Raw genomic sequence first — 56,071 nt, 5'->3', positions numbered from 1 at the left:
CGTTGGGCAGGTCGTCGATGATCGGTTCTTGCAGTGCGCTGAGGCCCTGCTGCAGGCTGGCTTGATAGTTGTGGCTGCCCGTAACGCTGAGGGCGATGCCATCTTCTAGGGAATCGGCCAGTTCGATGACTTGTTGCTGGCCAGCGCGGGCCTCGTCGAGTTCGTTACGAATGACGTAGTCGCGGAATAGCTTGACCGCTACTTCCGCTGGAAAACTGTCGAAGTCGCTGACGATTTTATCCAGGCGGCGGTTTAACTCCGGCACCTGGCCTTGGCTGTAGGTGTACCAAAGCGCGTAGTGCAGCGGATTGGGCGGTATGCCGTGACGCATCATGAGGGGCACGGCCAGTTTCAGCAGGGCGGCGGCCTCGCGGGTGTCTTCCGGGTAGCGCTCAAGGATATTGAGGTTTTTGTCTGGCTTGCTCATGCACGTCACTGTGGCAAGTTGCGGATAGCTAAAGCATAGAGCACGCGCTGATCTTGCGCCTAGACACATTTCGCGCTTGGGCGGTCCAGTCGCAAGCACAGGCAAAGACCTGTGGTCTTTGCCTGCTGGTTATTTTATGCGCTGTGCGGGAGTGGTGCTCGCTGTTCTGTTAGGCGTCGAGCAGGCTGCGCAGCATCCAGGCGGTTTTTTCATGCACTTGCATGCGCTGGGTCAGTACGTCTGCGGTGGGTTCGTCGCTGACTTTGTCGAGCAGCGGGAAGATCCCGCGCGCAGTGCGAATCACGGCTTCCTGACCTTGAACCAGCTGTTTGATCATGTCGGCAGCGTTCGGCACGCCTTCTTCTTCTTTAATGGACGACAGGCGCGCATAGGCTGCGTAGGTGCCAGGTGCCGGGAAGCCCAGGGCGCGAATGCGCTCGGCGATCTGGTCGACGGCCAAGGCTAGTTCGGTGTATTGCCCCTCGAACATCAGGTGCAAGGTGTTGAACATCGGGCCGGTGACGTTCCAGTGAAAATTGTGAGTTTTCAGGTACAGGGTGTAGGTGTCTGCAAGGAGGCGGGATAGCCCTTCAGCGATGGCTGCGCGGTCCTGTTCAGCGATGCCGATATTGATTTCCATAACGTTTCTCCTTTCAAGTGGCTTGGAGTTTGTCAGGCTCCGCAGTTGTTCGAGCCTAACATAGGCTCTGCTGGCTTTATCTTGGCTTATATCAATAAGTGCCATTGTCTGATGCTATGAATGTCGCTCATGCATATCCTCTGGGGCTTCGTGTGCATGGCGCTTGCTCAAGGCATATGTCTGTTAGGGTGGCTGAGCAACGGCGCCTGGGGCGGCGGCTGCAAGTAACGGCTTAACCATATATAATCTTGCGCTTTACTGCTGCGAGCGGGTCTGGGGCTGTTTGGCGCAAGCGCGCCGTTGGTTGCCAGCCCCGTCGAATGTTGCAATTGCAAAAAAAATACCGCGTGAACCTGCCGACAGGTATGGCCCCGGACAAGCGCCGCGCTCCATGCGGCCCAACGAATTCAAGACTCAAGAGAAGCGATTACCACCATGATGCGCAGCCATTATTGCGGCCAACTGAACGAGAGCCTGGACGGCCAGGAAGTCACCCTTTGCGGTTGGGTACATCGCCGTCGTGACCATGGCGGGGTGATTTTCCTCGACATTCGTGACCGCGAAGGTCTGGCCCAGGTGGTATTCGATCCTGATCGTGCCGAGACGTTTGCTGTCGCCGATAAAGTGCGCAGCGAGTATGTGGTGAAAATCACTGGCAAGGTGCGCCTGCGTCCAGCCGGTGCCGGCAACGCCAATATGGCCTCCGGCGCCATTGAAGTGCTCGGCTATGAGCTGGAAGTGCTCAACGAGGCGGAGACCCCGCCGTTCCCGCTCAACGAATACTCCGATGTCGGCGAAGAAACTCGTCTGCGCTATCGCTTTATCGACCTGCGCCGCCCTGAAATGGCAGCCAAGTTGAAGCTGCGTTCGAGCATCACCAGCAGCATCCGCCGCTACCTGGATGACAACGGCTTCCTCGACGTGGAAACGCCGATTCTCACCCGTGCCACTCCGGAAGGCGCGCGTGATTACCTGGTGCCGAGCCGCACCCATGCTGGCAGTTTCTTTGCCCTGCCGCAGTCGCCGCAGCTGTTTAAGCAGTTGCTGATGGTCGCGGGTTTCGACCGCTACTACCAGATCGCCAAATGCTTCCGTGACGAAGACCTGCGTGCCGACCGCCAGCCGGAATTCACCCAGATCGACATCGAGACCAGCTTTCTCGACGAAGCCGACATCATGGGCATCACTGAAAAGATGATCCGTCAGCTGTTCAAGGAAGTTCTGGACGTCGAGTTCGGCGAGTTGCCGCACATGACCCTGGCCGAAGCCATGCGTCGTTTCGGTTCGGACAAGCCGGATTTGCGCAACCCGCTCGAGCTGGTGGATGTCGAGGATCAGCTCAAGGACGTCGACTTCAAGGTGTTCGCCGGCCCTGCCAACGACCCCAAGTGTCGCGTGACCGCGCTGCGTGTACCGGGCGGGGCGAGCATGCCGCGCAAGCAGATCGATGACTACACCAAGTTCGTCGGCATCTACGGCGCCCGTGGCCTGGCCTATATCAAGGTCAACGAGCGCGGCAATGGCGTTGAAGGTTTGCAGTCGCCGATCGTCAAGAACATCCCGCTGGACAACATCAATGTGATCCTCGATCGCGTCGGTGCGGTCGATGGCGACCTCGTGTTCTTCGGCGCCGACAAGGCCAAGATCGTCAGCGAGGCCTTGGGCGCGCTGCGTATCAAACTGGGTCACGACCTTAACCTGCTGACCTGCGAGTGGGCGCCGCTGTGGGTCGTCGACTTCCCGATGTTCGAAGAGAGCGACGACGGCAGCCTGACTGCCATGCACCACCCGTTTACCGCGCCAAGCTGCAGCCCGGCAGAGCTGGAAGCCAATCCGGCGGCCGCGCTGTCGCGGGCCTACGACATGGTGCTGAACGGCACTGAACTGGGTGGCGGTTCGATCCGTATCCATGACAAGTCCATGCAGCAGACCGTGTTCCGTGTGCTTGGCATCAGTGAAGACGAGCAGCAGGAGAAGTTCGGCTTCCTCCTCGACGCCCTGAAGTTCGGCGCGCCACCGCACGGCGGACTGGCCTTCGGTCTCGACCGCCTGGTGATGCTGATGACCGGCGCGCAGTCGATCCGCGAAGTGATCGCCTTCCCGAAAACCCAGAGCGCGGCCTGCGTCATGACTCAGGCGCCGGGTGTGGTGGATGCCAAGTCGTTGCGCGAATTGCACATTCGCCTGCGCGAGCAGCCCAAAGCCGAATAAGCTTTGCCGACGACAAGGAGCCTGGGTTTTCCAGGCTTCTTCGTTATGGGTGCTATGTAATGGGACCTGAATTGAACTGAAGACGGAGTGAGTTATGGCTGGTCATTCCAAATGGGCCAACATCAAACACCGCAAAGGACGTCAAGACGCCAAGCGCGGCAAGATTTTCACCAAGCTCATTCGTGAGCTGACGGTCGCTGCCAAAGGCGGCGGTCTGCCGGCAGACAATCCGCGTCTGCGCCTGGCCGTGGAGAAGGCGCTGACCGCCAACATGACCCGTGACACCATCGACCGGGCGATTGCCCGCGGCGTCGGCTCGGACGACGCCGACAACATGGCCGAGTTGAGTTACGAAGGTTATGCCGTCAGTGGTGTGGCGATTTTCGTCGAAGCGATGACCGACAACCGCAACCGTACCGCAGCCGAAGTGCGTCATGCCTTTACCAAGTGTGGCGGCAACCTGGGCACCGATGGTTCGGTGGCCTATATGTTCGAGCGCAAAGGGCAGATCAGTTACGCCCCAGGCGTCGATGAAGATGCCTTGATGGAAGCGGCACTGGAAGCCGGTGCCGACGATATTGTCAGCGCCGAGGACGGTTCGGTCGAGGTGTATACCGCGTTCGCCGACTTCCATGCGGTCAATGAAGCGCTGGGCAATGCCGGGTTCAAAGGCGATGAGGCCGAAGTGGCGATGATTCCATCGGTCAGTGCGCCGGTCACGGACCTGGAAACCGCACAGAAGGTGATCAAGTTGATCGACATGCTGGAGGACCTCGACGACGTGCAGAATGTTTACCACAACGCCGAGATATCCGACGAGATCATGGAGCAGCTTGGTTGATTGGCTGTTCATCGAAAGGGCCGGAAGTTGCTGGGAGGCTGTTACCCAGGTGCTTCCGGTTTTTTTATGACTGCTATGTGGGTGACGTCAGCGAAGGCCGGCCCTATACTCGCCAACTGGATAGATAAACAGTGTTGTTGCCGGCATTGATCGACAACTTGGGTGGATGGTAGGGCATGACGTTGATTCTCGGTATCGACCCCGGTTCGCGTATCACCGGTTACGGTGTGGTGCGTGATACCGGGCGCAGTTGTGAATATGTCGCTTCGGGCTGCATTCGTACCGGCAGCGGGTCGATGCCGGAGCGCTTGCAAATTGTCTTTCGCGGCGTGCGCGAGGTCATTGAGACCTACGGGCCGGTAACCATGGGTATCGAACAGGTGTTCATGGCACGTAACCCGGACTCGGCACTCAAACTTGGTCAGGCGCGTGGCGTGGCGATTGTGGCGGGCATCGAGGCGGGGCTGGATATCTCCGAGTACACCGCAACCCAGGTCAAGCAGGCGATTGCCGGTACCGGCGGTGCCGATAAAGAGCAGGTGCAGATGATGGTTATGCATTTGCTCAAGCTGATACAGAAACCGCAGATTGATGCGTCGGATGCCTTGGCGATCGCGTTGTGTCATGCCCACCATCGACAAAGCCTGATCCCACATGGCCTGGTCGCTGCCAAGCGGCGCGGTGGTCGTCTTCGTTTATAGGGTTACTCAAGGAAAGCAGCGGTGATTGGACGTTTATGCGGCACCCTGGCGGAGAAGCAACCGCCACATTTGATTCTGGATGTGAATGGTCTGGGCTATGAGCTGGAAGTGCCCATGACAACCTTGTACCGTTTGCCGGCAGTCGGTGAGCCGTTGACCTTGCACACCCATCTGGTGGTGCGTGAGGATGCACACCTGCTGTACGGTTTTTTCGAGAAGCGTGAGCGCCAGCTGTTTCGCGAACTGATCCGGCTCAACGGCGTCGGCCCCAAGCTGGCGCTGGCCTTGATGTCAGGGCTGGAGGTCGATGAGTTGGTGCGCTGCGTTCAAGCGCAGGACACCTCGGTGCTGGTGAAAATCCCTGGGGTCGGCAAGAAGACCGCCGAACGCCTGCTGGTTGAATTGAAAGATCGCTTCAAGGCCTGGGAGGCCGTGCCGGGTATGGCGACCCTGGTGGTTGAACCTCGCGCCGCTGGCGCAGTCCCACATGCGGAGAATGATGCAGTCAGTGCGCTTATTTCCCTCGGTTACAAACCGCAAGAAGCCAGTCGCGCCGTCTCAGCGATCAAAGAAGACGGGTTGAGCAGTGAAGACATGATCCGTCGTGCCCTGAAGGGAATGGTGTAACTCCAGATGTTAGAAGCAGACCGCCTGATTACCGCCACTACGCGCGACCGCGATGAGCAGGTGGACCGCGCCATTCGTCCGTTGAGCCTGGCCGACTACATCGGTCAACCGAGCGTGCGCGAGCAGATGGAGCTGTTTATCCAGGCCGCCAGGGGCCGCAGTGAAGCCCTTGATCACACCCTGATCTTCGGGCCGCCGGGCCTCGGCAAGACCACCCTGGCCAATATCATCGCCCAGGAAATGGGCGTGTCGATCAAGAGCACTTCCGGGCCCGTGCTGGAGCGGCCGGGCGATTTGGCTGCGCTGCTGACCAATCTTGAGCCGGGTGACGTGCTGTTCATCGATGAGATCCATCGCCTGTCTCCGATCGTCGAAGAGGTGCTGTATCCGGCGATGGAAGACTTTCAACTGGATATCATGATCGGTGAAGGCCCTGCCGCGCGCTCGATCAAGCTCGACCTGCCGGCATTTACCCTGGTTGGCGCCACCACCCGTGCTGGCATGCTGACCAATCCGCTGCGTGATCGTTTTGGTATCGTCCAGCGCCTGGAGTTTTACAATACCGAGGACCTGACCACGATTGTTACGCGGTCGGCGGGCATTCTCGGTTTACCGATCGAGGCTCAGGGGGCTTTCGAGATTGCCCGGCGTGCCCGCGGTACGCCGCGGATTGCCAACCGTCTGTTGCGCCGTGTGCGGGATTTTGCCCAAGTGCGCGGGCAGGGTGATATCACCCGGCAAATCGCCGATGCAGCGCTGAATTTGCTGGATGTCGACGAGCGTGGTTTCGATCATCAGGATCGCCGGCTGCTGCTGACCATGATCGAGAAGTTCGATGGTGGCCCCGTGGGGGTCGATAGCCTGGCTGCAGCGATCAGCGAGGAGCGCCACACTATCGAAGACGTACTGGAACCCTATCTGATTCAGCAGGGTTACATTATGCGTACCCCGCGCGGGCGCGTAGTGACTCGGCATGCCTACCTGCATTTTGGTTTGAATATGCCAAAACGTATGGGCGACTTGTCGTCCGTCGATGGCGACTAAGCAAAAAATACTTGCTGCCAGTGATTGGCAAGTTCAGGAGCTAGCACTAAAGTATGCACGCGCAAAACGGAGTTCAGTCTTTCGCCCATCGTTGTCGTGTTTATTACGAAGACACTGATGCAGGCGGCATCGTCTACTACGTCAATTACCTCAAATTCATGGAGCGGGCTCGCACCGAGCGACTGCGCGACTTGGGCTTTGCCCAGTCGACGTTGGCGGGTGAGGGCCTGTTGTTTGTCGTGCATTCCAGTGAGGCGCGCTATCACGCGCCAGCGCGGCTGGATGATGAGCTACTGGTAAGTGCGCAAGTAATGGAATTAAACCGTGCCAGCCTGCGTTTTCGTCAGCAGGTCAGGCGGGCTACGGATGATGCGCTGCTCTGTGAAGGGCAGTTCCTGGTGGCCTGTGTGCGCGCCGATAATTTGAAACCCCGGGCTATTCCCGAAGCTCTGCGTACGGCGTTTGCCGGCCTGAGCTGCACGGGTACATCCAAAGCAGGAGAGTAAGCGTGGAAGCCAACGCCGTTGACCATATGTCGATGTGGAGTTTGATCAGCAATGCCAGCCTGGTAGTACAGTTGGTGATGCTGATACTGGTGGCCGCTTCGGTCACCTCATGGGTCATGATTTTTCAGCGTAGCACGCTGTTGCGCGCAGCCAAGCGCGCCCTGGACAGCTTCGAGGAGCGCTTTTGGTCCGGTATCGACTTGTCCAAATTGTATCGTCAGGCGGGCAGTAACCCTGACCCTGACTCGGGGTTGGAGCAGATCTTTCGTGCCGGTTTCAAGGAGTTCTCTCGTCTGCGTCAGCAGCCGGGCGTCGACCCAGATGCGGTGATGGACGGGGTGGCGCGCGGCATGCGTGTGGCTATTGCGCGCGAAGAAGAGAAGCTCGAACAAAGCCTGCCGTTCCTCGCAACCGTGGGCTCCACCAGCCCGTATATCGGTTTGTTCGGCACCGTGTGGGGGATCATGAACTCCTTCCGCGGCCTGGCCCAGGTGCAGCAAGCGACCCTGGCCACCGTGGCGCCGGGTATTGCCGAAGCACTGATCGCCACCGCCATCGGCCTGTTCGCTGCGATTCCAGCGGTAATTGCTTACAACCGCTTTGCTGCGCGCGGCGAAATGCTGATCGGTCGTTATTACACCTTCGCCGATGAATTCCAGGCGATCTTGCACCGTAAAGTGCATACCTCGGACGACTAACAGGCCGTTGAAAAAACGTAGGCGAGGCAGGCAAGACAAGGCAAAAACAGGCGAGGAAGCGACTGGGGTCGCACTCGACTTTACTGCTGTAAATGAGCACTCCGAGTCTGTTTTTAACGCAGTATTGCCAGCGCAGGTAGTTTTTCAACAGCCTGCTGAGCCTTAGGCTCTTCACAGGATAGGTTTTTCAAGCCATGGCTAGAATTCGCAACAAACGCAAGCCGGTTGCCGAGATGAACGTGGTGCCGTACATCGATGTGATGTTGGTACTGCTGGTGATCTTCATGGTGACCGCGCCAATGCTCAATCAGGGGGTCAAGGTTGATCTGCCGCAAGTCAGCAGTGAGGTCTTACCGCAGGACAATAACGCCCAGGTACTGACAATCTCGATCAAGGCCGACAAGACTTACTTCTGGAACATGGGTACGGAAGTCGATGTCGATACCGTGCAGGATCAAGCCATGACCCTGGAAGAAATGACCAGGGCAGTAACCGCGATCATCAATCAGAGTCGTGCTCAGGGTAAGCAGGTACAGGTGTTCGTGCGCGGCGATAAAACAGTCGATTACGGTACCGTAATGGCTGCTATGGGTGGTTTGCAGCAGGCTGACGTGGGTAACGTCGGACTGATTACCGAGGCCCCCTGATGCAGCAGCAACGCGAGCCTTCACCTTCGGAAAGCCTGTTTTGGCCTGTTGTCTGGGCTGTGACGCTGCATGTCCTGATGTTTGCCATGCTGTTCGTCAGTTTTGCTTTCGCCCCGGACCTGCCGCCGGCCCGGCCAATCGTTCAAGCGACCTTGTATCAATTGAAGTCGCAGAGCCAGGCAACTACCCAAACCAATCAGAAAATTGCCGGTGAGACCAAGAAGACCACCGCGCCAATTTATGAGACCGAGCAACTCGAGCAGAAAAAAGCCGAGCAAGAGAAACAGGCTGTTGCAGCAAAGGCGGTGGAACAAAAGAAGGCCGAAGAGGCTCGAAAAGCCGATGCGGCTAAAAAAGCCGATGCAGCCAAGGCCGATGCGGCCAAGAAAGCCGATGCAGAAAAGAAAACTGCCGAGCAAAAGAAATTAGCCGACATCGCCAAGAAAAAAGCGGCAGATGAGGCAGCGAAGAAGAAAACGGCCGAAGAGGTCAAGAAAAAAGCAGCCGAAGACGCCAAGAAGAAAGCAGCCGAAGAGGCGAAGAAAGCTGACGCCGCGCAAGCTGCAAAGAAGAAAGCCGCTGACGATGCCAAGAAAAAAGCAGCCGAGGCGTCGCAGCGCAAGGCGACAGAGGATAAGAAGGCTGCCGCATTGGCCGAGTTGCTCTCCGAGGATGTCGGTCGCCAGCAAGCGTTGGCCGATGAGGTGGGTGATCAGGTTGCCGGTAGTCTCGATGATTTGATTGTCCGGTTAGTCAGCGAGCAATGGCGCAGGCCGCCATCAGCGCGTAACGGGATGAGTGTAGAAGTGCTAATCGAGATGCTGCCCGATGGCACCATCATCAACGCCAGTGTCACTCGCTCCAGTGGCGATTCGCCATTCGACAGTTCCGCAATACAAGCGGTGCGTAACGTTGGTCGCATCGCTGAGATGCAACAATTGGATCGCGCCACGTTCGATCGACTTTACCGGCAGCGACGTGCCGTGTTCAAACCGGAGGATTTAGGTCTGTGAATACCCTGATGCGTATCGTTCTGCTGGGCCTGGCCATGTTGGTCGGCTCCGTGCAGGCGGCTGACCCCTTGGTGATCAGTAGTGGTACTGACCGCGCGACACCTATCGCGGTTGTGCCATTTGGCTGGCAGGGCGGCACAGTGCTGCCGGAAGACATGGCCAAGATTATTGGCGATGACCTGCGCAACTCTGGCGTGTTCGAGCCGATTCCAGCGCAAAACATGATCAGCTTGCCGAGTCAGGCCAGTGAAATCATTTACCGCGACTGGAAAGCCCTGGGCGCACAATATGTGCTGGTAGGCAATATGGTGCCTAGCGGTGGTCGTTTGCAGGTGCAGTTTGCCCTGTTCAACGTGGCTACCGAGCAGCAGGTGCTGACCGGTAATGTGGGCGGTGGTACCGACCAACTGCGTGACATGGCGCATCATATTGCTGATCTGTCGTTCGAGAAGCTTACCGGGGTCAAAGGTGCATTCTCGACGCGCATGCTGTATGTCACCGCCGAGCGCTTCTCGGTCAACAACACGCGCTACACCTTGCAGCGATCCGATTATGACGGCGCTCGTGCGGTGACGTTGCTGCAATCACGCGAGCCGATTCTGTCGCCATCGTTTGCCCCGGACGGCCGTCGTATCGCCTATGTGTCCTTCGAGCAGAAGCGTCCGCGTATCTTCGTCCAGCATATCGATACTGGTCGACGTGAGCAGGTCACTAATTTTGACGGCCTCAATGGCGCACCCGCCTGGTCGCCGGATGGTAATCGCCTGGCGTTCGTCCTGTCCAAGGACGGCAATCCTGAGATTTATGTGATGGACATGGCCACGCGGCAGCTGCGTCGGGTGACCAATCAGGGTTCGATCGACACCGAGCCGTTCTGGGGCAAGGATGGCAATACCATCTACTTCACCTCGGATCGATCCGGTAAGCCTCAGATTTATAAGACTAATATAAATAGCGGTGCGGCAGAGCGAGTTACTTTTATCGGTAACTACAATGCTAATCCGAAGCTTTCTGCGGATGAAAAGACCCTGGTGATGATCCATCGTCAGGACGGTTACACCGTGTTCAAAGTGGCCGCTCAGGACCTGCAGCGCGGTAGTTTGCGCGTCCTTTCAGATACAAGTTTGGATGAGTCGCCTACTGTTGCGCCTAACGGCACCATGCTAATCTACGCGACCCGCCAGCAAGGTCGGGGAGTCTTGATGTTGGCGTCCATTAATGGGCGCGTGCGGCTCCCTCTTCCTACCGCCCAAGGCGAAGTTCGAGAGCCTTCCTGGTCCCCTTACCTGAACTGATGCGGCGCTACACCGTTTTACTGTTTGGAAACACTGCTTAACACACTGGGGTTCATTAGGAGTTACACGATGGAAATGCTGAAGTTTGGCAAAATTGCTGCACTGGGTCTGGCTCTGGCCGTTGTTGTTGGTTGTTCGTCCAAAGGCGGCGACGCTGCTGGTGAAGGCGCTATCGATCCAAACGCTGGTTACGGTGCTGATACTGGTTCCGTAGATGGCAGCCTGAGCGAAGAAGCTGCTCTGCGCGCTATCACCACTTTCTACTTCGAATACGACAGCTCCGACCTGAAAGCCGAAGCCATGCGCGCACTCGACGTTCATGCGAAAGACCTGAAAGGCAATGGCGCTCGCGTCGTTCTGGAAGGCCACGCTGACGAGCGCGGTACTCGTGAATACAACATGGCTCTGGGCGAGCGTCGCTCGAAAGCCGTTCAACGCTATCTGGTGCTGCAGGGCGTTTCCCCAGCTCAGCTGGAACTGGTTTCCTATGGTGAAGAGCGTGCGATTGCTACTGGCAACGACGAGCAATCCTGGGCTCAGAACCGTCGCGTAGAACTGCGTAAGTAATAGCCATGCATACTTGCCGTCGTGCTTTAACTGTTTTGACCTTCTGCCTGCCGTTCGCGGTCTGGGCGGAGGTTCCTGTGGTGGATAACAATGCTGGCTATGGCAGTTATCCGCCTTCTGGTTATGGCACGTCCGGCGCCTACGTCGGGGGAGGGGCTGAAGCCCCGACCTCGGCGCAAGGCATGGTGTTTACCCAGCTGCAACAGATGCAGCAAGAAATCGCGCAACTGCGCGGTCTGCTCGAAGAACAACAGAATGAAATTCAGCGTTTGAAGCAAGAGGGCCTGGAGCGCTACCAAGATCTTGATCGGCGTCTGAGCAGTGGAGCAGCAGGTGCTGCAACCACCAATAATTCCTCCGCCAGTGGTGCTGCAGGCACCAGTGGCACGCCGTCCAGCGTTGCTGGGCAGGCGCAATCGCCAGCCAGCAGTGCGCCGGCTGACCCCGAGAAGGAAAAGCTGTTTTACGACGCTGCCTTCGATCTGATTAAAGTCAAAGATTTTGACAAGGCCAGTCAGGCGTTTACTGCCTTTGTGCGCAAATACCCGAACAGCCAATATGCCGGTAATGCCCAGTATTGGCTGGGTGAAGTGAATCTTGCCAAAGGCGATCTGCAAGGGGCTGGTCAAGCCTTTGCAAGGGTCAGTCAGACCTACCCGCAGCATTCCAAGGTGCCAGACTCGCTGTTCAAACTCGCTGATGTTGAAATGCGCCTGGGCAATGCAGACAAGGCTAAAGGTATCTTGCAGCAGGTCATCGCAACCTATCCCGGTAGCTCTGCCGCTCAGTTGGCGCAGCGGGATTTGCAGCGGATACCCTAAAATCAGCTAAAAATCTCAAAGTACTGCTTGCTACTTGCAGTGATAAACCCGCGCCTGCCGCGGGTTTTTTATAGGCCAGCCATCCCTGGCGGCCACCCTTTGGGCCGTCGCTGCGCGACGTTAAAAATTTCTCCCGGAAATTTTTTCGTATACAATTCGCGCCCTTTTCCCGCAACGGAGGCGGATGGCCTGTGTAGCCGTCACGCCCGTGGCTGATATGCAAGATACCCTGCGCATTACCGAGATTTTCTACTCGCTGCAGGGCGAAACGCGCACCGCCGGCTTGCCGACTGTGTTCGTTCGCCTGACCGGCTGCCCCCTGCGTTGCCAGTACTGCGACACCGCCTATGCCTTCAGTGGCGGCGAAATCCAGTCACTGGATGCCATTGTCGAACAGGTTGCCGGCTACAAGCCGCGCTATATCTGTGTGACTGGCGGCGAGCCGCTGGCCCAGCCCAATTGCATTCCTCTGCTCAAGCGCCTGTGCGATGCCGGTTACGAGGTGTCCCTTGAGACCAGTGGTGCGCTGGATGTGTCGGCGGTCGATCCGCGGGTCAGCAAGGTGCTAGACCTGAAGACTCCCGGCTCGGCCGAGGTGGCGCGTAACCGCTACGAAAATATCGAGCTGCTGACAGCCAACGATCAGGTCAAGTTCGTGATTTGCTCGCGTGAAGATTACGACTGGGCGGTGACCAAGCTGATCCAGTATCAGCTGGATCAGCGCGCCGGCGAGGTGCTGATGTCGCCCAGTCATCACGAGCTGCAAGCGCGTACGCTGGCCGAGTGGATCATTGCCGACAACCTGCCAGTCCGTCTGCAGATGCAACTGCACAAGATTCTCTGGAATGATGAGCCGGGACACTGATATGAGCACTAAAAAAGCGGTAATCCTGCTGTCTGGAGGTCTGGACTCGGCCACTGTAGTGGCATTGGCCAAGGCCGATGGCTACAGCTGTTACACCATGAGCTTCGATTACGGGCAGCGTCACTGCTCGGAACTGTATGCGGCCGAGCAGGTGGCCCGGCAATTGGGTGTGGTCGAGCATAAGGTGATTGGCCTGAACCTCAATGGCATGGGTGGCTCGGCGTTGACCGACGCCAGCATCGATGTGCCGGAAAGCCCGAGCGAAGGGATTCCGGTTACTTATGTGCCAGCGCGCAATACCGTGTTTCTTTCCCTGGCGCTGGGCTGGGCCGAGGTATTGGGCGCGCGGGATATTTTTATCGGCGTCAATGCAGTGGATTACTCTGGTTATCCAGATTGCCGGCCGGAGTTTATCGAGGCCTTCGAGCGGATGGCTAACCTGGCCACCAAGGCCGGTGTAGAAGGGCAGGGCTTTCGCATTCAGGCGCCGTTACAGAATATGAGCAAAGCTGAAATCGTTCAGGTCGGTATGCGTCTTGGTGTCGATTATGCGCTGACGGTCTCTTGTTACCAGGCCGATGAGCAGGGGCGTGCATGCGGTAAATGCGACAGCTGTCGCCTGCGTGCGGTGGGCTTTTCAGTGGCCGGTGTGGATGATCCCACCCGTTATTTCTAAAAAAGTTCTCGTGAAGTGTTGAATTTCTGAATTAAATCAGTATGATGCGCCTTGCGTCGGGTCGTTAGCTCAGTTGGTAGAGCAGTTGGCTTTTAACCAATTGGTCGTAGGTTCGAATCCCACACGACCCACCATATTTCCTTCTACGGAAGGTCGAGAAAGCCTGAAGGTTCCGATAAAGGAGCCTTCAGGCTTTTTTGTATGTGTAGCTTTTCTCCTCACCACCGTTGCGTGGTTATTGCTCGCCTGCTTTCTCGCCAGACTGGCGGGTATATACTCGAGTTCCGCGCTGATAGACCTCCACAGGGCCTGATGACATGACGCAGATTTCCGAACGCCTGCTGGTGCAGGCCCATCTCGATGCCAAGCAGTCAAAGCCGCTAACGCCTGAGCAAGAGTCGTTCTACCGCGCCGAGATTGCCGCCGAGTTGAAAAAGCAGAATGCCGTGCTGGTGGCGCATTATTACTGCGATCCTGTGCTGCAGGCTCTTGCCGAAGAGACCGGCGGTTGTGTTTCCGACTCGCTGGAGATGGCGCGTTTCGGCAATCAGCACCCAGCGCAAACCGTGCTGGTGGCTGGCGTCAAGTTCATGGGCGAGACGGCGAAGATTCTCAATCCGGAAAAGCGCGTGTTGATGCCGACGCTGGAAGCGACCTGCTCGCTTGATCTGGGTTGCCCGGTGGCGGAGTTCTCGGCGTTCTGTGATGAGCATCCGCAGCGCACCGTGGTGGTGTATGCCAATACTTCGGCGGCGGTGAAGGCGCGGGCCGACTGGGTGGTGACCTCCAGTTGCGCGGTGGAAATCGTCGAGCATCTGATGGACAACGGCGAGAGCATTATCTGGGCGCCGGATCAGCATCTGGGGCGTTACATCCAGAACAAGACCGGTGCCGATATGCTGCTGTGGGACGGCGCTTGCATCGTCCACGAAGAGTTCAAGGCCAAGCAGTTGGAGGACATGAAGGCGCTGTACCCGGATGCAGCCGTCCTGGTACACCCTGAGTCGCCAACGGCAGTGATCGATCTGGCCGATGCGGTGGGCTCTACCAGCCAGCTGATTGCCGCTGCCCAGCGTCTGCCAAACAAGACGTTTATCGTCGCCACCGATCGGGGCATCTTCTACAAGATGCAGCAGTTGTGTCCGGACAAAGAGTTTATCGAGGCCCCTACCGCAGGTAACGGCGCTGCTTGCCGCAGTTGCGCACATTGTCCGTGGATGGCCATGAATACCCTGCAGCGCACGCTGGAGTGCCTGCGTGAGGGCAGTAACGAGATTCTCGTGGATGCAGCGTTGATTCCCAAGGCAATCAAGCCGCTCAAGCGCATGCTCGACTTTACTCAGGCGGCGCGCCTCAAGTTGTCTGGCAACGCGTAGGCGGGCATGCTGTCTGCCTCCGGCGATGATGGGCGTCTACACGGCCTGGCTCAGGCTACTGAGCTAGGCCGGAGATGCGCTCTCTGAAGGCTGCGCCACTCGATTTGGGCAAGCTTATCGCAACATTTGCTCGATGATGCGCTGGTCTTCAAGCAGCTGCCGTTGTCGTGCGTCAATGCGTGAGGCGAGTTGGAAGTTGTTGGTCGAGCGGCGTTTGGCGAAATCGAGCTGCTCGATGGCCTGGGTGTAGTCGCCGACCAGGGCGAAGTACTCCGCGCGCGCCTGGTGCAGGCCGATGGTGTTGCCGCTGAGGCCACGCACTTCGGCGACTTGATACCAGATATCCGGATCGTTGGTTCGTTTCTTCAGCAGTGCATCGAGGGCATTCTCGGCATCCTGGGTGCGGCCCTGTTTCATCAGTAGGTCGATGTGGGCCTGATTCAGCGGGTAGTTGTTCGGGTAGTCACGTAAAAGGCTTGCCATGCGGCTCTGGGCTTCCTTTAGGCGGCTGGACGCCATATCCAGCTCGATCTGGGCCAGGTTGTAAGTCATGTCGTTAGGTGCCGACTGCAGCAGCGGTAGTAGGCTTTCGCGAGCCTTTTGGTGCTGGCCGCTCTTGATTTGCGCCAGGGCCAGGCCATAACGAGCAGCTTCCAGCTCGGGCTTCTCGTCGAGCATGGCGCGAAAACGCTTGGCAGCAAGACCGGGTGTGTCTTCGTAGATCAGTTGCACGCGGGCGCGCATCAGTTGATAGCGCACGCTGTCGATCACTCCGCCAGCCGTTGCTTGTTCGGCGCGGTTACGGGTGTCGGCGATCCGTGACTCGGACACCGGGTGGGTCAGCAGGAACTCCGGCGGCTTGCGGTCGTAGCGATACTGGCGCATCAGACGTTCGAACATGCTCGGCATGGCGCGCGGGTCGTAGCCGGCCTTCTCCAGATTGACCAGGCCGATGCGATCCGCCTCCTGCTCGTTCTGCCGGGAGAAGCGCCGTTGTTCCTGGATGGCTGCCGCCTGGGCCGAGGCAATAGCCGCGATCCCGGCGTCGCCCGCGCCGGCCGCCGCCGCCACGATGCCGGCGAGCATGGCGGCCATCAGCGGCAGTTGCATGCGCTGCTGGGCTTCCAGGCCGCGGGCAAAGTGGCGTTGTGACAAGTGAGCAAGTTCGTGGGCCATTACCGAGGCGTATTCGGCCTCGGTCTGGGCATAGAGAAACAGGCCGCCGTTGACCCCAATGATCCCGCCGGGCGCGGCAAAGGCGTTGATTTGTGGGCTGTCGAGCAGGACGAATTCCAGACGCCGGTCTTGCAGTTCGCTGGTTTCGCCCAGTCGATACACGCTGCTCTCGACGAAATCCTTGAGCTGGGGGTCTGACAGTTGGCGAATCTGGCCGCGCAACAGACTCAGCCAGGCGCGTCCGAGCTGGTGTTCTTGCTGTGGCGAGACAATCGAAGAACTGGAGTCGCCGAGTGACGGTAGGTCGCTGGCCAGGCCGGGCTGGGCGGCCAGGCAGGCGAGCGTCAACAGGATGGGGCGCAGGACATTCATGCACAGAGCTCTTGGCGAACAAAGTCGCTACTGTAGCCGGGCAAGCGTTCACCTGGCCAGGGTTGCACGGTCTTGGGTATCCTTAGCGCTGTTTAGGAGGGTTCGAATGAACGATGTTGAGGAGTGGGATGGTGCCTGCGAGGCCGAGCTGGATGCGTGTGGCTTGAGTTGTCCGCTGCCGTTGCTCAAGGCCAAGCTGGCGTTGAATCGCATGGCAAGCGGTGCGGTGCTCAAAGTCATTGCCACAGATGCCGGCTCGCAACGTGATTTTCGCGCCTTCGCCAGGCTCGCTGGGCATAGTGTGTTGCGTGAAGAGGAAGAGGCGGGTGTCTACCGCTATTGGTTGCGTAAGGCCTGATACGCGTCCTGCGTGGGCTGTTTCGATCTAAGGACTATTGATGATTAAGGTGTTGCGCAACTGGATGCACCGCTACTTTTCCGACGAGCAGGCGGTGGTCTTGGCGGTGCTGTTAGTACTCGGCTTTGCCGCTGTTCTGACCCTGGGAGGCATGTTGGCACCGGTGCTGACCGGGTTGGTGCTGGCGTTCCTCATGCAGGGGCTGGTCAGCGCGCTGGAACGTTTGCGCCTGCCAGCGATAGTCGCGGTGTCGCTGGTGTTCCTGTTGTTCATGAGCGCGTTCGGTTTGTTTTTGCTGGTCTTGATGCCGTTGCTCTGGCGCCAGTTGAGTACTCTGTTCAATGAACTGCCGCGCATGCTTGGTGAGTGGCAGTCGCTGTTTCTATTGCTGCCGGAGCGCTACCCGAAGCTTATCAGTGATGCCCAGGTGTTGCAGCTGACCGAAGCGATCAGTGGCGAGGCTGGCAAGTTCGGCCAGTGGGCGTTGTCTTTCTCACTGTCTAGCCTGCCGCTGCTGGTTAGCATCATGATCTACCTGGTGCTGGTGCCGATCCTGGTGTTTTTCTTCCTCAAGGATCGTGAGGTTATCGGTGAATGGTTTCGCGGCTACCTCCCGCGCGAGCGCACCCTGATTACTCAGGTGGCCCTGGAAATGAACCAGCAGATCGCCAACTATATCCGCGGTAAATTTATCGAGATTCTTATCGTAGGTGTGGTCACCTACATCGCCTTCGCCGTGCTGGGGCTCAATTATGCGGCCTTGCTCGCGCTGCTGGTGGGCTTGTCGGTGGTGGTGCCCTATATCGGCGCGGTGGTGGTGACGGTGCCGGTGGCGCTGATCGGCTTGTTCCAGTGGGGCTACGGTGATCAGTTTCTCTACCTGATGGTGGTTTATGGCGTGATCCAGGCGCTGGACGGCAACGTGCTGGTGCCGCTGCTGTTCTCCGAGGCAGTCAACCTGCATCCTGTGGCGATAATCTGTGCAGTGTTGTTGTTCGGCGGCTTGTGGGGCTTCTGGGGGGTGTTCTTCGCCATTCCCTTGGCAACCCTGTTCAAGGCTGTGCTCAATGCCTGGCCGCGCAAGGAGTTGGCGTTGCCGGGCGAGTGAGGGCAGGCGCCTGATTGATGGCCGCCGCTGGTCGCTAGCTGAGTCAGACTCAAACAAAAAGGCCGCTTGCGGGAATCCCCGGCAAGCGGCCTTTTGTATTGGTACAGCGTCAGGCCTTATTCAGGTCCCGGGCTGCGGCGAGCACTGCATCTACATGGCCCGGCACTTTCACCCCGCGCCACTCCTGGCGCAGCACACCGTGCTTATCGATCAGGAAGGTGCTGCGGTCGACGCCCAGGTATTCCTTGCCGTAGAGCTTCTTCAGCTTGATCACGTCGAACAGCTGGCAGAGTGCCTCATCCTTGTCCGAGATCAGCTCGAAGGGGAACGCCTGCTTGCACTTGAAGTTTTCGTGGGACTTGAGGCTGTCCCGCGATACGCCGAACACCAGGGTGTTGGCGGCCTGAAAAGCCGGGTATTGATCACGGAAGCCCTGGCCTTCGGTGGTGCAGCCAGGCGTGCTGTCTTTCGGGTAGAAATAGATCACTACGTGCTGACCTTGCAGCGCCGACAGCTGAACCTGTTGGCCGCTGGTGCCCGGCGCCTGGAAATCTGCAACCGGGGTGTCGAGTGCTACGGCCATGGGGTAATTCCTTATGGGTTTTGTGGGCGCCAGGGTTCGATCAGGGCGTCTAGATTCAAGGCGTCGGAGAAGTCGAGGAACTGGTCGCGCAGCCAGCTGATCTGGGTGCCTGCCGGCAGCGTCACAGTCAGGGTCGCATTGAGCATGGTGCCGCCAGTCTGCGGGGCCAGGTAGGTATCGCAGGTCAGGCTTTCCAGTTCGACGTTGTGGTCGATGAAGAACTGGCACAGCTCGTTGAGGATGTCCGGCCGGTAGGCCGAGCTGACATAGGCTACATACGGCAGGGCCTGAGGGCGATTTTCCGCCGCGGCACTGCGCGTCACATTGACGGTAAAACTGTGCTTTTTGGCCAGGGCCGGTAGGCTCGACTCAAGGCGCGCCAGAGCGTCCCAGCTACCGGAGATCTGCAGCACCAGAGCGCTGGTCTCACCATGACGGCTCAGGCGGGTACTGATGACTGCGCAGCGATTTTCATTGCTGGTACGGCACAGCACATTGGTCAGCTCCATGGCGTTGGGGCCGAGTGCGCTGATGACGAGGAATTGTTCGCGAACTGGGGGGGTGGACATGCAGCATTCCTAAAGCGATGAACGCTCGGCCCACAATGGGTACCGAGCAAAGTCTGAAGGGTAGCGAAAAGCGCAGCTCAGGGGAATGCTAGTCACTCGATGAGTGCGAGAAATCGCCGTCTCTTGCGACCGCCGTCGGGCGGCTGCAGCTGAGTTGTGCGACGCTGCGGAGTAACAGCTGCAGGCCGAACGAGGCGTGACAAAATTGCGGTTGTTTGGCGGGCTCGCTTGACTCATTCGCCATCGCTTGCACGCCAGGCAGCTTGTTTCGCTCACCTTGCGGTGCTTTCGTGGCAGTCATCGAGCTGTTCCAGCTTCTACTAAAAGGAATGCCGGGTTACCCGCACAGCTGCCGTGCTTGCCGATCGATCTTTTCCTTCGCTTGTGCAAGGTGGGTGGCGCCAGTACCATTGTGGCTCTCTTTTTCCGGCTGGAGTGGTTGCATGATTGCGGGCAGTATGGTGGCACTGGTCACGCCCATGGATGCGCAGGGTGGTCTCGATTGGGACAGCCTGAGCAAACTGGTGGATTTCCACCTGCAAGAGGGCACCAACGCCATCGTCGCGGTCGGTACTACCGGCGAGTCGGCCACGTTGGAAGTGTCTGAACACATCGAAGTAATCCGACGTGTGGTCAAGCAAGTCGCTGGGCGTATCCCGGTGATCGCGGGCACTGGCGGTAATTCCACGCGTGAATCAGTTGAATTGACCCGCGCGGCCAAAGATGTAGGCGCCGATGCCTGTCTGCTGGTCACGCCGTATTACAACAAACCGACTCAGGAAGGTCTTTATCTGCACTTCCGACACATCGCCGAGTCGGTGGCCATTCCGCAGATTCTCTACAACGTACCTGGCCGTACCGTCTGCGACATGCTGCCGGAAACGGTCGAGCGCCTGTCGACGATTGCCAACATCATCGGCATCAAGGAAGCCACCGGCGACCTGCAGCGTGGCCAGGAAGTTCTGGATCGAGTGAGCAAGGATTTTTTGGTGTATTCCGGCGATGACGCCACAGCCGTCGAGTTGATGCTGATTGGCGGCAAGGGCAACATCTCGGTGACGGCCAACGTCGCCCCGCGCGCCATGAGCGAGCTGTGCGCCGCCGCCATGGCGGGTGACGCCGTCACTGCACGTGCCATCAATGATCGTCTGATGCCACTGCACAAGGCGCTGTTTATCGAGTCAAACCCGATCCCGGTCAAGTTTGCCCTGCATGAAATGGGCATGATGCCGGACGGTATCCGTTTGCCGCTGACCTGGCTCAGCCCGCGTTGTCATGAACCGCTGCGTCAGGCCCTGCGCCAGTCCGGCGTATTGGTTTAATTGAGGAAATACTACGCATGAAGCGACTGGGCGGACTCTCCGCACTTGCTCTGATCATCTCCAGCACTAGCGGTTGCGGCTGGATTTATGGCGAAGATGGCTATTTCCGTGATCGCGGCAGTGATTACCTCGCTGCACGGCAAACTACACCCATGCAATTGCCAGCGAACGTCATGGCCAAGCGCCTTGACCCGTTGTTGCCGGTGCCGCAACAGGTCGCCAGCAGCACGGTCGAAGGTGAATACGAAGTCCCGCGTCCGCAAGCGCTGGCCGTGCGTGCCGATGCCAGCGAGTTCAGTCTGCAGAAGAGCGGTGAGTCGCGTTGGTTGGTTGCTCAGCGCGTGCCGGCCGAAGTCTGGCCGATTGCCCGTCAGTTTTTCGAAGACAACGGCTTCCGGATCGCTGCCGAGCGTCCGCAGATTGGCGAGTTCGTCACCAGCTGGCAGCGTTTCGATCAGCTCTCCGCGAGCATGGCGCAACACCTGAGCAGTCGCGTATCGGGCGTCGCTGCTGATGCCGAAACCCGCCTGCGGGTGCGGATCGAGCCAGGCGTGCAGCGCAACACTACGGAGGTCTTCGTACTCAGTGCCGAGCGTCCAGCTGGCAGCAGTGCCGATGTGGCCTTCGCCAGTGGCAGCGGCAATCCCAGCCTGGAAGCCGCTTTGCTCGACGAAATGCTCGTGAGCCTGGCGCGCAGTGTTGAGCAGGGCGGTTCCGTATCGTTGCTGGCTGCCCGCGACTTCGATGCGCCGAGCCGTGTCAGCCTGTCGGAAGACGGTAATGGCAACCCGTTATTGAACCTGGGTGCTGATTTCGATCGTGCCTGGTCTGGTGTTGGCCGTTCCCTGGAGATGGCTGATGTACGCATCGACGACCTCAACCGCAGTATTGGTGTGTATTACATCAACCTTGCCGAGGGTGCGCAGAAGAAGGATGAAAAACCGGGCTTCTTCTCCAGTCTGTTTGGTGGTTCGCCAGACAAGGAAGCAATCGATGCGCGTGCCGAGCGTTACCAGGTGCGCCTGACTGCGGTGGGTGAGAGTGTTCAAGTCACTGTGGAAAAAGACCTGAATACCATTGCCCCGGCCGATGTGGCGCGCCGTATCCTGGGTCTGATCCAGGAAAATCTCGGCTAACCGGCTGTATGCACAGCTGTAATACCAATAGGCGAAACCCGGTGGGTTTCGCCTGTTTTGTTTGCTAAAGGCGGAAACCTCGATATGACCACTCCTGCGACCCTGAGCCTGAAGAAAATCTACTCGGGCAAAGTCCGCGACCTCTACGAAATCGACGACAAGCGCATGCTGATGGTCGCCACCGACCGTCTCTCGGCTTTCGACGTGATCCTCGCTGAACCGATTCCGGACAAGGGTAAGATTCTCACCGCGATTTCCAACTTCTGGTTCGACAAGCTGGCCGGCCTGGTGCCCAACCACTTTACCGGCGACAAGGTTGAAGACGTTGTACCCGCTGCCGAACTGCCGCTGGTCGAAGGCCGTGCAGTGGTCGCCAAGCGCCTCAAGCCGGTTGCCGTGGAAGCCATTGTGCGCGGTTACATCGCTGGCTCCGGCTGGAAGGAATACCAGCGCAGCGGAACTGTCTGCGGTATCCAGCTGCCAGCCGGCTTGCAGGAAGCCTCCAAGCTGCCACAACCGATCTTCACCCCCTCGACCAAGGCCGCCGTCGGCGACCACGACGAGAACATCTCCTTCGAGCAGTGCGCTGCCATCATCGGCACCGAACTGGCCGCTCAAGTTCGTGACACCTCGATTGCCCTGTACAGCGCCGCCGTCGAGTACGCCGCCACCCGCGGCATCATCATTGCCGACACCAAGTTCGAGTTCGGTCTGGACGAAAACGGCACCCTGACCCTGATGGACGAAGTGCTGACCCCCGACTCCAGCCGCTTCTGGCCCGCCGACAGCTACGTCGAAGGCAAGAACCCGCCGAGCTTTGACAAGCAGTTTGTGCGCGATTGGCTGGAGTCCACTGGCTGGAACAAGGAGCCACCGGCCCCGGCCGTGCCGGCCGAAGTCGCGCAGAAGACCGCCGACAAATACCGCGAGGCGCTGATCAAGCTGACTGCTTGATCAACGACTGTACGGCACAGAAGAGGCGCTTAGGCGCCTCTTCTGGTTAGTGGGTGCTGCGCCATGGTGAGCTAGGGTCGGCAACGCGGCTGTGGCTGCATGGCCGTCGGGGATTACCTCATCCGTGCAGGCCGTTTCAGAGCAGCCTGCCAGGCCACGGCAGCACGCACCGACACGGCCCACCAACGCAAGCATCTGAAAGCACGCGAAAAATTCTACAAATTAGGCTTCGCCAAACGTACTTGTACTGCTATGATGCGCGCCGCCACGGGAAGATGCCGGAGTGGCCGAACGGGACGGATTCGAAATCCGTTGTGTTAGCGATAGCACCTAGGGTTCAAATCCCTATCTTCCCGCCATATCGAAACCCTTGAAGTGCAAGCTTCAGGGGTTTTTTGCTTTTCAGGGTTTACTCCCGGCTGAGTCGCCGCTGCAGTCGGTTGGCCGGCGCGGCCTGGTTCCTGCTCTAAGCGCGCCGCTCCTTGGCGGCGTCCATAGCTATTGCAGGCCGGTGTGCGGAGCCCGGAAGCAGGAAAACCGGCCAATGCCGGTTTTCCTGGTGCTGCGGGTGCTGTAATTGATTCAATCGAATCTCAGCAGTTACCCTTTTTCGCTTGGCCCGGCGGGCAATGAGGTGGGCCGCCACTGCCACCGTTGCCGCCAATATCGACGCCGATGCCGGGTAAGCGCAGGCTACAGCCTGAAATCAGCAGACCTGCAAGAACAACAGCCATGATGCGTACTAACATTTAGTAATTCCCTTTCATACGATGCCCGGAGCGGGCAGAGGTGGCCGCCATGACAGCCGCCGCCAGGATTTTCAGCAGTATCATGCCTGCATTTGTCATCCGCAGCTGAACGCCTCGCGCTAAAGCGAGCCTAATCAAGGCTGAATTTCTGATGAGGGATACACCGCAAACCACCAGGGGCATTCGGGTGCAAGGGCGCTGGCGGAATGATTCAGGCGTAATAGGCAATTTCAGACAACGCGCATGACAATTCATTCAGTCGCGTGTGGCCAAGCGCGGTGCTCAGTATCCTGATAGGGGGGGAGGCGGGGCAAGTCGCATCATCGAGTCGTTTGGTGCGTTGGCGTGGAGACTGCCATGACGTTGCACGATTAGCTGCTTATGTAAGCCGCTTCCAGATATCGGCATTGGCCAGGTCCTGCGTAGTGGCATGCTTCGACTGGCCGTAGATGGGATCGAGTGCCTGGCCGGAGCCCGTCTCATGGTCGGCCACGAAGCGCCCGTCGCCGGGCTTGATGCCATGCGCCGCTGACGACGGTAGCGTAGATCCCGCCAGAATTAAAAACCCCTGAAGCGCGGGCTTCAGGGGTTTTTTTCTTGTTGCGCCCATGGATGGCTGGTCGGCTTATTTGCGCCGCCACTGCCCTTGCAATTGGATGTACTGGCCGGGCGGGGTCTTGTCGATGGCTTTCTTGCCGGCGATGGCTTCGACGTCACTGACCTGGATGCCGTTCTGGGTCGCCAGCTTCTGGTATTCGGCGCGGCGAGCCTGGTTGATCAGGCGGGCGATTTCGTCGACCTCAGGGCCGGGTTTGACCGCGCCGAGGTAGCCGTTGGGCATTTCGCCGAGCTGGCCGCTGGCCTTGGCGTCGCCGAGTGCGGACATGGCTTCGTTGAGGTTCAGGGCCAGCACCGGCAGGCTCAGGCTGAGCAGCAGGAGCAGGCTAGCGATTCGTTTTGACACTGTCATGGTGTGGCTCCTTAGAACAGTCCGCTGGACTCGCTGAACATGCTGTCCAGCGCCTTATCTACCTTGATGTAGATTTCGTGCTCGATCTTCACGTTGAGGTTGATATTGATCGGCTCGTTTGGCATCGCCAGCTGTACCGTTGGGGTACAGGCCGCGCTCAGCAGGCCGATCAGCAGTGCGGCGAAACAACTACGCAAGCGCATGGCGCTTCTCCTTGATTAAGGCTCCTTCGGGGGGGCCGCATTGCGCTCCAGCATACGCTGCTGCACCCGTTGTTTGATGATCTCGTTTACCTTATCGGTCAATTGCAAGCTGGCCAATAGGGTTGGGATATCTTCCTCCAGGTTGATATTGAAATGGATTGGGCGGCCTTGTTCGATGGCCGGGTTGCGGCCTTCCAGGCGCATGGCCAAGAGCAACTTGCCTTGCCGATCATAATTGACCTGGCTGCTCAGTGCCGTGAACCGAAAGTCTTCTAACGATTGCGCCACCAGTTGCATGGCCGGGTTGCTGCGGCCCAGTGCCCTGATGCGCTCGGAATGAAATACCAGGCGCCCGCCGGGTGCGCGTGCCAGCAGTTGACCCTGTTCTATCTCAATGCCGGCGGCGCTGAGATTCAGGGGCAGTTGGCCGTCGATGAGGCCACTGCCTGCCAGGCCCTCTGCCGGGTAGAGGGTAAAAAACTGATTGAGGTCGAGGCCTTGCAGTTGCAGGGGGAACACCAGGTTGCTCTGTTCCAGATCCCATTGCCCCGGGTCGAGCCAGAGGGTTCCACCCATTAGCGAGGCCTGGGCCTGTTGCAAGTCGAGCAGGCCCGCTGTTGGCCGGCTGCGGGGCGCCTTGTAGGTACCGCGCAGCAGTACCGGGCCAATTGGCATGCCGGGGTTGGCCTGTTGCAGGCGCAGTTCGTGCAGGTCTAGCTGGAGTTGGCGCTGATTGAGGTGCAAGTGCAGGTGCGCATCCAGGCCGCTGAGTTCGCTGCGGTCGTAGATGCCGGCCAGGTCTTTGCCGTTTAGCTCGAGCCGTATGTCGGGCGAGTCACGGCTCGGGGCGAGGCTGAGGCTGACGTTGCCACTCAGCCGGCCGTTACTGAGATTGAGCAGTGCTGGCCAGTCAGCCAGGGTAGTACTCAGGGCGTTGCCGCCACGCAAAAATACGTCGGCCAATTGCGCCTTGAGTTGCAGGCCCAGGCGGCTGTCATGTTGCAGTTGCATGGCCAGTTGTAGGTCGGCATCTGCCGTCATCTGGCCGTTGAGGGTTAGTTGCTGCTCGGTGGCCGCTAGCGTGCCTTGCCAGCGCCAGCCCTGGGGTTTGAGGGTGGGGTGTACGAGGCGCTGGGTGCTCAGCGTGACGGGGCCTTGCAGGCGCCATGTTTGCAGGGTGCCTGCCTGGTGCTGTGCATGCAGTTGCGTGTCCTGGCTCGTGGCACTGACCTGCAGCATGCGCAGATCTGCACCGCTCAACTCGCCCAGTTCGAGTTGCGAGCCTTTGCTCAGGTTGAGGCTCAATTGCTCGCTGTCCAGGTAGCTATTGAAGTGCAGCGTTGCTTTCAGGTCGCGCAGTTTCCAGTCGCCGACCGCTAAGCCCGGGCTGCTGGCGCGCAGTTGTGCGTTGCTCAGTTGTGCGGCCCAGGGCGCGGCGTTGGCCAAGGTCAGGTCGGCTTGCAGATCGAGTTGGCTGGCGCCGCTAGTGGTCAGGCTGATCGTCAGCGGCAGTGAGCGCTCGGCCAGGTTGTCGGGTAGCGCTGCGAGTGGGGCTGCCGGTTGAATGCGCAGGTGCAGTGAGTCGGGGTGCAAGGCTGCGGGCAGTGTGCTCAGCCACTCTGCAGGCAGGCGGTTCAGCTGCATGTCAGCTTCCAGCTGTTCAGCGAACCATTGGCCCTCGACCCCGCGGGCGACGGCGCTGAAGGTGCCTTGCACTCGGCCCACGCCAGGGATGGCCCAGGGCGCAGGAAGGCTGGCGTTGACGTCGAGGTGGCCACTGGCGTTGCGCAGTTGTTCCAGGTTCAGGGCGCCGGCGGCTAACTGCAGTTGCCAATTCGCCGCGAGTTGCACAGCGCTGGGGGCGCTTGGCAATCGTTCATCCGGTGCGAGCGTCCACTGGCTGAGCCAGTCTTGCAGGGCTGCCGCCTGGCTGAGGTCGGGCGCCCTCAGGTTGCCGCTCCATAACAGCCCGGCAGGGCTATCGCGCAGGCTGCTGTCCAGGCTCAGTTGGCTTTGTCCGTCGACTGCCAAGGTCAGGTGTAGATCCGCCGCCATGGCATCGCCCTGCAGTTGGGCGCGCCATGCGAGTGGTTGTTCGCGGTGTTGCAGGTTGAGCAGCAGTTCCCGCGCGGGAGTGGCATCTTGCGTCTGGCTCAGTTGCAGGTCGCCGTGCAGCGTGCAGCGCCCGCTGGCACAGGGCAGCTCGGCAGTGAGCTGCTCGATGCGCAGGCTGAGCGGCAGCCAGGCTAGCGCGGCGCCAAGCTGCTTTAGGTCGGGTGCGGTGGCGGGCTGCTGCTCACGGTCCTGTGCGGCGGGCAGCCAGGCTATGGCGAGGCGTTCGAGGCGAATATGCTGCCAGAAAGGTGGCGTCAGGCTGAATTGCTCCCAGCCCAGCTGCAGTTGCTCCGCACGCACGCGAGCGATGCCGGCACTGCCGTGCTGCTCCAGCGCTATATGTGCCAGGCCGATGCCCGACAGTGACAGGCTAGCTCCCTGCCAGTCGAGTTGGCGGATCGCGTGACGCTCGAGCACATGCAGCCAACTGTAGTAGCTATAACCGCCGAGCAGTATCAGCAGCATGAGCACGCTGGTAATTCGCAGCCCGGAACGCCGGCTGATCATGAGTAGATTCCCATTATGATTAGTGCGGAGAGCCTGTGAGACAACGTTCACCTGCGGATTGCGCCGCCCACTGCGAGCAGCTGCGCTGCTCGATTTTTCACCCGCTCAGAGTGCCGTCAGGACGTTAACCGATCAATCCGGGACTGCCAATCAACGACTGCGTGTAGCGAAAATCTGCTGCGTCGGTCATTGGGCGTCCAGCGAGCCACTGCGGTAGCAGTTGCCGGCGGTCTGCGACCATCGGCCGCAGTTCGCTGGCTGTGGGAGCGTTGCCGGGCCAGAAGAGGGTGGGTAAACAGTCCTGTATGGCTTGACCGTGTTGTCGGTATTAGCAGTTTTTTAGCTGCGTTATGTCTGAAAATCCTTGGAAAGTTACCGCCCAGGGTGACTCAAGAGGCCATGTGGGAGGGCATGTTTGTTCGCTCAATCGACGCTGTGTGGTTGGCGCTCCTGAATCGGGCGTTACTTATACGGCAAGACCGCCTAGTACGCCTGCCTTGGCTGGTAAATGCCCCGAAACCGGGCGTCTCAAGCGCTGGGTGAAAAAACTTGTGCACAATTGCGATGCGCCTTGTCAAGGCTGATTTTGTGATTGGTGTAAATCCTTGATTCTTTATGAGTATTTTTTAAGTCAATGAAAAATATGAATTTTTTGCACTGGTGAAAAAACCATCAGTTTGACCTCAGGCCCCATGCCATAGGCGATCAGGCGCCTTGCTCCCATGTTATCCACTGAGTTATCCACAGCTTCTGTGGATTGTCCTGGGCGCTCGCTTCAGTATGCGGTCGAGTGAGTTTTTTGGGCTTTACCTCGGCGATAAAAGGAGTAGAGTGCGCGCCTTTCCCGCTACAGCTGCCACTCATGTCCCGCGTATTGCCCCGCTTATCCGCTTCAACATCTCCTGTTAGCTCTCGCTTGCCGATGCGTGTTGCGTTGTGGCTGCTGGACAGCCCGCGTTTCGGTCATGCGCCCAGCGTCAAACGCTTCGCGGGTCAGTTGCTCAAGCAGCCTGCACGCCAGGGTGTGGTATTGGCTCAGAGCCGGCTGGGGCAATTGCTTTGCCGCGACTGCGGCAATAGCCGTGACCGGCGCATTGGCCTCGAATTGCTGCGCCAAGCTGCCCGATCCGGCGATCGCCATGCCCAGTTGGAGCTTGGGCGGTTGTATGTGCGGCCGCGCAGCAATGAACCTCTTCAGGCGCGGCACTGGTTGGAACTGGCAGCCGCACAGGGTTCGGCAGAGGCCAAGCAGTTGTTGATCGGCCTCTGACTCCGCGCTAGGCGTTTTGCGTGGGGCGGGCTGGGTATACTGCTTGGCAATCTTGCGCGGAGCTGCTTATGCCATTCGATTTACCCTCTCAGCTACCGGCACTACTCCTCGGCCTTGCCGCCGCTGGTTTGCCATTGCTGGCGTTGGCCTGGTCGCTGCAGCGGCGTGCGGCGAGTGCGCAACTCGAAGCAAGCCTGTTGCAGGAGCGCCTGGCCGGTACCCAGATGGCCCAAGCCGGCTTGAGTGCGCAGCTTGATGAGTGCCGCCAGGAAATTGCCGAAATCAGCGAGATCAAGGCCGACCAGCAAGCCGAGTTGGCAGCCAAGCGGCGTGAGACCGAACTGCTCCAGCACGAGCGGCAGATCGCCCGCGAGGCTGCTATTGCCTGGCAGCAGCAGCGCGAGCAGCAGGAAGCCGAGTTGCGTCGTCTGGGCGCCGAGTGTGCGGCCCTGAGTGCCGAGCTGCGGCAGCAGCAGGGCAGCCACCAGCAACGCCTGGACGACTTGCAAGGTTCGCGCGATGAGTTGCGGGCGCAGTTCGCCGAGTTGGCCGGGAAGATCTTCGACGAGCGCGAACAGCGTTTTGCCGAAACCAGCCAGGAGCGTCTTGGTCAGTTGCTCGACCCGCTCAAGGAACGCATCCAGTCTTTCGAAAAGCGCGTCGAGGAGAGCTATCAGCAGGAAGCCCGCGAGCGGTTTTCCCTGGGCAAGGAATTGGAGCGCTTGCAGCAGCTTAATCAGCGCTTGGGCGATGAGGCGACCAACCTGACCCGCGCCCTGCAAGGCCAGAAGATCCAGGGCAACTGGGGCGAACTGGTGCTGGAGCGGGTGCTGGAACATGCCGGGCTGGAGAAGGGGCGTGAATATCAGACCCAGGTCAGCCTGAAGAGCGCCGACGGTCAGCGCTTCCAGCCCGATGTATTGATCCAGCTGCCCGGCGACAGGCAGGTGGTGGTCGATGCCAAAGTCAGCCTGACGGCCTACCAGCAATATATAGCCGGTGCAGACGAACCCGCCCGCCAGCAGGCGCTAAAGCAGCACGTGCTGTCACTGCGTGGTCATTTGAAGGGGCTGTCGCTGAAGGATTACCAGCGCCTGGAAGGGCTGCACAGTCTGGACTTCGTGCTCTTGTTCGTGCCGATCGAGGCAGCCTTCGCCGCTGCACTGCAGGCTGATGCCGGCCTGTTTCAGGAGGCTTTCGAGCAGAACATCGTAATCGTCAGCCCGACTACGCTGTTGGCCACGCTGCGGGTGATCGATAGCCTCTGGCGCCAGGAGCGCCAGGGCCAGAACGCCCGTGAAATTGCCGAGCGTGCCGGGGCGTTGTACGACAAGTTTGTGGCGTTCATCCAGGACCTGGACGAAGTCGGCGCACGCCTGCAGCAGCTGGACAAGGCCTACGCTGCGGCGCGCAACAAGCTGTGCGATGGGCGCGGCAATATCATCAGCCGGGTGGAAAACCTCAAGCTGCTCGGTGCCCGTGCGAGTAAGAGCCTGCCAGCCGAGTTGCTCGAACAGGCGGCTGGAGTGGCGGTGCTGGATGAGGAAGCGCAGTAGGGTACAGCGCCGCCATGCAGGGGTGTCGCAAGGCGCGCGCCCCGTTCGCTGTCAAACCAGCAGCAATACTGCCGCACCTGCCAACAGGCCAGCGGCCATAATCGGCAAGGTGCGCAGGGCTAACTGACGGCCGGCGATCAGGGCGATCAGCAAACCCTTGACCAGGCTGTTGCTCAGAGCCGCAAGAAAAATACCCTGTACCGCCACATGGGCATCCAGGCCGGTCAGGGCATTGCGCGCCAGGGACAGGGTGATGGCATCCACATCGGCCAGTCCGGAAAATAGCGCTACCAGGTACACGCCCGTATCGCCTAGCCAGCGGCGTGATGCTTCCACGAGAAACAGGATCAGTACCAGCAGTGCAGCGAAACGCAAGGCAGGGCCCAGTTCAAAGGGGTTTTTTAGCGGTGGCTCAGTGTCCTCGTCGACCTGTTTGCTGGCGATACGAAAGTAACCCAGTGCGCCTGCCGCATAGACCAGCGTGGTCACCCCCAGTGGCCAGAGCAGTTGGGGCAGCAGGCTGGGGTTGACCACGGCGACCTCCAGCAGTACGCGTGGAAACATCAGCGCCGAGGTGGCCAGCAGCCCGCAGGCCAGCAGCGCTTGCAGGTTGCGGCCCTGGTGCAGGCGGGCGAGGGTGATGGTCATGGCTGTGGAGGAGACAATGCTGCCCAGCAGCGCAGTGAGCAAAATTCCATGGCGGGTGCCGACCAGGCGAATCGCCATATAGGCGGCGAAGCCGATGGCGGCGATCAGCACCACCATCCACCAGGTCACGTAAGGGTTGAATGCCTGCCAGGGGCCGTAGCCTTGGTTGGGCAGCGCGGGTAGCAGCACCAGTGAGATAAACAGCAGCTTCAATGCCCCTGACAGCTCGGCTTCGCTGAGGCGCTGGAGGATCGTGTGCAGGGTGCGTTTGAGGCTAAGCAGCAGTGCTACCGCCACGGCACCCGCCGCGGCTAGTGGCGAGTGGCCGGCGACGGCCAGGCTGCCGAGGATGAAGGTGATCAGCATCGCCACTTCGCTGGTCAGGCCGCGGTCGCCCAATTGCAGTAGATCGCCGAAGTAGGAGGCGAGTACCAGTGCGGCGAAACCGACAAAGATGACTGCCCAGGCGACCACGCCGAAGTGTTCGCCGAGAAACATGGCGAAACCGCCGAGTAAACCGCTCAAGCCAAACGTGCGGATACCCGCAGCCAGGCGCCCGTCCTCGGTGTTGCGTTCTTGCCAGCCACGCTCGGCACCGATAAGCAGGCCAACCGCCAGTGCGCTGGCGAAATTCAATAGGGTGTCGAGAGCCTCGGGCATGCGGCGTCCTGGTGCGGGGCGTGATGTTGGCAGTCTAGCCAGTCGCCGGGGCGATGTATTGCGGCAGGTCAGTGGGTGAGTGTTACGGCAGCCGGCAATCGCGGCTGAAGCGGAGTGCCACCCAGCCGCTCCCACGTGGCAAGCGCATTGCTGCTTATGGCAGCGGCTTGAGCCGCGAGCGATTCCTGCGGCCAGCTTAGCGCAGCGTCAGGTGGCGGCTGAGCAGGGCACGCAGGGCGGCCGGTTTGACTGGCTTGGCCAGGTAGTCGAGACCTGCGGCGTGGACTTCGGCGATCAGCTCGGGGCGGCCGTCGGCACTGATCACCACGCCAGGCACCGGTTCACCCAGGCGGGTGCGTAGCCAGGCCATTAGCTCGGTGCCGGTTTCGCCTTCGTCCAAGTGGTAGTCGACTAGGGCCAGGTGCGGGCGGACGTCCTCGCTGAGCAGGCGTTCGCATTCCTGGCGGTTACGCGCGGTCCACACCTGGCAGCCCCAGCGTGACAGCAGGCTGTGCATGCCGGTGAGGATGCTGTCTTCGTTGTCGACGCACAGTACCCGGCTGCCCGTTAGCAACTGGCCATTGACTTCGGTGCCGGCTGGCTTGGGTATGATCACTGGGGTGCGGCCCAGCGGCACCGTGACGCTGAACACGCTGCCCTTGCCCGGCCAGGAGCGTACCTCCAGTTTGTGCTCGAGCACCCGGCACAGGCCATCGGCAATCGCCAGGCCAAGGCCAAGGCCTTTTTCGGCGCGAGTCTGGTGGCTGTCCAGACGCTTGAATTCCTCGAAGATAACCTTGCGCTTGTCTTCCGGGATGCCTGGGCCGCGATCCCACACTTCCAGGCGCAGTTGCCCGCCTGAGCGGCGCACGCCAAGCAGTACCCGGCCTTTGGCATAGCGGAAGGCGTTAGTGAGAAAGTTCTGCAGCACGCGGCGCAGTAGTTTGCTGTCGCTGTCCACGCGCAGATGGCTGCCGCGCAGGCGAAAATCGATGCCGCATTCGGCGGCCAGAACCTTGAATTCGGTGCCCAGGGTATCGAACAGGCTGTTGAGGACAAAGGCATTGCGGTCCGGGGTTATGCGGCCATTCTCCAGGCGCGAGATGTCGAGCAGGTCGCTGATCAGGTCTTCCGCCGAACGCAGCGAGCTGTCCAGGTGACGCACCAGCTCCTTGGCCTCGCGCGGCAGCGCGTCCTCTTGGTGGGAGAGTGCTGCGGAGAACAGTCGCGCGGCGTTCAGCGGCTGCATCAGGTCGTGGCTGACGGCGGCGAGGAAACGGGTTTTCGATTGGTTGGCGGCCTCGGCCACGCCCTTGGCTTCGGTCAGCGCCTGATTCAGCTGCGACAGTTCATGGGTTCGCTCGATGACCCGCTGCTCCAGGCCCTCGTTGGCGTCCTTGAGCGCACGCTCGGCCTCGCGAAACTCGGTGATGTCGGTAAAGCTCATGACAAAGCCGCCCCCAGGCATCGGGTTGCCGATCAGTTCGATCACCCGGCCATTGGGGAAGGTGCGCTCGTACGTGTGCGCGGTGCCCTGGCGCATCCAGTGCAGGCGTTTGGCAATATTGTCCTCGACATCGCCTGCGCCGAGCATGCCGCGCTCGGCGTTGAAGCGGATGATCTCGGCAATCGGCCGGCCGACGTAGATCAGGCCGTCCGGGTAGTCGAAGATGTCCATGTAACGATGGTTCCAGGCCACCAGGCGTAGCGATTGATCGACCACGCTGATGCCTTGGGTGATGTTCTCGATCGCCCCTTGCAGCAGGGCGCGGTTGAACTGCAGCACCTCGCTGGCTTCGTCGACGATGCGCACTACATCTTCGACCTGCATCTCTCGGCCTTCGATGGCCGCCTTGACCACCGCGCGGGTCGATGACGCGCCGAGCACGCCAGCGAGCAGGCGTTCGGTATGGGCGATCCACTCGCTGTTGGCTGGCAGATTAGGGTTGAAGCTTTGGCCCTGGCGGTAGGCGCAGCGCATGAAGCTCTGCTGCGCGCGCTCCTCACCGACGAAGCGGCTGGCGAGTATCAGCAAGTCGTTGACCTGGACCGCCAGCAGGCTGCGACTGCTCGGCTTGGCGCCGAAATCGTGGCTGATGAAGCGCCCGGCTTGCCAGTGCTCGGAAACCCGCGTTCGGGAGAACCAGGACACCCAGGCGAACAGCAGGAAGTTGCCGGTCAGCGACAGCACCACACCGCGGGTCAGGGCGTCGACCTGGAAGCCGATAGGGGCATAGAGCAGGCTTTGCAGGCCAGGCAAGCTGTCCAGCGACCAGCCCAGGCTGCGGGCCACCAGCGGCATGATCAGGGTGTAGAACCAGATCAGTGCGCCGAAGATCATCCCGGCGAACACCCCGCGGCGGTTGGCCTGCTTCCATACCAGCGCGCCGAACATGGCCGGGGCCAGTTGGCTGATGGCGGCGAACGAAATCTGGCCAATGGTGGCCAGGCTGGCACCCTCTCCGAGCAGGCGGTAGCACACATAGGCCAGCAACAGGATCAGCACGATGCTCACTCGCCGTGCCGTGAGCATCCAGTGGCGGAAGGCCTCGAAGGGTCGCTCGGCGTTTTGCCGGCGCAGCAGCCAGGGCAGCAGCATGTCGTTGGAGATCATGGTCGACAGTGCCACCGAGGCAACGATGACCATGCCGGTGGCAGCCGAGGCGCCGCCGATAAAGGCCAATACGGCCAAGGCCGGGTGGGCTTCGGCGAGCGGCAGGCTGATCACAAATGAGTCCGGGCTCACTCCGGCCGGCAGCAGCATCTGACCGGCCAGGGCGATGGGCACGACGAACAAGGCGGCGAGTACCAGGTATGCCGGGAACACCCAGCGCGCCAGGAGCAGGTCCCGCGGCTCGATGTTCTCCACCACGGTGACGTGGAACTGCCGTGGCAGGCAGATGATGGCGATCATCGACATGCCTGTCAGCGTCATCATGGCCGGCCAGTTCACTGCTTCGGCCCAGAATTCGTCGAGTGCGGGGGTGTTGCGCGCCTGGTCGAACAGATCGCCGAAACCGTTATAGAGGCCGTAGGTGACGAACGCGCCAACGGCGAGAAAGGCCAGCAGCTTGACCAGCGACTCGAAGGCAATGGCCAGCACCATGCCGCGGTGGTGCTCGGTGACGTCCAGGTTGCGCGTGCCGAACAGGATGGTGAACAGTGCCAGAACCAGCGATACGATCAGCGCGGTGTCCTGGGCACGGGTGCCGGCGGAGTTGGCGCCGGCGCCGACTAGCAGGTTGACCCCGAGCACGATGCCCTTGAGTTGCAGGGCTATGTAGGGCAGCACGCCGACCAGGCAAATTAGCGCCACCACTATCGCCAGCGCCTGGGATTTGCCATAACGTGCGGCGATGAAGTCGGCGATCGAGGTGATGTTCTCTTCTTTGCTGATCATCACCATCTTATGCAGCACCCAGGGGGCGAACAGCATGATGATGATTGGCCCCAGGTAGATCGGCAGGAATGACCAGAGCTGCTCGGCGGCTTGGCCGACTGCGCCGAAGAAGGTCCAGCTGGTGCAGTAGACGGCTAGCGACAGGCTGTAGACCCAGGCGCGTATGCGTGGCGGCAAGGGCGTGCTGCGGCGGTCGCCATAGAAGGCGATGGCGAAGAGGATGGCCATATAGATCAAGGCGACCGCTGCGATCAGCCCACTGGACAACGACATGGAAACTCCGACAGCAAACTATATGGGACTTGCCCGGTCTTAATCAGGTGCTGATTGCAGCTCCCTCAAGGCGAGACAATACTTCAAATGAATGCCCAGCAGTGTCGCAGCAAAGTACCGTGGCGTCAGGCGCGACCAAGGTCGCAAGTCAGTTGGCTGCTACCGCTTGGTAATTGTGGTCGGGCGTGCGCCCTGTTAGCGTGGCGTGCTTGCGCCTAGTCAGAGGAGGGAGCCCATGTTCAAGCCGCAATTGATTACCCTGCAGCGTGGTGCGCTGCGTGTCGAGCCGATGCTCGATGCCGACATTCCGGCGCTGGTCGCTCTGGCCGAAGCCAATCGCCAGGAGCTGATCCATATGAATGGCCCCCAGCGCCTGGACTGGTATCGCCAGGGCCTGCTCGATCAGCGTGAAGGCAAGGCGCTGCCGTTCGTCATCCGTCTCGGCGAACAACTGGTCGGCACCACCCGTTTCGGCGACTTCATGCCGGCGCTGCCCGCCGCTGAGATCGGCTGGACCTGGCTCGATCAAACTCAGCATGGCACCGGCCTCAACGCCATGGTCAAGTACCTGATGCTGCGCCATGCCTTCGAGAGCTGGCGCATGGTGCGTGTGCAACTGAAGACCGCCGCCAGCAACCTGCGCTCGCAGCGTGCCATCGAGAAGCTCGGCGCGCAGCGTGAAGGTGTACTGCGCAATCATCGCCGCCTGGCCGACGGGCGCCTCGACGACAGCGTGCTGTACAGCATCACCGACCAGCAGTGGCCGGCGCTCAAGCAACAGCTGGAGGCGCGTTTCAGCGGTTGATCGATGGCGCAGACTGAGGTTGAACGCACACGCTTCTGGGCCTCGCGCGAGTTGCACGGGGTTGAGCTGCAGCGTCCGCAACACCGCCTGGGTTGCTTCACCGATCGAGTCGTCTGGGTTCGCGGCTAAAGCCCCGCCTACAAAACCTCTCCCGCGCCGGGAGGGGGGTTGCGACATTATCTGGCCTCTGTGCAAGACCGTCCCCAGGGCTGGGGTGTAACCTGCGCAGCCCAAGGAGGACCCATGTCTCGTCAATATGAATTCGCCCAAGGCGCTCGCGATATGCTGCCGATGCTGCTCGGCGCCGTACCCTTCGGCATCATCTTCGGTAGCCTGGCCGGTGCCGCCGGCCTCAGCGCCTGGCAGACCATTGGCATGTCACTGCTGGTGTTCGCCGGTTCGGCGCAGTTTATCGCCATCAGCCTGCTCGGCGCCGGTACCGGCCTGGCTGTGCTGTTGCTCACCACCCTGGTGGTCAACCTGCGTCACGCCCTGTACAGCGCCAGCCTGCAACCCTTCGTCCGTCACCTGCCCACGCGTTGGCGGATGCCGTTGGCGTTCTGGCTGACCGACGAGGCCTATGCGGTGGTGCTCAACCGCTACACCGAGCCGGACAGCTCGCCGCACAAACACTGGTACTTTCTCGGCGCGGCGCTGGCCATGTACCTGAACTGGCAGTTGTGCACCCTGATCGGTGTACTGTTCGGCCAGCGCGTGCCGAACCTTGCTGCCTGGGGCCTGGACTTTGCCATGCTGGCGACCTTTATTGGCATTGTCGTGCCCATGCTGCGCTCGCGGCCGCAAGTTGCGGCAGCGCTGGTGGCCGGCGCAGTGGCGCTGGCCTGTCATGCCTTGCCCTATAAGCTCGGGTTGCTGGCCGCAGCGTTCAGCGGAATAGTCGTCGGTGTGCTGCTGGAGCGGCGTAATGACTCGGTTGTCGAGGAGCTGGCCTGATGGATAACTGGCTATTGATCCTCGGCATGCTGGCGATCACCTTTTCGATTCGCTACAGCCTGTTCGCCTTTCCCGATTTGCGCTTCCCGCCGCTGGTGCGCCAGGGCCTGCATTTCGTGCCGACCGCGGTGCTCACCGCCATCGTAGTGCCGGGCATGTTGCTGCCGGATGGCCAGCACTGGGCGCTGGGCCTGGACAATGCCTACCTGTTGGCAGGACTGGTGACTATCGCCATCGCGGCCGTCACTCGCAACCTGCTGGCGACCATCGGCGGTGGGCTGCTGGTGTTCTTCCTGTTGCGCTGGGCGCTGGGCCAGTTGCCACTCTGAGACCGGCTATTTTGCCGAGGCCGTGGCAAAAATCAGCGTTCCCTGTGGCTTTGCTGGGGCGTGTTGCAGTCCAATGCTGGACCGGCGCCGCGGCGCTCGCGGTTTCCCCGGCCCTGCACGGCCCTAATGCCAGGTACATGGACGATGACCCCACACTCGCAATTCACCCTGCTCGGAACACGGCGCTTCTTGCCGTTCTTCCTCACTCAGCTGCTCGGCGCCTTCAACGACAATATCTTCAAGCAGTCGCTGATCCTCGCCATCCTCTACAAACTCAGCTCCAGTGTGGACAGCAGTCTGCTGGTCAACCTCTGCGCGCTGCTGTTCATCCTGCCGTTCTTCCTGTTTTCCGCCCTCGGCGGCCAGTTCGGCGAAAAGTTCGCCAAGGACAGCCTGATCCGCGCGATCAAGTTCGCCGAGATCCTGATCATGCTTGCCGGCGCTGCCGGGGTGCTGCTGAATAATCTGCCGCTGATGCTCGCCGTGCTGTTCTGCATGGGCACTCAGTCGGCACTGTTCGGCCCGGTCAAGTATTCGATTCTGCCGCAGCATCTGCGCGAAGAGGAATTGGTCGGCGGCAACGCTCTGGTGGAGATGGGCACCTTCCTGGCAATTCTTGCCGGCACCATCGGTGCCGGCATCATGATGGCCAGCAGCGGTTACGCCAGCCTGGTCGCCGGCACTGTGGTGACGGTGGCGCTGCTCGGCTACCTGGCCAGTCGCGCCATTCCTCGTGCCCATGCGGCGCTGCCGGAGCTGGTGCTGGACTGGAACATCTTTCGCCAATCCTGGCGCATCATGCGCCTGGGGCTGGTCGAGCAGCGGCCTGCGGTGTCGCGCTCGCTGGTCGGCAACTCCTGGTTCTGGTTTCTCGGCGCGGTTTATCTGACGCAGATTCCGGCCTATGCCAAGCAGTGGCTGTACGGTGACGAAAGCGTGGTGACCCTGATCCTCGCGGTGTTCTCGGTGGGCATTGCCCTGGGCTCGATGCTCTGCGAGCGGATGAGCGGACACAAGGTGGAGATCGGTCTGGTGCCCTTCGGCTCGATCGGCCTGACTGTGTTCGGCATGCTGCTCTGGTGGCACTCGGGCGGCTTCCCGCAGGGCGCACAGGCCCATGACTGGCTGGCGGTGCTGGGATACGGCCAGGCCTGGTGGATCCTTTCCTCGGTGCTCGGCATCGGTTTGTTCGGCGGTTTCTACATCGTGCCGCTGTACGCCCTGATCCAGTCGCGTACTGCAGAGCATGAGCGGGCGCGGGTGATTGCCGCCAACAACATCCTCAACGCGCTGTTCATGGTGCTTTCGGCGATTGTCTCGATCCTCTTTCTCAGCGTCGCCGAGCTGTCGATTCCGCAATTATTCCTGGCGATATCGCTGATGAATGTCGCGGTCAACAGCTACATCTTCAAGCTGGTCCCCGAGTTCAGCATGCGCTTTCTGATCTGGCTGCTCGGTCACTCGCTGTACCGGGTCGAGCACCGGGGGCTGGACGCCATCCCCGAGGAAGGCCCGGCGGTGCTGGTGTGCAACCATGTGTCTTTCGTCGATGCACTGCTGGTCGGCGGCGCGGTACGCCGCCCGGTGCGTTTCGTCATGTACTACAAGATCTACAATTTGCCCGTTCTCAACTTCATCTTCCGCACCGCCGGTACTGTGCCGATTGCCGGGCGCAACGAGGATCTGCTGATCTACGACGCAGCGTTCAAGAAGATCGCCGAATACCTGCGTAATGGCGAGCTGGTGTGCATTTTTCCCGAAGGCAAGTTGACCGGCGATGGCGCGATCCAGGAGTTCAAAGGCGGGATCGAGCGCATTCTTGAGGAAAATCCGGTGCCGGTGATTCCCTTGGCGCTGCAAGGCCTGTGGGGCAGTTTTTTCAGCCGCGATCCGCGAAAACGTCTGCTCAAGCGTCTGTGGTCACGCATCACGCTGGTGGCCGGGGCGCCACTCAGTGCCGAGCAGGCTGACCGGCAGCTGTTGCAGGCGCGGGTAGCCGCGTTGCGTGGCGAGGTGCGCTGAGCTGCTGTGAAATGCGCTCGCCTCCCGGTGTGCGCTGGAGACTGCGCCTGCAGGCCTGTTAATATCGCCCCCTTGTTTTACGCGTCGATTTTTTGAGAGCCGCCATGACCACCGTCCGTACCCGTATCGCGCCTTCGCCAACTGGCGATCCGCATGTAGGCACCGCCTATATCGCCTTGTTCAACCTGTGCTTCGCTCGCCAGCACGGTGGTGAATTCATTCTGCGTATCGAAGACACCGACCAAGTGCGCTCGACCCGTGAGTCGGAACAGCAGATCTACGATGCGTTGCGCTGGCTCGGTATCGAGTGGAGCGAAGGCCCGGACGTCGGCGGCCCGCATGGCCCGTATCGGCAGAGCGAGCGCGGCCATATCTACCAGAAGTACAGCGCTGAGCTGGTGGAGAAGGGCCATGCCTTCCATTGCTTCTGCAGCCCCGAGCGCCTGGACAAGGTCCGTGCCGAACAGATGGAAGCCAAGCAGACGCCGCGCTACGACGGTCACTGCATGCACCTGGCAGGCGATGAAGTGCAGCAGCGCCTGGCTGCCGGTGAGCCGAATGTCGTGCGCATGAAGGTGCCGACCGAAGGCCTCTGTGTGGTGCCGGACATGCTCCGCGGTGAGGTCGAGATCCCGTGGGACCGCATGGACATGCAGGTGCTGATGAAGACCGATGGCCTGCCGACCTACTTCCTGGCCAACGTGGTCGACGACCATCTGATGGGCATCACCCATGTGCTGCGCGGCGAAGAGTGGTTGCCGTCGGCGCCCAAGCTGATCCTGCTTTATGAATACTTCGGCTGGGAACAGCCGCAGCTGTGCTACATGCCGCTGCTGCGTAACCCGGACAAGAGCAAGCTGTCCAAGCGCAAGAACCCGACCAGCATCACGTTCTACGAGCGCATGGGTTTTCTGCCGCAGGCGATGCTCAACTACCTCGGGCGCATGGGCTGGTCGATGCCTGACGAGCGTGAGAAATTCAGCCTCGACGAGATGATCGAGCATTTCGACATCCAGCGCGTGTCGCTGGGTGGGCCGATCTTCGATCTGGAGAAGCTGTCCTGGCTCAACGGCCAGTGGATGCGTGAGCTGACGGTCGAGGAGTTCGCCGCAGGGGCGCAGAAATGGGCATTCAACTCCGATTACCTGATGCAGATCGCCCCGCATGTGCAGGGCAGGGTCGAAACCTTCAGTCAGATCGCCCCGCTGGCCAGCTTCTTCTTCGCCGGTGGGGTCAGCCCTGACGCCAAGCTGTTCGAGCACAAGAAACTGTCGCCCGATCAGGTGCGTCAGCTCATGCAGTTGATCCTGTGGAAGCTGGAGGCCTTGCGCCAGTGGGAGAAGGACAAGATCACCGGCTGTATCCAGGCCGTGGTTGAACACCTGGAGCTGAAGCTGCGTGACGCCATGCCGCTGATGTTCGCTGCCGTTACCGGCCAGGCCAGCTCGGTATCGGTACTCGATGCCATGCAGATACTCGGTCCGGACCTCACGCGTTTCCGCCTGCGCCAGGCCATCGAGCTGCTCGGTGGCATGTCGAAGAAGGAAAACAAGGAGTGGGAAAAACTGCTGGCATCTATCGCCTGATCACCTGTTCTCCCGCCCAGCCGCCTGCGTGGCTGGTCGGGATAGGTTAAGTGGTTGTTCTGTCAGCATAAAGAAAGCTGCTGTAGGCAAAAATTTTGTTGACAGTAGCCTGGCGCGCTTTTAACATGCGCCCCGTCCTTGAGATGGGGCTATAGCTCAGCTGGGAGAGCGCTTGCATGGCATGCAAGAGGTCAACGGTTCGATCCCGTTTAGCTCCACCATCTTTAAAGCCGTAAGGCTTGCCACAATCAGCTCTTGTAGCTGGTTGGTTGTAGAAGGGTTACGTCCCCTTCGTCTAGTGGCCTAGGACACCGCCCTTTCACGGCGGTAACAGGGGTTCGAGTCCCCTAGGGGACGCCAGTATTAAAAAGCAGTGCCAGTTTGGGCTGTGAGCCGAGAGGCGATAAATCTGGGGGTATAGCTCAGCTGGGAGAGCGCTTGCATGGCATGCAAGAGGTCAACGGTTCGATCCCGTTTATCTCCACCAATTTTGCAGATGTAACAACTGCCACGGGGCCAGCATAAGCTGGCCTTGTTCTTCGAAGGTTTCGTCCCCTTCGTCTAGTGGCCTAGGACACCGCCCTTTCACGGCGGTAACAGGGGTTCGAGTCCCCTAGGGGACGCCATTTTTCCCGCTATGCGGGACTTTTAAAGGGTCATTCTTTGCGGGGTGGCCCTTTTGTTTTTTCTACGTCCCCTTTCCTTTCCGATCTGCTGGCCCGCCCGGCGGTGAGAGGCTTAGCTTGCTTGAATCAATTACGGACATAGTATTTGGTCTGTAATATTCATGAAGCGAGTATGGCCGACAAAAAAGACCAAGCCCGAACGCACATTCTTTGCGCGGCAAGTGCCGTCTTGGTGCGCGCGGACCTGCGGGGGTGAGGCGCTGCCTGCCTGTGTCGCCTTGATTGGCGCGGGCTCGGGCGCTTGGTCCTGGTGAGTTGTCTGTGTGCCGCAGGCAGTGGCCAGCAAGAAGCGTCGTCAAGCGAGCTGGCCGCTCTCCACCCGATTACGCCCTGCCGCCTTGGCACGATAAAGAGCCTGGTCGGCTTGTTGTAGCAGCTGTTCGCTGTCCGCGCTGTCGGGTAGCCCGGCGCACACTCCGATGCTGATGGTCAGGCTAATGGTCTGGCCTTGATAGGTGCAGGGATGAAGGGCCAGGTCATTGCGCAGTTGTGCCGCCAGGTCATAGGCGCCGGCCGGATCGGTATCGCTCAGTACGGCGACGAACTCCTCACCGCCGAAGCGGGCGAGCAGGTCGCTACTGCGCAAACGTTGCTGAAGGCGTTGGGCGGCATGCTGCAGGCAGGCATCGCCAGCCAGATGGCCATAGTGGTCGTTGACCTGTTTGAAGTGATCGAGGTCCATCATCAGAATGGCCATGGGGCGCTGGCTGCGCATAGCCTGAGCCTGGATTCGCTGCAGTTCTTCGGTGAGCGTCTGATGGTTGAACAGGCCGGTAAGACCGTCACGGCGATTAAGCTCGGAGAGTTGCTGGTGGGCGACGGAAAGCTCGCTCAGGGCCTGCTCCAGGGCTGCGGTGCGCTCTGTGACGCGCAGCTCCAGGCCGTCATTGATTTGTTTCTGCAGCTCCGTTCGCCTGGCTTGCTCCACGCGCAACTGGTGTTCTTTAGCGAACAGGCGCGCCTGGGCCAGTTGCTGGGCGCTCTGCGCCTGGCGGATGCGCACGGCCAGGGCGATGGAGAATACTGTCAGTTCGATCAGGCCACCTATTTGTTGCGCATGCAGGGTCAGCAGTGAGTTGGCGATCAGGCCGGTACCGCTGAGAATGCTGAACAGGCTGGCGGCGATCAGTACGAACCAGCCGATGGCGAACAGGCGGGCAGGTTTATAGCCCTCGCGCCAGCGCAGCAGGGTGAACAGGCAGGCGAGTGCCGCGCAGGCGACGACCAGGACAAAGCTGCCGAACAAGGCTGCCTGGTAAGGGCCGAACACGCACAGGCCGATGACCAGCCAGGTGCAGCCCAGCAGTACGTTTACGACCTGGGTGTAACGGGGCGATGCATGCTTGAGGTCGAGCACCCCATAGGTGAACAGGATGCCGAACAGGGTGGTTACTGCCGAGCTGAGCGGAAAGCTCAATTGATGCCAGCCGAGTGAGTTTGGCCAAAGCCATTGCAGGGCGAAGCCGAGCTGGATGAACTGGTAGCAGCCGAAGCTGGCAACGAACAGGCTGTACCAGAAGTAGTTGCGGTCGCGGGTGATGACGAAGATCGACAGGTTGTAGATGAGCATTGCTGCCAGCGCGCCGAAGAACAGTCCCTGCAAGAGCAGCATGCGTTGCTCATGGTGGTTGAAGGTTGCGCTGGTCATCAGGCTGGCGCTGAGGTTGGCCGAGCCTTCGGTCTGCATGCGCAGAATCAGTTTACGGCTTTCCCCGGCAGCCAGGTGTAGCGGTAGCAGCAATTGCCGGTGTTCGATCCAGCGTGCCGCGAATGGGCGCTGATCGCCAGAACGGTAGACGCGCTCGCCATCCAGGCCATAGGCATCCAGGTAGTCCAGCAGTGGGTTGCCGATCAATAGCACCCAGTCCATGCTCTTGGCTTGTGGATTATGCAGTTGCAGGCGCAGCCAATAGGCGCTGCTGGTATAGCCGAAGCTGGCATCGCGGCGGCCAACCGGTTGCCAGGCCGAGTCGGGCAGGCGGCGTACATCGTCTATCGTTGCCTGTTGCTGCGTATCCTCCCAGACCTGCATAAAGGGTCCTGGCAGCATGGTCCGCTCCGTCGCAGGCAGAGATAACAATGCATCTGCCTGGCTCAGGCCAGGCAGCAGCACGCACAGCAGTAACACACGTAAGACGGCAAGCAAGTGCAGGCTCTCGGGCAAGTGGCGAAGATACGTCCGTGCGGATGGCTATTCACACGGCGACAAGACGCTAGCCTAGTGGCTTTGCGCTATTAACCAAAGGGCTTTAAGTCTGCAGCGCAGCTGCGGCTTTTGCTGCATGCCGTGCTGTTGGTCATGGGCAACGTTGCGGCACAGCCTGTGCAGCATGGAGTTGCCGCTCCTTTCGCGCCTAGAATAGTGCGCCGGTGAATGCCGGCAGCACCTCATTTGAAGATTCAGGAGCAAGCCCATGAACTCGACTGTGACGAACAATCAAGCGCCAGCGCCTGCTGTACCTAAGGCTGCGATGAGCCGCAAGCTGGAGACGTTACGATGAGCTGGGATCTGGCTAATCCGTTTGTGGTCGATATCCAGGTGGTGGCCGACGACATCGACGGTCTTGGGCATGCCAATAATGCGGTCTATGTCAGTTGGCTGGAGCGCTGCGCCTGGCGCCACTCGCAATACCTGGGGCTCGACCTGGCCGAATACCGTCGGCTTGATCGTGCGATGGCAGTGCTGCGCCACGAGATCGATTACCTGGCCAGCGCTTATGAAGACCAGGAACTGCAGATGGCCACCTGGATCGTCGAGTCCGATCAACGCCTGAAGATGGATCGGCGCTTTCAGTTGGTCCGTCCCGCAGACGGCCTGACTTTATTGCGGGCCAAGACCACCTTCGTCTGTATCGAGTTGTCCAGCGGCAAGCCCAAGCGCATGCCGGTCGAATTCGTCGAAGGCTACGGCTGCGCTCTGCAGTTGCCCTTTCCTCTGGAGCTTTGACGTGGAGGCTGTGAGAAACCCTCGCCGGCTGCGAACGCCTGGATACGGTCTCGCTACGGCGCTCGATTTTTTCACAACATCTGACGCGTTTATTACAGCTGTGGCGCCAGGAACAAGGCATCGTTGTCGAGCATTACCTGGTAACGGCGGGTTTCCCCGGCGTCGAGCAAAATCGACTGGCTGCTGGCCAAACCGGCCGCATCGCAGTTGTCTGCGCGTGTCAGGCGGGCTCTGAGGTTGAACGTGCCGGCGGGCACCTCCAGGCTTGCCGACTTGCCAACCTGCAGTTGCGCCACCTGTTTCTCTTCTACCAATAACTCGACAGCGCAAGCCTTCGGTACCTTGCGGTCGCGGCTGATAACCAGTTGGGCCATGGCCTCTGGGGCGGACTGCAGCTCGGATTCGCCTGGTTTTTGTTCGTCTGCCTGGCTCAGGCCGAGGGACAAGTAGAGGCTGGCGAGCAGTATGAGCATGCGCATATTGGTTCTCCTTTACGGTGTAGTGTTCCGATGGTGGACTCCGTGCCAGAGGCAGCGTTCCATTTAGTTGGTCTGCTCGTTGGCGGGCATTTCACTGCGGGCAATCGGCCGCGTACACTACGCGGCGCTTTTTCGAGAATGTTGCTATGCAAATCGCCCTTGCACCGATGGAAGGATTGGTCGATGAGATCCTTCGCGATGTGCTGACCCGGGTCGGCGGCATCGACTGGTGCGTGACCGAATTTATCCGGGTCACCGAGCGGGTGCTGCCCGTTTCGACCTATCAGAAGCTGGCCCCGGAACTGTTCAGCGCTGCGCAAACGGCGGCCGGTACGCCATTGCGCGTGCAGTTTCTCGGCTCCGATCCACAGTGTCTGGCGGATAACGCCGCCTTTGCCTGTGGCCTGGGTGCACCGGTGATCGATCTCAACTTCGGCTGCCCGGCGAAAACCGTGAACAAGTCCCGTGGCGGCGCGGTGTTGTTGAAAGAGCCGGAGTTGCTCCATGCCATTGTCCGCGAGGTGCGTCGCACGGTGCCGGCGCAGATTGCGGTAACCGCCAAGATGCGCCTGGGTTTCGATCACAAGGACTATGCCCTGGCGTGCGCCGAGGCGTTGGTCGAAGGTGGAGCGTCGCAGCTAGTGGTCCACGCGCGAACCAAGGTCGAGGGCTACAAGCCGCCAGCCCATTGGGAATGGGTGGCGCGGGTGCAGGAGGCGGTCAAGGTGCCGGTGTTCGCCAATGGCGAGGTGTGGACGCTGGACGACTGGCGGCGTTGCCGCGAAATCAGCGGGGTCGAGGACATCATGCTCGGCCGCGGCCTGGTGGCGCGGCCTGACTTGGCCCGGCAGATTGCCGCGACTCGGGCCGGGCAGGCCGTGGTTGAAATGACCTGGGCCGAGTTGCAACCCTTGCTCGCCAACTTCTGGTTGCAGGCTCGGCGCAAGATGTCCCCGCGCTATGCCCCGGGACGCTTGAAGCAATGGCTGGCGATGCTGACGCGCAGCTATCCCGAGGCGTTCGCGTTGTTCAATGTGCTGCGCCAGGAGAACGATTGCCTGCGTATCGATGCGTTGCTCGGCGTCGATGTGCCGCCTGGCCCGCCCCAGGAGCAGCTGGCCAGCGCTTGAACGTAGGGGTTTTGTGTTTGCAGGATGGGTTAGCCGCTGAGCCGATATTGGCTCAGGGCTGCGGTTTATGCGCGGCGTAACCCATCGTTGCGGTGTGGCATCGGGTGCTGTGTCGGGTTACGCGGCGTTCGAATGACGTGGCGACCGGTAACTCGACCTACGTGCCCGGTTGCGTTTCATGCCCTGCGCGGGCGCTGCGGGGTGTGCATCAACAGGGCGCGAAACTCGCCCAGTGGCAGCGGCTTGCTGAACAGGTAACCCTGGTAGAGGTGGCAGCCTTGTTGTTGCAGAAAATCCAGCTGCTCCTGCTGTTCAACCCCTTCGGCAATGATCTCCAGACCAAGGCTGCGCGCCATGGCGACGATGGCGCGGATGATTTCCGCATCGTTGGCATCACTGGGGGCGTCGCGGACAAACGATTGGTCGATCTTCAGCAGATCCACCGGCAGGCGTTTGAGGTAGGTCAGCGAGGAATAGCCCGTACCGAAATCGTCCATGGCAAAGCTGACACCGAGCTTTTTCAGGCGATTCATCTTGGCAATGGTGTCTTCGATGTTCTGGATCACGATGCCTTCAGTGATTTCCAGCTTGAGCATGGAGGCGGGCAGGGCGCTACTGCACAGACTGCTTTCCACGCGCTCGACAAAGTCGTTGTGGCGGAACTGGCGTGGGCTGATGTTGACGCAAAGACTGAAGTTTTGCGCATCGACGAGGCCTTCTTCGAGCAACTGAGCGCAGGCATGGCAGGATTCGGCTAGCACCCAGCCGCCGACCTCAAGGATCAATCCGCTCTCTTCCAGAACGTTGATAAACACGGCTGGCGACTGTGCGCCCAGGGTTGGATGGAGCCAGCGCAACAGCACTTCGGCACCGATGATCTGGCCGCTACGGGCATCCGCCTGGGCTTGAAAGTACAATTCGAACTCACCGCGTGCCAGGGCCAGACGCAGATCGTTTTCCAGGCGTAAGCGCTCGCTGGCAGCTTCCTGCATGGTCCGGTGGAATAGCTGTACGGTATTGCGCCCGGAATCCTTGGCCCGATACAGGGCGATGTCAGCGCGTTTCAGCAGGTCGGCAGGAGTGGCGCCGTGGTCGGGGATCAGGGCGATGCCGATGCTCGGCGTGACCTGCAGGCGATGACCGTCGATGAGCATGGGTTCGGTCAGCAGCATGCGCAGTTTTTCGGCAACCATGCTGGCTTGGCGAGTCACGGCCGTGCGTGAGCCTTCGAGACCTGAGAGCAGTACGACAAACTCGTCACCGCCAAGACGGGCAACCGTGTCTTCTTCGCGGATGCTGGCTTCCAGGCGAGCAGTGACCAGTTTTAGCACGCTGTCGCCGACTGGATGGCCGAGTGAGTCATTGATGTGTTTGAAGTGGTCGAGGTCGAGGAACAGCAGCGCGCCGCGCAGGTCGTGGCGCTTGAGTAGGGCGATCTGCTGGGTCAGGCGATCCATCAGCAGGGCACGGTTGGGCAGGTTGGTCAGCGAGTCGTGATAGGCCAGATGCTCAATCTGCGCCTGGGCGTCCTTCAGCAGGCTGACGTCGCGGGCGGTCAGCAGCAGGCAGTCGAGGCCGTTGAGGTCGATCGGCTCGACCGAAACTTCCACTGTTCTGATGCTGCCATCGCGGTGCTTGCCGAGCATCTCCTTGTGCGTCACACGGCCGTCGCGCTGGAGAGTTTCGAGCATTTCCTGGCGCTGCCTGAGGTCGGCCCAGACGTTCAATTCCAGGGCGGTGTGGCCAATGACTTCCTCGGCGTGATAGCCGGTGAGGCGGTAGAAGCCTTCATTGACCTCGATGTAGCGGGCCGTATTGCGCTCGGTGATGGTGATGGCGTCGGGGCTGGAGTGAAAGGCCTTGGCGAATTTTTCCTGACTGGCCTGCAGTGCGACCTCGGCTTGCAGGCGCTCGCCGACATCACGCAATGTGGTGAGGATGCACAGCTGACGATCGACCCGGATGAAGCGGCTGGACACCACGCAGGTCAGTTCAGCACCACTCTTGGTGCGGTAACGAGCCTGCTCGTTATCCAGACTCTGTTGCGCGGTAAGCTTGCCGTAGATCCGCTCGCGTTCGTCGTTCTCGACCCAGAAACTGAGCTCCGCGCTGCTGCGGCCGACAATCTCCTGCGGCGTCCAGCCGAAGACCGCGCTGAAGCTGTCGTTGATTTCAACGAATACCCCGTCGCGTATTCGTGAGACGCAAATGGGGTCGGGGCTGGCCTGAAACAGGGTGGCGAACTTCTCCTCCGAGGCGGCCAGGCGCTGTTCGCGCTGCACCCGCTCGCTGATGTCGATGAGGATGCCGGCCATGCGTAAGGGCTTGCCTTGTTCGTCGCGGTAGAGCTTGGCGGTGCTCTCTAGGTAGTGCACTTCGTTGTTGCTGTAGATCGCCCGGTAAGTGACTTGAAAGTCCCGCTCGGCACCTTGCGCCAGACCGTTGTAGGTCCGGCGCATGGCTCGCCGGTCACCCAGCGGCACATGGCTGAAGAACCCGCGGAAATCGCCATGGAAGGGTTCTTGACTCAAGCCATGCAGGGTTGAGGCGCGGGTCGAGGCGAACAGCATGTTGCTCGGGATGTGCCAGTCCCAGGTGCCCAGGTCGGCAGATTCCAAGGCCAGGTTAAGGCGCTCCTGGCTGTTCTTCAGGGCTTGCTCCTGGGCGCGCTGCTGAGTGATTTCGCGCACCGTCAGGACCAGGCAGGTGCGCCCATCCAGCTCGATTTCACCGCCGAACAACAGGTTGTTACTGACGCTGCCATCGCGACTATATAGACGCACCTCCAGCTCGTTCAGGCTGTTTTGCCGCACGGCATCGAGCATCCGCTGACGGTCATTGGGATCAGCCCAAATACCCAGCTCCAGTGAGGTGAGCCCCAGGGTTTCGCTACTTTTCCAGCCGAATTGCCGCTCGAAAGCCGGGTTGACCTCAACAAAGCGCCCGGTTGCTTTGTCGGTGATCACCACGGCGTCCGGGGTATGCAGGAACGCCTGGGCGAATTTCTCCTCGCTGCTGCGCAGTGCGGCTTCGACACACTTGCGTTCGCTGGTGTCGAGGAAAGTGCAGAGTAGAACGGCTTGCCCGTCCAGTTCGATGTGTTGGCTGGATATCACGCCGTCGAGGATGCGGCCGTCGCGGGCACGCATCTGTACTTCCTGGGTGACCGGTTGGCGGCTATTGGGCGCTGTGCGGCGCAGATAGTCGCGCTGCTGGTCATGCACCCAGAGCTTCAGGTCGAGGGTCGAACGGCCGATGACTTCGTCGCTCGACCAGCCGAAGGTGCTGGCGAAGTGTTGGTTGGCCTCAATGATCACGCTGTCGGCTAAACGCACCAGGAGCGTAGCGTCCGGGCTGAGATGGAACAGGCTGGAGAAGCGCTGCTCGGAATTGAGTCGTGCCTGGGCGTTACCTGCCCCGATGATCTGGCCGCGTTCGATGTCCCAATGCCATGCGCCCGGCTGCACATCATTGCGCGCAGCATGCAGGCGCGGGACATCTGTCCGAGTGTTCTCCGCTAGGGCTGGGCTCAGGCCCGGGACGTGCGGCGGCGGCAGGCTATCACTGGAGCTGGCCATGAGCGGCCCTTTCGCTATGCGATGAGATGGTGGGGTCCTCGAAGTGACTACGGTGCGGGGTCATGGCGAGAGCGCTCTCTTATACTTATAAAGCTCACGTTAGCCTTTGCGCAGGCGCCAGCGCAAGGTCGTCGCGCTGCGCATCGAGTAACTGCATGAAGGCCCGTGCGGCATTCGACAGGGTACGCTCGGTGTGCGAGATATAGCCGAGTTGTCGTGATAGCTGGATGCCGGGTAGCGGGAGGCGGGCGACCTGCTCATCGAGCATGGTGCGTGGCAGTACGCTCCAGGCCAGGCCGATCGACACCATCATCTTGATGGTTTCCAGGTAGTTGGTGCTCATGGCGATGTTCGGCGTCAGCCCCTGCGCTTCGAACAGGCGTCGCACGATATGGTGGGTAAAGGTGTTGCCGCCCGGAAACACTGCCGGGTGATGCGCCACATCGGCCAGGCTGATCGCCTTGCTGCGTGCCAGCGGATGCTCGGGCGCGGCGACGAAATCCAGTGGGTCGTCCCACACCGCTACCGCATGCACTGGCTCGCGGGTTTCCGGGGCCAGGGTGATTACCGCCAGCTCGGCGCGGCCATGCAGGACTTCTTCATAGGCCACTTCGGAGTCGAGAAACTGGATGTCCAGCGCCACCTGCGGGTGCGTGCGGGTGAAGGCGCGCAGCAGGGGTGGCAAGCGGTGCAGGCCTATATGATGGCTGGTGGCCAATGTCAGCCGGCCGCTGACCTCGCCGCTGAGGTTGTTCAGGGCGCGGCGGGTGTCGTCCAGTACATTGAGAATCTGGTAGGCGCGCGGCAGCAGGGCGCGGCCGGCCTCGGTCAGGCTCACCTCGCGACCCAGGCGGTCGAACAGGCGCACATTCAGTTGCTGTTCCAGGTTGGCGATACGCTTGCTCACCGCCGGTTGGGTCAGGTGCAGGCGTTCGGCGGCATCAGAGAAGCTGCCCAGTTCGGCGATGGCAATAAAGGCATTGAGCGTGGCGAGATCCATGGCAATAGCTCCCAGCGGTAAGCCATAACGAGAGGCTTGTAGCGTACCGCTATTCCTGAATGGAATCCTTTGGATAAAAAATATGAATTTGAGTAATTCAATCCAAGCTCATAGGATCACCCTATAAATAAAGGGCTATTGGTCCTTGAATAGAAACACGCTGATGAGGAAACCGCTGATGGCCGGCAAAACGCTCTATGACAAGCTCTGGGAAATGCATGAGGTGAAGCGCCGTGACGATGGTTCGTCGCTGATCTACATCGACCGCCATATCCTCCACGAAGTGACCTCGCCGCAGGCCTTCGAAGGGCTACGTCAGGCAGGGCGCAAGCCGTGGCGCATCGATGCCAACATCGCCACCCCGGATCACAATGTGCCGACCACCAAGGCCGAGCGTCAGGGCGGCCTGGAGTCGATCACCGATGAGGTGTCGCGGATTCAGGTGCAGACCCTCGACGAGAACTGCGACGCCTTCGGTATTCTCGAATTCAAGATGAACGATGTGCGCCAGGGCATCGTCCATGTGGTCGGCCCGGAGCAGGGCGCGACCCTGCCGGGCATGACCGTGGTCTGCGGCGACTCGCATACCTCGACCCATGGTGCGTTCGGCGCGTTGGCCCACGGCATCGGCACTTCCGAGGTCGAGCATGTGCTGGCCACCCAGTGCCTGGTGGCCAAGAAGATGAAGAACATGCAGGTTCGCGTGGAGGGCCAGTTGCCCTTCGGCGTGACCGCCAAGGACATCGTCCTCGCAGTGATCGGCAAGATCGGCACCGCTGGCGGCAATGGCCATGCCCTGGAATTCGCCGGCAGCGCGATTCGCGAGCTGTCGCTGGAAGGGCGCATGACTATCTGCAACATGTCGATCGAGGCGGGCGCCCGGGTCGGTCTGGTGGCCGTGGATCAGAAGACCGTCGATTACGTCGAAGGTCGCCCGTTCGCCCCCAAGGGTGCAGATTGGGCCAAGGCGGTCGCTCAGTGGCAAGACCTGGTGTCCGACGCCGACGCGCATTTCGATAAAATCGTCGAGTTGCGTGCCGAAGACATCAAGCCGCAAGTCAGTTGGGGCACGTCGCCGGAGATGGTGCTGGCAGTTGATCAGCGGGTGCCGGACCCAGCGGTCGAGAGCGATCCAGTAAAAAAGGATTCGATCACTCGCGCCCTGAAATACATGGGGCTCAAGGCCAATCAGGCGATCACCGACATTCAGCTCGACCGGGTATTCATCGGCTCCTGCACCAACTCGCGGATCGAAGACCTGCGCGCTGCTGCTGCCGTGGCCAAGGGCCGCAAGGTCGCATCGACCATCAAGCAGGCCATGGTGGTGCCAGGCTCCGGCCTGGTCAAAGCCCAGGCGGAAAAAGAGGGACTGGATCAGATCTTTATTGCCGCTGGCTTTGAATGGCGCGAACCGGGCTGCTCCATGTGCCTGGCGATGAACCCGGACAAGCTCGGCAGTGGCGAGCATTGCGCCTCCACCTCCAACCGCAATTTCGAAGGTCGTCAGGGCGCCGGCGGCCGTACTCACCTGGTCAGCCCGGCCATGGCAGCGGCGGCGGCGGTGACCGGCCACTTTATCGACGTGCGTGAATTGACCCAGGCCTGAGGAGTCCGAATATGCGAGCTTTTACTCAACACACCGGCCTGGTTGCGCCACTTGACCGCGCCAATGTCGACACCGACCAGATCATCCCCAAGCAGTTCTTGAAATCGATCAAACGCAGCGGCTTCGGCCCCAATCTGTTCGATGAGTGGCGTTACCTGGATGTCGGCCAGCCCAATCAGGACAGCTCCAAGCGTCCACTGAACCAGGATTTCGTGCTGAATTTCCCGCGTTACCAGGGTGCCAGCGTGCTGCTGGCGCGGGAGAACTTCGGTTGCGGTTCGAGTCGTGAACATGCGCCTTGGGCGCTGGAGGAATACGGTTTCCGCGCGATCATCGCACCGAGCTTTGCCGATATTTTCTACAACAACAGTTTCAAGAACGGCCTGCTGCCGATCGTTCTCGACGAGCACGATGTCGATGAATTGTTTCAGCAGAGCGAAGCCTGCGAAGGCTATCAGCTGACTGTCGACCTGGGCGCGCAGACGGTGACCCGGCCTGACGGCAAGCAATACGCCTTCGAGGTGGATGCCTTCCGCAAGCATTGCCTGTTCAACGGCCTAGACGACATCGGCCTGACTCTGCAGGATGCCGAGGCGATCAAGGCCTTCGAAGTCGATTACCAGCAGAAGAGCCCCTGGCTGTTCGGCGCAATCAAGTAGGGTGCGCGGGGCCGCCTAGGCTGTGCGCACCATTGAATAAAAGGTCTGGTGCGCACGGCGCACCCTACGGCGTATTGAGGACAATATGAGCAAACAGATTCTGATTCTGCCCGGCGATGGTATCGGCCCGGAAATTATGGCCGAGGCGGTCAAGGTGCTGGAGTTGGCCAACGACAAGTTCGACCTGGGTTTTGAGCTGTCGTTCGACCAGTTGGGCGGCGCCGCCTATGAGCAATATGGCGTACCACTGGCCGACGAGACCCTGGAGCGCGCCCGCGCCGCCGATGCGATTTTGCTCGGTGCGGTGGGTGGCCCCCAGTGGGATGCCATTGATCCGGCCCTGCGCCCGGAACGCGGCCTGTTGAAGATCCGTTCGCAACTGGGTCTGTTCGCCAACCTGCGCCCGGCCATCCTCTATCCGCAGCTGGCTGATGCCTCGTCGCTGAAGCCGGAAGTGGTTGCCGGGCTGAACATCCTGATCGTGCGTGAACTGACCGGCGGTATCTATTTCGGCAGCCCGCGTGAATCGCGTGTGCTGGAGAATGGCGAGCGCATGGCGTTCGACACCCTGCCGTACAGCGAAAGCGAGATCCGTCGCATCGCCCGTGTCGGTTTCGACATGGCCCGCGTACGCGACAAGAAACTCTGCTCGGTAGACAAGGCTAACGTGCTGGCCTCCAGCCAGTTGTGGCGCACCGTGGTCGAGGAAGTGGCCAAGGATTATCCGGACGTTCAGCTCAGCCATATGTATGTCGATAACGCGGCCATGCAACTGGTGCGCGCGCCGAAACAGTTCGACGTGATGGTCACCGACAACATGTTCGGCGATATTCTGTCGGATGAGGCTTCCATGCTCACCGGGTCTATCGGCATGCTGCCGTCCGCTTCGCTGGATGCCAACAACAAGGGTATGTACGAGCCGTGCCACGGTTCGGCGCCGGACATCGCCGGGCAGGGTATCGCCAATCCGCTGGCGACCATTCTCTCGGTCTCGATGATGTTGCGTTACAGCTTCAGCCAGAGCCAGGCTGCCGATGCCATCGAGCAGGCAGTCAGCAAGGTACTCGATCAAGGCCTGCGCACCGGTGACATCTATTGCGCGGGTACGACCAAGGTCGGCACCGCCGCCATGGGCGATGCGGTAGTCGAGGCGTTGCGTAGTCTGTAATCTTCCAGGTTCTCCGGCGAATTCCCGGCGGTCTGTTCATATAGGTGTAGTGGTTATGAAACGTGTAGGTCTGATCGGTTGGCGTGGCATGGTGGGTTCCGTGCTGATGCAGCGCATGCTGGAAGAGCAGGATTTCGATTTGATCGAGCCCGTGTTCTTCACCACCTCCAATGTCGGCGGTCAGGGCCCGGCCATCGGCAAGGACACCGCCCCGCTGAAGGATGCCTACAGCATCGACGAGCTTAAAAGCCTCGACGTGATCCTTACCTGTCAGGGTGGTGATTACACCAGCGAAGTCTTCCCCAAGCTGCGCGAGGCTGGCTGGAAGGGTTACTGGATCGATGCAGCCTCCAGTCTGCGCATGGCCGACGACTCGGTGATTGTGCTGGACCCGGTCAATCGCAAGGTAATCGACCAGCAGCTGGATGCCGGCACCAAGAACTACATCGGCGGCAACTGCACCGTCAGCCTGATGCTGATGGCTCTGGGCGGTCTCTACGAAGCCGGTCTGGTCGAGTGGATGAGCGCTATGACCTATCAGGCCGCGAGCGGTGCCGGCGCGCAGAACATGCGCGAGCTGATCAAGCAGATGGGCGCTATCAACGCCTCGGTTGCCAGTGATCTGGCTGACCCGGCCAGCGCCATCCTGGACATCGACCGCAAGGTAGCGCAAGCCATGCGTGGCGAGTCCTTCCCGGTGGACAACTTCGGTGTGCCCCTGGCCGGCAGCCTGATTCCCTACATCGACAAGGAGTTGCCCAACGGACAGAGCCGCGAAGAATGGAAAGCTCAGGCCGAGACCAACAAGATTCTTGGTCGTTTCAAGAATCCGATCCCGGTGGACGGCCTCTGCGTGCGCATCGGTGCCATGCGCTGCCACAGCCAGGCCTTGACCATCAAACTGAACAAGGATGTGCCGCTGTCGGACATCGAGGGGCTGATCAGTCAGCACAACCCTTGGGTCAAATTGGTGCCGAACCAGCGTGAAGCCAGTATTCGTGACCTTGGGCCAACTGCCGTCACCGGCACCTTGAGTGTACCGATCGGGCGTCTGCGCAAACTGAACATGGGCTCGCAGTATCTGGGCGCTTTCACGGTCGGCGACCAGCTGCTGTGGGGCGCTGCCGAACCGCTGCGACGTATGCTGCGAATTCTGCTGGAGCGTTGATAGCGCCTGCAGTGACTGCCCGGCTGTAATGAACAGGAGCGAGTGGTGTCGGTGATCGAGATGTTGATCGATCATCGGTACTGCTGGCTCCTTTGCATTTAAGGGACTGCGCTATACAGTGCGGTGCTTATTCCGTCAGAAGCCTATCCATGACCCGTACCTTTGATATTGCCGTGATCGGCGCCACAGGCAGTGTTGGCGAAACCCTCGTGCAGCTGCTCGAAGAGCGCGATTTCCCCGTGGCCAATCTGCATCTTCTGGCCAGTGGCGAGTCGGCCGGGCGTTCGTTGTCGTTCAAGGGTAAGAATCTGCGGGTGCGCAGCCTGGAGGCATTCGATTTCGCGAGTGTTGGCCTGGTTTTCTTTGCTGCCAGTGAGGCGATTACCCGCAGCTATGCGGCCAAGGCCCATGCGGCTGGGTGTTCGCTGATCGATCTGGCAGCAGCGTTGCCCGCCGAACAAGCGCCTCGCGTCGTGCCCGAGGTCAACCCCGAGATCCTGAAAACGCTCAGTGCGCCCTTTCAGGTCACCAGCCCGAGTCCTTCGGCAATCGCTGTGGCGGTAGTGTTGGCTGCTCTGCGCGAGCAGGTCAATGTGCTGCGCGTGGCGGTCACGGCGTGTTTGGCCGTATCCAGTCGCGGCCGCGAGGGCGTGTCCGAGTTGGCACGGCAAACCGCTGAACTGCTCAATGGGCGTTCATTCGAGCCGCAGTTGTTCGACCGCCAGGTTGCATTTAATCTGCTTGCACAAGTGGATGCACCGGACAGCGACGGTCACGGTGTTCTGGAAAAGCGCTTGGCCAGTGAACTCAAAGAGTTGCTTGCCCGGCCGCAGCTAAATGTTTCTGCGACCTGCGTCCAGGTACCGGTGTTCTTTGGCGACAGCCTCAGTGTGTCGCTGCAGGCCGATGCTGCCGTCGATCTGCCGAAAATCTGCACGGCCTTGCAGTCATCTACCGCCCTGGAGTACATCGAACCGGGTGACTACCCGACGGCTGTCGGTGATGCGGTGGGTCAGGATGTGGTGTATGTCGGCCGTGTGCGTGGTGGGCAGGATGACCCTGCGGAGCTC

Annotated in this window: 51 protein-coding genes and 6 tRNA genes (2 of these 57 running past the window's edge); 41 read left to right on the top strand and 16 right to left on the bottom strand. The window is 60.3% G+C overall.

What is annotated here, in order from left to right:
• A protein-coding gene (locus Q8K09_RS08980; RefSeq protein ID WP_305254622.1) for a GGDEF domain-containing protein crosses the window boundary here: on the bottom strand, positions 1–427 show its 5' end (the start). Its footprint begins 641 nt before the window's first position; 427 of the gene's 1,068 nt are visible here — the first part of the coding sequence; its start codon is at positions 425–427; its stop codon lies beyond the left edge, outside the window.
• A 169-nt stretch (positions 428–596) separates the two neighbouring features.
• Positions 597–1,067 (bottom strand): Dps family protein, encoded by a 471-nt coding sequence (locus Q8K09_RS08975; RefSeq protein WP_305254621.1) that lies wholly within the window; start codon positions 1,065–1,067, stop codon positions 597–599.
• Positions 1,068–1,502: 435 nt separating this feature from the next.
• On the opposite strand from Q8K09_RS08975, the gene aspS reads away from it, so the two are divergent.
• The 16 genes from aspS to nadA all read left to right on the top strand — a co-directional run bounded on the left by aspS (position 1,503) and on the right by nadA (position 14,955).
• A complete protein-coding gene (gene aspS / locus Q8K09_RS08970) occupies positions 1,503–3,278 on the top strand; it encodes an aspartate--tRNA ligase (RefSeq protein ID WP_305254620.1) in 1,776 nt (591 codons plus the stop codon).
• Positions 3,279–3,372: 94 nt separating this feature from the next.
• Complete coding sequence (locus tag Q8K09_RS08965) at positions 3,373–4,119, top strand: YebC/PmpR family DNA-binding transcriptional regulator (RefSeq protein WP_305254619.1); 747 nt, start codon at positions 3,373–3,375, stop codon at positions 4,117–4,119.
• 176 nt (positions 4,120–4,295) lie between these two features.
• Complete coding sequence (ruvC, locus tag Q8K09_RS08960) at positions 4,296–4,820, top strand: crossover junction endodeoxyribonuclease RuvC (protein ID WP_305254618.1); 525 nt, start codon at positions 4,296–4,298, stop codon at positions 4,818–4,820.
• Positions 4,821–4,841: 21 nt separating this feature from the next.
• On the top strand, positions 4,842–5,447 hold the full coding sequence (ruvA, locus tag Q8K09_RS08955) for a Holliday junction branch migration protein RuvA (RefSeq protein ID WP_305254617.1): 606 nt from the start codon (positions 4,842–4,844) through the stop codon (positions 5,445–5,447).
• A 6-nt stretch (positions 5,448–5,453) separates the two neighbouring features.
• Positions 5,454–6,491 (top strand): Holliday junction branch migration DNA helicase RuvB, encoded by a 1,038-nt coding sequence (gene ruvB / locus Q8K09_RS08950; protein ID WP_305254616.1) that lies wholly within the window; start codon positions 5,454–5,456, stop codon positions 6,489–6,491.
• A gap of 53 nt (positions 6,492–6,544) precedes the next feature.
• Entirely contained in the window at positions 6,545–6,997 is a 453-nt protein-coding gene (gene ybgC / locus Q8K09_RS08945) for a tol-pal system-associated acyl-CoA thioesterase (protein WP_370869497.1), read from the top strand.
• 2 nt (positions 6,998–6,999) lie between these two features.
• Positions 7,000–7,695, top strand: coding sequence for a protein TolQ (tolQ, locus tag Q8K09_RS08940; RefSeq protein ID WP_305254615.1), 696 nt, complete (start codon positions 7,000–7,002; stop codon positions 7,693–7,695).
• Between the two features lie 194 nt (positions 7,696–7,889).
• Positions 7,890–8,342 carry a protein TolR gene (gene tolR / locus Q8K09_RS08935; RefSeq protein ID WP_305254614.1) on the top strand — a complete coding sequence of 151 codons (453 nt, stop codon included), beginning with the start codon at positions 7,890–7,892 and terminating at the stop codon, positions 8,340–8,342.
• Positions 8,342–9,355 (top strand): cell envelope integrity protein TolA, encoded by a 1,014-nt coding sequence (tolA, locus tag Q8K09_RS08930; protein ID WP_305254613.1) that lies wholly within the window; start codon positions 8,342–8,344, stop codon positions 9,353–9,355. The genes tolR and tolA overlap by 1 nt, the downstream gene beginning before the upstream one ends.
• Positions 9,352–10,650: a Tol-Pal system beta propeller repeat protein TolB gene (gene tolB, locus Q8K09_RS08925; protein WP_305254612.1), complete on the top strand. Its 1,299-nt coding sequence runs from the start codon at positions 9,352–9,354 to the stop codon at positions 10,648–10,650. The genes tolA and tolB overlap by 4 nt, the downstream gene beginning before the upstream one ends.
• A 69-nt stretch (positions 10,651–10,719) precedes the next feature.
• The gene (gene pal / locus Q8K09_RS08920) at positions 10,720–11,217 is read left to right on the top strand and encodes a peptidoglycan-associated lipoprotein Pal (RefSeq protein WP_305254611.1); all 498 of its coding nucleotides are present in this window, start codon (positions 10,720–10,722) and stop codon (positions 11,215–11,217) included.
• A gap of 5 nt (positions 11,218–11,222) precedes the next feature.
• Complete coding sequence (gene ybgF / locus Q8K09_RS08915) at positions 11,223–12,038, top strand: tol-pal system protein YbgF (RefSeq protein ID WP_305254610.1); 816 nt, start codon at positions 11,223–11,225, stop codon at positions 12,036–12,038.
• A gap of 217 nt (positions 12,039–12,255) precedes the next feature.
• On the top strand, positions 12,256–12,903 hold the full coding sequence (gene queE / locus Q8K09_RS08910) for a 7-carboxy-7-deazaguanine synthase QueE (RefSeq protein ID WP_305254609.1): 648 nt from the start codon (positions 12,256–12,258) through the stop codon (positions 12,901–12,903).
• Between the two features lies 1 nt (position 12,904).
• Positions 12,905–13,579 carry a 7-cyano-7-deazaguanine synthase QueC gene (gene queC, locus Q8K09_RS08905; RefSeq protein ID WP_305254608.1) on the top strand — a complete coding sequence of 225 codons (675 nt, stop codon included), beginning with the start codon at positions 12,905–12,907 and terminating at the stop codon, positions 13,577–13,579.
• Positions 13,580–13,637: 58 nt separating this feature from the next.
• Positions 13,638–13,713: transfer RNA gene (locus Q8K09_RS08900), tRNA-Lys, on the top strand.
• Between the two features lie 183 nt (positions 13,714–13,896).
• Positions 13,897–14,955 carry a quinolinate synthase NadA gene (gene nadA, locus Q8K09_RS08895; RefSeq protein ID WP_305254607.1) on the top strand — a complete coding sequence of 353 codons (1,059 nt, stop codon included), beginning with the start codon at positions 13,897–13,899 and terminating at the stop codon, positions 14,953–14,955.
• Between the two features lie 114 nt (positions 14,956–15,069).
• Here the strand turns inward: nadA and Q8K09_RS08890 are convergent, their stop codons facing one another.
• Positions 15,070–16,503 (bottom strand): M48 family metalloprotease, encoded by a 1,434-nt coding sequence (locus tag Q8K09_RS08890; RefSeq protein ID WP_305254606.1) that lies wholly within the window; start codon positions 16,501–16,503, stop codon positions 15,070–15,072.
• A 106-nt stretch (positions 16,504–16,609) separates the two neighbouring features.
• On the opposite strand from Q8K09_RS08890, the gene Q8K09_RS08885 reads away from it, so the two are divergent.
• Positions 16,610–16,861 carry a sulfurtransferase TusA family protein gene (locus Q8K09_RS08885; protein ID WP_305254605.1) on the top strand — a complete coding sequence of 84 codons (252 nt, stop codon included), beginning with the start codon at positions 16,610–16,612 and terminating at the stop codon, positions 16,859–16,861.
• A gap of 40 nt (positions 16,862–16,901) precedes the next feature.
• Positions 16,902–17,969: an AI-2E family transporter gene (locus Q8K09_RS08880; protein WP_305254604.1), complete on the top strand. Its 1,068-nt coding sequence runs from the start codon at positions 16,902–16,904 to the stop codon at positions 17,967–17,969.
• A 109-nt stretch (positions 17,970–18,078) separates the two neighbouring features.
• Here the strand turns inward: Q8K09_RS08880 and Q8K09_RS08875 are convergent, their stop codons facing one another.
• Positions 18,079–18,552 (bottom strand): peroxiredoxin, encoded by a 474-nt coding sequence (locus Q8K09_RS08875; RefSeq protein WP_305254603.1) that lies wholly within the window; start codon positions 18,550–18,552, stop codon positions 18,079–18,081.
• 11 nt (positions 18,553–18,563) lie between these two features.
• On the bottom strand, positions 18,564–19,121 hold the full coding sequence (locus tag Q8K09_RS08870) for a glycine cleavage system protein R (protein WP_305254602.1): 558 nt from the start codon (positions 19,119–19,121) through the stop codon (positions 18,564–18,566).
• 443 nt (positions 19,122–19,564) lie between these two features.
• Here Q8K09_RS08870 and dapA point away from each other — a divergent pair, with 443 nt between their 5' ends.
• The 4 genes from dapA to Q8K09_RS08850 all read left to right on the top strand — a co-directional run bounded on the left by dapA (position 19,565) and on the right by Q8K09_RS08850 (position 22,892).
• Entirely contained in the window at positions 19,565–20,443 is an 879-nt protein-coding gene (gene dapA, locus Q8K09_RS08865; protein ID WP_305254601.1) for a 4-hydroxy-tetrahydrodipicolinate synthase, read from the top strand.
• A 17-nt stretch (positions 20,444–20,460) separates the two neighbouring features.
• Positions 20,461–21,579, top strand: coding sequence for an outer membrane protein assembly factor BamC (bamC, locus tag Q8K09_RS08860; protein ID WP_305254600.1), 1,119 nt, complete (start codon positions 20,461–20,463; stop codon positions 21,577–21,579).
• An 84-nt stretch (positions 21,580–21,663) separates the two neighbouring features.
• Positions 21,664–22,533, top strand: coding sequence for a phosphoribosylaminoimidazolesuccinocarboxamide synthase (locus Q8K09_RS08855; RefSeq protein WP_305254599.1), 870 nt, complete (start codon positions 21,664–21,666; stop codon positions 22,531–22,533).
• A 269-nt stretch (positions 22,534–22,802) separates the two neighbouring features.
• Positions 22,803–22,892, top strand: a tRNA-Ser gene (locus Q8K09_RS08850).
• A 234-nt stretch (positions 22,893–23,126) separates the two neighbouring features.
• Here Q8K09_RS08850 and Q8K09_RS08845 read toward each other — a convergent pair.
• The 5 genes from Q8K09_RS08845 to Q8K09_RS08825 form a co-directional block, all read right to left on the bottom strand.
• The gene (locus tag Q8K09_RS08845; RefSeq protein ID WP_305254598.1) at positions 23,127–23,282 is read right to left on the bottom strand and encodes a hypothetical protein; all 156 of its coding nucleotides are present in this window, start codon (positions 23,280–23,282) and stop codon (positions 23,127–23,129) included.
• A 379-nt stretch (positions 23,283–23,661) separates the two neighbouring features.
• A complete protein-coding gene (locus tag Q8K09_RS08840) occupies positions 23,662–23,892 on the bottom strand; it encodes a hypothetical protein (RefSeq protein WP_305254597.1) in 231 nt (76 codons plus the stop codon).
• A 15-nt stretch (positions 23,893–23,907) separates the two neighbouring features.
• The gene (locus tag Q8K09_RS08835) at positions 23,908–24,252 is read right to left on the bottom strand and encodes a YdbL family protein (protein WP_305254596.1); all 345 of its coding nucleotides are present in this window, start codon (positions 24,250–24,252) and stop codon (positions 23,908–23,910) included.
• Between the two features lie 11 nt (positions 24,253–24,263).
• Positions 24,264–24,455, bottom strand: coding sequence for a YnbE family lipoprotein (locus tag Q8K09_RS08830; RefSeq protein ID WP_305254595.1), 192 nt, complete (start codon positions 24,453–24,455; stop codon positions 24,264–24,266).
• 15 nt (positions 24,456–24,470) lie between these two features.
• Entirely contained in the window at positions 24,471–27,077 is a 2,607-nt protein-coding gene (locus Q8K09_RS08825) for a YdbH domain-containing protein (RefSeq protein ID WP_305254594.1), read from the bottom strand.
• A gap of 922 nt (positions 27,078–27,999) precedes the next feature.
• On the opposite strand from Q8K09_RS08825, the gene Q8K09_RS08820 reads away from it, so the two are divergent.
• Both Q8K09_RS08820 and rmuC read left to right on the top strand, forming a co-directional pair.
• Entirely contained in the window at positions 28,000–28,347 is a 348-nt protein-coding gene (locus Q8K09_RS08820) for a tetratricopeptide repeat protein (RefSeq protein WP_305254593.1), read from the top strand.
• A 194-nt stretch (positions 28,348–28,541) separates the two neighbouring features.
• Positions 28,542–29,903, top strand: coding sequence for a DNA recombination protein RmuC (gene rmuC, locus Q8K09_RS08815; RefSeq protein WP_305254661.1), 1,362 nt, complete (start codon positions 28,542–28,544; stop codon positions 29,901–29,903).
• A gap of 51 nt (positions 29,904–29,954) precedes the next feature.
• Here the strand turns inward: rmuC and Q8K09_RS08810 are convergent, their stop codons facing one another.
• Positions 29,955–31,211: an MgtC/SapB family protein gene (locus tag Q8K09_RS08810; RefSeq protein ID WP_305254592.1), complete on the bottom strand. Its 1,257-nt coding sequence runs from the start codon at positions 31,209–31,211 to the stop codon at positions 29,955–29,957.
• A gap of 196 nt (positions 31,212–31,407) precedes the next feature.
• Positions 31,408–34,884: a PAS domain-containing hybrid sensor histidine kinase/response regulator gene (locus tag Q8K09_RS08805; RefSeq protein ID WP_305254591.1), complete on the bottom strand. Its 3,477-nt coding sequence runs from the start codon at positions 34,882–34,884 to the stop codon at positions 31,408–31,410.
• A gap of 235 nt (positions 34,885–35,119) precedes the next feature.
• Here Q8K09_RS08805 and Q8K09_RS08800 point away from each other — a divergent pair, with 235 nt between their 5' ends.
• The 10 genes from Q8K09_RS08800 to Q8K09_RS08755 all read left to right on the top strand — a co-directional run bounded on the left by Q8K09_RS08800 (position 35,120) and on the right by Q8K09_RS08755 (position 41,206).
• Entirely contained in the window at positions 35,120–35,689 is a 570-nt protein-coding gene (locus Q8K09_RS08800) for a GNAT family N-acetyltransferase (protein ID WP_305254590.1), read from the top strand.
• Between the two features lie 3 nt (positions 35,690–35,692).
• A complete protein-coding gene (locus tag Q8K09_RS08795) occupies positions 35,693–35,818 on the top strand; it encodes a hypothetical protein (RefSeq protein ID WP_305254589.1) in 126 nt (41 codons plus the stop codon).
• Positions 35,819–35,932: 114 nt separating this feature from the next.
• Positions 35,933–36,643 carry an AzlC family ABC transporter permease gene (locus tag Q8K09_RS08790; protein ID WP_305254588.1) on the top strand — a complete coding sequence of 237 codons (711 nt, stop codon included), beginning with the start codon at positions 35,933–35,935 and terminating at the stop codon, positions 36,641–36,643.
• Positions 36,643–36,972 carry an AzlD domain-containing protein gene (locus tag Q8K09_RS08785; RefSeq protein ID WP_305254587.1) on the top strand — a complete coding sequence of 110 codons (330 nt, stop codon included), beginning with the start codon at positions 36,643–36,645 and terminating at the stop codon, positions 36,970–36,972. The genes Q8K09_RS08790 and Q8K09_RS08785 overlap by 1 nt, the downstream gene beginning before the upstream one ends.
• Before the next feature lie 144 nt (positions 36,973–37,116).
• Positions 37,117–38,994 (top strand): MFS transporter, encoded by a 1,878-nt coding sequence (locus Q8K09_RS08780; RefSeq protein WP_305254586.1) that lies wholly within the window; start codon positions 37,117–37,119, stop codon positions 38,992–38,994.
• A gap of 104 nt (positions 38,995–39,098) precedes the next feature.
• Positions 39,099–40,580, top strand: a complete 1,482-nt coding sequence (gltX, locus tag Q8K09_RS08775; protein ID WP_305254585.1) for a glutamate--tRNA ligase — start codon at positions 39,099–39,101, stop codon at positions 40,578–40,580.
• Between the two features lie 145 nt (positions 40,581–40,725).
• Positions 40,726–40,801 (top strand) — tRNA-Ala (locus Q8K09_RS08770).
• Positions 40,802–40,864: 63 nt separating this feature from the next.
• Positions 40,865–40,940, top strand: a tRNA-Glu gene (locus Q8K09_RS08765).
• A 51-nt stretch (positions 40,941–40,991) separates the two neighbouring features.
• Positions 40,992–41,067, top strand: a tRNA-Ala gene (locus tag Q8K09_RS08760).
• Positions 41,068–41,130: 63 nt separating this feature from the next.
• A tRNA-Glu gene (locus Q8K09_RS08755) sits at positions 41,131–41,206 on the top strand.
• Between the two features lie 355 nt (positions 41,207–41,561).
• On the opposite strand, the gene Q8K09_RS08750 is transcribed toward Q8K09_RS08755, so the two are convergent.
• A complete protein-coding gene (locus Q8K09_RS08750) occupies positions 41,562–43,316 on the bottom strand; it encodes a diguanylate cyclase (protein WP_305254584.1) in 1,755 nt (584 codons plus the stop codon).
• 447 nt (positions 43,317–43,763) lie between these two features.
• Here Q8K09_RS08750 and Q8K09_RS08745 point away from each other — a divergent pair, with 447 nt between their 5' ends.
• On the top strand, positions 43,764–44,213 hold the full coding sequence (locus Q8K09_RS08745) for a thioesterase family protein (protein WP_305254583.1): 450 nt from the start codon (positions 43,764–43,766) through the stop codon (positions 44,211–44,213).
• A 92-nt stretch (positions 44,214–44,305) separates the two neighbouring features.
• On the opposite strand, the gene Q8K09_RS08740 is transcribed toward Q8K09_RS08745, so the two are convergent.
• Positions 44,306–44,692, bottom strand: coding sequence for a hypothetical protein (locus Q8K09_RS08740; RefSeq protein ID WP_305254582.1), 387 nt, complete (start codon positions 44,690–44,692; stop codon positions 44,306–44,308).
• A 146-nt stretch (positions 44,693–44,838) separates the two neighbouring features.
• On the opposite strand from Q8K09_RS08740, the gene Q8K09_RS08735 reads away from it, so the two are divergent.
• The gene (locus Q8K09_RS08735; protein WP_305254581.1) at positions 44,839–45,822 is read left to right on the top strand and encodes a tRNA-dihydrouridine synthase; all 984 of its coding nucleotides are present in this window, start codon (positions 44,839–44,841) and stop codon (positions 45,820–45,822) included.
• A 176-nt stretch (positions 45,823–45,998) separates the two neighbouring features.
• On the opposite strand, the gene Q8K09_RS08730 is transcribed toward Q8K09_RS08735, so the two are convergent.
• Together Q8K09_RS08730 and Q8K09_RS08725 are read right to left on the bottom strand one after the other, a co-directional pair.
• Entirely contained in the window at positions 45,999–49,400 is a 3,402-nt protein-coding gene (locus tag Q8K09_RS08730; protein WP_305254580.1) for a PAS domain S-box protein, read from the bottom strand.
• A 94-nt stretch (positions 49,401–49,494) separates the two neighbouring features.
• A complete protein-coding gene (locus tag Q8K09_RS08725) occupies positions 49,495–50,400 on the bottom strand; it encodes a LysR family transcriptional regulator (RefSeq protein WP_305254579.1) in 906 nt (301 codons plus the stop codon).
• Between the two features lie 178 nt (positions 50,401–50,578).
• On the opposite strand from Q8K09_RS08725, the gene leuC reads away from it, so the two are divergent.
• From leuC to Q8K09_RS08700, 5 genes are all read left to right on the top strand, one after another.
• Complete coding sequence (gene leuC, locus Q8K09_RS08720) at positions 50,579–52,006, top strand: 3-isopropylmalate dehydratase large subunit (protein ID WP_305254578.1); 1,428 nt, start codon at positions 50,579–50,581, stop codon at positions 52,004–52,006.
• Between the two features lie 11 nt (positions 52,007–52,017).
• A complete protein-coding gene (gene leuD, locus Q8K09_RS08715) occupies positions 52,018–52,665 on the top strand; it encodes a 3-isopropylmalate dehydratase small subunit (protein ID WP_305254577.1) in 648 nt (215 codons plus the stop codon).
• Positions 52,666–52,750: 85 nt separating this feature from the next.
• Positions 52,751–53,833 carry a 3-isopropylmalate dehydrogenase gene (leuB, locus tag Q8K09_RS08710; RefSeq protein WP_305254576.1) on the top strand — a complete coding sequence of 361 codons (1,083 nt, stop codon included), beginning with the start codon at positions 52,751–52,753 and terminating at the stop codon, positions 53,831–53,833.
• Between the two features lie 55 nt (positions 53,834–53,888).
• Positions 53,889–55,001 carry an aspartate-semialdehyde dehydrogenase gene (asd, locus tag Q8K09_RS08705; protein WP_305254575.1) on the top strand — a complete coding sequence of 371 codons (1,113 nt, stop codon included), beginning with the start codon at positions 53,889–53,891 and terminating at the stop codon, positions 54,999–55,001.
• A 149-nt stretch (positions 55,002–55,150) separates the two neighbouring features.
• Positions 55,151–56,071, top strand: partial view of an aspartate-semialdehyde dehydrogenase gene (locus Q8K09_RS08700; protein ID WP_305254574.1) — the 5' portion only. Its footprint extends 90 nt past the window's final position; 921 of the gene's 1,011 nt are visible here — the first part of the coding sequence; it begins with the start codon at positions 55,151–55,153; the stop codon falls past the right edge of the window.

The organism is Pseudomonas sp., assembly GCF_030683065.1.
In the GTDB taxonomy this organism is placed as follows: Bacteria; Pseudomonadota; Gammaproteobacteria; order Pseudomonadales; family Pseudomonadaceae; genus Aquipseudomonas.
This window is presented reverse-complemented; position numbering and strand designations above follow the sequence as displayed.

What these genes read in the sequence shown, in the direction of transcription:
- Q8K09_RS08975 (WP_305254621.1), bottom strand. Translation starts at nt 1,067, where the DNA reads ATGGAAATCAATATCGGCATCGCTGAACAGGACCGCGCAGCCATCGCT.
- aspS (WP_305254620.1), top strand. Translation starts at nt 1,503, where the DNA reads ATGATGCGCAGCCATTATTGCGGCCAACTGAACGAGAGCCTGGACGGC.
- Q8K09_RS08965 (WP_305254619.1), top strand. Translation starts at nt 3,373, where the DNA reads ATGGCTGGTCATTCCAAATGGGCCAACATCAAACACCGCAAAGGACGT.
- ruvC (WP_305254618.1), top strand. Translation starts at nt 4,296, where the DNA reads ATGACGTTGATTCTCGGTATCGACCCCGGTTCGCGTATCACCGGTTAC.
- ruvB (WP_305254616.1), top strand. Translation starts at nt 5,454, where the DNA reads ATGTTAGAAGCAGACCGCCTGATTACCGCCACTACGCGCGACCGCGAT.
- ybgC (WP_370869497.1), top strand. Translation starts at nt 6,545, where the DNA reads ATGCACGCGCAAAACGGAGTTCAGTCTTTCGCCCATCGTTGTCGTGTT.
- tolR (WP_305254614.1), top strand. Translation starts at nt 7,890, where the DNA reads ATGGCTAGAATTCGCAACAAACGCAAGCCGGTTGCCGAGATGAACGTG.
- tolA (WP_305254613.1), top strand. Translation starts at nt 8,342, where the DNA reads ATGCAGCAGCAACGCGAGCCTTCACCTTCGGAAAGCCTGTTTTGGCCT.
- pal (WP_305254611.1), top strand. Translation starts at nt 10,720, where the DNA reads ATGGAAATGCTGAAGTTTGGCAAAATTGCTGCACTGGGTCTGGCTCTG.
- ybgF (WP_305254610.1), top strand. Translation starts at nt 11,223, where the DNA reads ATGCATACTTGCCGTCGTGCTTTAACTGTTTTGACCTTCTGCCTGCCG.
- queE (WP_305254609.1), top strand. Translation starts at nt 12,256, where the DNA reads ATGCAAGATACCCTGCGCATTACCGAGATTTTCTACTCGCTGCAGGGC.
- queC (WP_305254608.1), top strand. Translation starts at nt 12,905, where the DNA reads ATGAGCACTAAAAAAGCGGTAATCCTGCTGTCTGGAGGTCTGGACTCG.
- nadA (WP_305254607.1), top strand. Translation starts at nt 13,897, where the DNA reads ATGACGCAGATTTCCGAACGCCTGCTGGTGCAGGCCCATCTCGATGCC.
- Q8K09_RS08890 (WP_305254606.1), bottom strand. Translation starts at nt 16,503, where the DNA reads ATGAATGTCCTGCGCCCCATCCTGTTGACGCTCGCCTGCCTGGCCGCC.
- Q8K09_RS08885 (WP_305254605.1), top strand. Translation starts at nt 16,610, where the DNA reads ATGAACGATGTTGAGGAGTGGGATGGTGCCTGCGAGGCCGAGCTGGAT.
- Q8K09_RS08880 (WP_305254604.1), top strand. Translation starts at nt 16,902, where the DNA reads ATGATTAAGGTGTTGCGCAACTGGATGCACCGCTACTTTTCCGACGAG.
- Q8K09_RS08875 (WP_305254603.1), bottom strand. Translation starts at nt 18,552, where the DNA reads ATGGCCGTAGCACTCGACACCCCGGTTGCAGATTTCCAGGCGCCGGGC.
- Q8K09_RS08870 (WP_305254602.1), bottom strand. Translation starts at nt 19,121, where the DNA reads ATGTCCACCCCCCCAGTTCGCGAACAATTCCTCGTCATCAGCGCACTC.
- dapA (WP_305254601.1), top strand. Translation starts at nt 19,565, where the DNA reads ATGATTGCGGGCAGTATGGTGGCACTGGTCACGCCCATGGATGCGCAG.
- bamC (WP_305254600.1), top strand. Translation starts at nt 20,461, where the DNA reads ATGAAGCGACTGGGCGGACTCTCCGCACTTGCTCTGATCATCTCCAGC.
- Q8K09_RS08855 (WP_305254599.1), top strand. Translation starts at nt 21,664, where the DNA reads ATGACCACTCCTGCGACCCTGAGCCTGAAGAAAATCTACTCGGGCAAA.
- Q8K09_RS08845 (WP_305254598.1), bottom strand. Translation starts at nt 23,282, where the DNA reads ATGTTAGTACGCATCATGGCTGTTGTTCTTGCAGGTCTGCTGATTTCA.
- Q8K09_RS08840 (WP_305254597.1), bottom strand. Translation starts at nt 23,892, where the DNA reads ATGGGCGCAACAAGAAAAAAACCCCTGAAGCCCGCGCTTCAGGGGTTT.
- Q8K09_RS08835 (WP_305254596.1), bottom strand. Translation starts at nt 24,252, where the DNA reads ATGACAGTGTCAAAACGAATCGCTAGCCTGCTCCTGCTGCTCAGCCTG.
- Q8K09_RS08830 (WP_305254595.1), bottom strand. Translation starts at nt 24,455, where the DNA reads ATGCGCTTGCGTAGTTGTTTCGCCGCACTGCTGATCGGCCTGCTGAGC.
- Q8K09_RS08825 (WP_305254594.1), bottom strand. Translation starts at nt 27,077, where the DNA reads ATGATCAGCCGGCGTTCCGGGCTGCGAATTACCAGCGTGCTCATGCTG.
- Q8K09_RS08820 (WP_305254593.1), top strand. Translation starts at nt 28,000, where the DNA reads ATGCGTGTTGCGTTGTGGCTGCTGGACAGCCCGCGTTTCGGTCATGCG.
- Q8K09_RS08810 (WP_305254592.1), bottom strand. Translation starts at nt 31,211, where the DNA reads ATGCCCGAGGCTCTCGACACCCTATTGAATTTCGCCAGCGCACTGGCG.
- Q8K09_RS08805 (WP_305254591.1), bottom strand. Translation starts at nt 34,884, where the DNA reads ATGTCGTTGTCCAGTGGGCTGATCGCAGCGGTCGCCTTGATCTATATG.
- Q8K09_RS08800 (WP_305254590.1), top strand. Translation starts at nt 35,120, where the DNA reads ATGTTCAAGCCGCAATTGATTACCCTGCAGCGTGGTGCGCTGCGTGTC.
- Q8K09_RS08795 (WP_305254589.1), top strand. Translation starts at nt 35,693, where the DNA reads ATGGCGCAGACTGAGGTTGAACGCACACGCTTCTGGGCCTCGCGCGAG.
- Q8K09_RS08790 (WP_305254588.1), top strand. Translation starts at nt 35,933, where the DNA reads ATGTCTCGTCAATATGAATTCGCCCAAGGCGCTCGCGATATGCTGCCG.
- Q8K09_RS08785 (WP_305254587.1), top strand. Translation starts at nt 36,643, where the DNA reads ATGGATAACTGGCTATTGATCCTCGGCATGCTGGCGATCACCTTTTCG.
- Q8K09_RS08780 (WP_305254586.1), top strand. Translation starts at nt 37,117, where the DNA reads ATGACCCCACACTCGCAATTCACCCTGCTCGGAACACGGCGCTTCTTG.
- gltX (WP_305254585.1), top strand. Translation starts at nt 39,099, where the DNA reads ATGACCACCGTCCGTACCCGTATCGCGCCTTCGCCAACTGGCGATCCG.
- Q8K09_RS08750 (WP_305254584.1), bottom strand. Translation starts at nt 43,316, where the DNA reads ATGCTGCCAGGACCCTTTATGCAGGTCTGGGAGGATACGCAGCAACAG.
- Q8K09_RS08745 (WP_305254583.1), top strand. Translation starts at nt 43,764, where the DNA reads ATGAGCTGGGATCTGGCTAATCCGTTTGTGGTCGATATCCAGGTGGTG.
- Q8K09_RS08740 (WP_305254582.1), bottom strand. Translation starts at nt 44,692, where the DNA reads ATGCGCATGCTCATACTGCTCGCCAGCCTCTACTTGTCCCTCGGCCTG.
- Q8K09_RS08735 (WP_305254581.1), top strand. Translation starts at nt 44,839, where the DNA reads ATGCAAATCGCCCTTGCACCGATGGAAGGATTGGTCGATGAGATCCTT.
- Q8K09_RS08730 (WP_305254580.1), bottom strand. Translation starts at nt 49,400, where the DNA reads ATGGCCAGCTCCAGTGATAGCCTGCCGCCGCCGCACGTCCCGGGCCTG.
- Q8K09_RS08725 (WP_305254579.1), bottom strand. Translation starts at nt 50,400, where the DNA reads ATGGATCTCGCCACGCTCAATGCCTTTATTGCCATCGCCGAACTGGGC.
- leuC (WP_305254578.1), top strand. Translation starts at nt 50,579, where the DNA reads ATGGCCGGCAAAACGCTCTATGACAAGCTCTGGGAAATGCATGAGGTG.
- leuD (WP_305254577.1), top strand. Translation starts at nt 52,018, where the DNA reads ATGCGAGCTTTTACTCAACACACCGGCCTGGTTGCGCCACTTGACCGC.
- leuB (WP_305254576.1), top strand. Translation starts at nt 52,751, where the DNA reads ATGAGCAAACAGATTCTGATTCTGCCCGGCGATGGTATCGGCCCGGAA.
- asd (WP_305254575.1), top strand. Translation starts at nt 53,889, where the DNA reads ATGAAACGTGTAGGTCTGATCGGTTGGCGTGGCATGGTGGGTTCCGTG.